Origin of the sequence: Paracoccus sp. J39, from assembly GCF_000518925.1 — a bacterium.
Classification (GTDB): Bacteria; Pseudomonadota; Alphaproteobacteria; order Rhodobacterales; family Rhodobacteraceae; genus Paracoccus.
In genome coordinates this window covers 221,997-276,337 of record NZ_JAEN01000003.1, presented here as the reverse complement: position 1 = coordinate 276,337, position 54,341 = coordinate 221,997, and the positions used below count along the sequence as shown (strand labels likewise).

General features: G+C 67.3%; 61 protein-coding genes, 1 tRNA gene and 1 riboswitch (2 of these 63 cut by a window edge). Of the genes, 32 read left to right on the top strand and 30 right to left on the bottom strand.

Translation table 11 applies throughout. The features are described from left to right. The 4 genes from L632_RS0104815 to L632_RS24235 all read left to right on the top strand — a co-directional run. Positions 1–430, top strand: the 3' end of a protein-coding gene (locus tag L632_RS0104815; protein ID WP_156929416.1) for a PAS-domain containing protein. Its footprint begins 1,451 nt before the window's first position; only the last 430 of its 1,881 coding nucleotides appear in the window; its start codon lies beyond the left edge, outside the window; the stop codon is at positions 428–430. Further along, positions 423–1,124 (top strand): response regulator transcription factor, encoded by a 702-nt coding sequence (locus tag L632_RS0104810; RefSeq protein ID WP_028711801.1) that lies wholly within the window; start codon positions 423–425, stop codon positions 1,122–1,124. Before L632_RS0104815 ends, L632_RS0104810 begins: the two co-directional genes overlap by 8 nt. A gap of 27 nt (positions 1,125–1,151) precedes the next feature. Next, complete coding sequence (gene aroQ, locus L632_RS0104805; RefSeq protein ID WP_028711800.1) at positions 1,152–1,586, top strand: type II 3-dehydroquinate dehydratase; 435 nt, start codon at positions 1,152–1,154, stop codon at positions 1,584–1,586. Between the two features lie 95 nt (positions 1,587–1,681). Then, complete coding sequence (locus L632_RS24235; RefSeq protein ID WP_028711799.1) at positions 1,682–2,311, top strand: hypothetical protein; 630 nt, start codon at positions 1,682–1,684, stop codon at positions 2,309–2,311. A gap of 66 nt (positions 2,312–2,377) precedes the next feature. On the opposite strand, the gene L632_RS0104795 is transcribed toward L632_RS24235, so the two are convergent. Further along, positions 2,378–2,980 (bottom strand): HAD family phosphatase, encoded by a 603-nt coding sequence (locus tag L632_RS0104795; protein WP_028716429.1) that lies wholly within the window; start codon positions 2,978–2,980, stop codon positions 2,378–2,380. Positions 2,981–3,164: 184 nt separating this feature from the next. Continuing rightward, a riboswitch (TPP riboswitch) is annotated at positions 3,165–3,268 on the top strand. Between the two features lie 69 nt (positions 3,269–3,337). On the opposite strand from L632_RS0104795, the gene thiD reads away from it, so the two are divergent. From thiD to L632_RS0104745, 10 genes are read left to right on the top strand one after another with little or no spacing between them, the layout of a single operon-like run. Then, positions 3,338–4,165: a bifunctional hydroxymethylpyrimidine kinase/phosphomethylpyrimidine kinase gene (gene thiD, locus L632_RS0104790; RefSeq protein WP_028711797.1), complete on the top strand. Its 828-nt coding sequence runs from the start codon at positions 3,338–3,340 to the stop codon at positions 4,163–4,165. Beyond that, entirely contained in the window at positions 4,162–5,139 is a 978-nt protein-coding gene (locus L632_RS0104785; protein ID WP_028711796.1) for an FAD-dependent oxidoreductase, read from the top strand. Before thiD ends, L632_RS0104785 begins: the two co-directional genes overlap by 4 nt. Then, positions 5,123–5,320, top strand: coding sequence for a sulfur carrier protein ThiS (thiS, locus tag L632_RS0104780; protein WP_028711795.1), 198 nt, complete (start codon positions 5,123–5,125; stop codon positions 5,318–5,320). The genes L632_RS0104785 and thiS overlap by 17 nt, the downstream gene beginning before the upstream one ends. A 1-nt stretch (position 5,321) precedes the next feature. Next, a complete protein-coding gene (locus L632_RS0104775; protein WP_024842859.1) occupies positions 5,322–6,086 on the top strand; it encodes a thiazole synthase in 765 nt (254 codons plus the stop codon). After that, the gene (locus tag L632_RS0104770) at positions 6,083–6,679 is read left to right on the top strand and encodes a thiamine phosphate synthase (RefSeq protein WP_028711794.1); all 597 of its coding nucleotides are present in this window, start codon (positions 6,083–6,085) and stop codon (positions 6,677–6,679) included. The genes L632_RS0104775 and L632_RS0104770 overlap by 4 nt, the downstream gene beginning before the upstream one ends. Continuing rightward, positions 6,676–7,653 (top strand): HesA/MoeB/ThiF family protein, encoded by a 978-nt coding sequence (locus tag L632_RS0104765; protein ID WP_028711793.1) that lies wholly within the window; start codon positions 6,676–6,678, stop codon positions 7,651–7,653. Before L632_RS0104770 ends, L632_RS0104765 begins: the two co-directional genes overlap by 4 nt. Beyond that, on the top strand, positions 7,650–8,621 hold the full coding sequence (locus tag L632_RS0104760; protein ID WP_028711792.1) for an ABC transporter substrate-binding protein: 972 nt from the start codon (positions 7,650–7,652) through the stop codon (positions 8,619–8,621). The genes L632_RS0104765 and L632_RS0104760 overlap by 4 nt, the downstream gene beginning before the upstream one ends. Beyond that, positions 8,618–9,295 (top strand): TenA family protein, encoded by a 678-nt coding sequence (locus tag L632_RS0104755; RefSeq protein WP_028711791.1) that lies wholly within the window; start codon positions 8,618–8,620, stop codon positions 9,293–9,295. Before L632_RS0104760 ends, L632_RS0104755 begins: the two co-directional genes overlap by 4 nt. Continuing rightward, positions 9,292–10,083: an ABC transporter ATP-binding protein gene (locus L632_RS0104750; RefSeq protein ID WP_028711790.1), complete on the top strand. Its 792-nt coding sequence runs from the start codon at positions 9,292–9,294 to the stop codon at positions 10,081–10,083. Before L632_RS0104755 ends, L632_RS0104750 begins: the two co-directional genes overlap by 4 nt. Then, positions 10,080–10,811: an ABC transporter permease gene (locus tag L632_RS0104745; protein ID WP_028711789.1), complete on the top strand. Its 732-nt coding sequence runs from the start codon at positions 10,080–10,082 to the stop codon at positions 10,809–10,811. The genes L632_RS0104750 and L632_RS0104745 overlap by 4 nt, the downstream gene beginning before the upstream one ends. Here the strand turns inward: L632_RS0104745 and mobA are convergent. The 7 genes from mobA to L632_RS0104710 form a co-directional block, all read right to left on the bottom strand. Next, positions 10,808–11,410 carry a molybdenum cofactor guanylyltransferase MobA gene (mobA, locus tag L632_RS0104740; RefSeq protein ID WP_028716428.1) on the bottom strand — a complete coding sequence of 201 codons (603 nt, stop codon included), beginning with the start codon at positions 11,408–11,410 and terminating at the stop codon, positions 10,808–10,810. The genes L632_RS0104745 and mobA overlap by 4 nt on opposite strands. Next, entirely contained in the window at positions 11,407–12,015 is a 609-nt protein-coding gene (locus L632_RS0104735) for a hypothetical protein (protein WP_028716427.1), read from the bottom strand. The genes mobA and L632_RS0104735 overlap by 4 nt, the downstream gene beginning before the upstream one ends. Next, the gene (locus L632_RS0104730; protein ID WP_028716426.1) at positions 12,012–12,830 is read right to left on the bottom strand and encodes an ABC transporter permease; all 819 of its coding nucleotides are present in this window, start codon (positions 12,828–12,830) and stop codon (positions 12,012–12,014) included. The genes L632_RS0104735 and L632_RS0104730 overlap by 4 nt, the downstream gene beginning before the upstream one ends. Continuing rightward, positions 12,827–13,546: an ABC transporter ATP-binding protein gene (locus L632_RS0104725; RefSeq protein ID WP_028716425.1), complete on the bottom strand. Its 720-nt coding sequence runs from the start codon at positions 13,544–13,546 to the stop codon at positions 12,827–12,829. The genes L632_RS0104730 and L632_RS0104725 overlap by 4 nt, the downstream gene beginning before the upstream one ends. A 36-nt stretch (positions 13,547–13,582) precedes the next feature. Next, positions 13,583–13,975, bottom strand: a complete 393-nt coding sequence (locus L632_RS0104720; protein WP_051416146.1) for a hypothetical protein — start codon at positions 13,973–13,975, stop codon at positions 13,583–13,585. A gap of 206 nt (positions 13,976–14,181) precedes the next feature. Further along, complete coding sequence (locus L632_RS0104715) at positions 14,182–15,153, bottom strand: YVTN family beta-propeller repeat protein (protein WP_036697314.1); 972 nt, start codon at positions 15,151–15,153, stop codon at positions 14,182–14,184. An 8-nt stretch (positions 15,154–15,161) separates the two neighbouring features. Then, positions 15,162–16,310, bottom strand: coding sequence for an ABC transporter substrate-binding protein (locus tag L632_RS0104710; RefSeq protein WP_232215658.1), 1,149 nt, complete (start codon positions 16,308–16,310; stop codon positions 15,162–15,164). 175 nt (positions 16,311–16,485) lie between these two features. Here L632_RS0104710 and L632_RS0104705 point away from each other — a divergent pair, with 175 nt between their 5' ends. Genes L632_RS0104705 through L632_RS0104695 form a run of 3 tightly spaced genes read left to right on the top strand, consistent with a single transcriptional unit; the run spans position 16,486 to position 18,482 of the window. Then, a complete protein-coding gene (locus L632_RS0104705) occupies positions 16,486–17,007 on the top strand; it encodes a DUF3280 domain-containing protein (protein WP_028711781.1) in 522 nt (173 codons plus the stop codon). 3 nt (positions 17,008–17,010) lie between these two features. Further along, positions 17,011–17,562: an SRPBCC family protein gene (locus tag L632_RS0104700; RefSeq protein WP_028711780.1), complete on the top strand. Its 552-nt coding sequence runs from the start codon at positions 17,011–17,013 to the stop codon at positions 17,560–17,562. Beyond that, entirely contained in the window at positions 17,559–18,482 is a 924-nt protein-coding gene (locus L632_RS0104695) for a YncE family protein (protein ID WP_051416141.1), read from the top strand. Before L632_RS0104700 ends, L632_RS0104695 begins: the two co-directional genes overlap by 4 nt. Here L632_RS0104695 and L632_RS0104690 read toward each other — a convergent pair. The 14 genes from L632_RS0104690 to rph form a co-directional block, all read right to left on the bottom strand. Next, positions 18,463–18,993 (bottom strand): PQQ-dependent catabolism-associated CXXCW motif protein, encoded by a 531-nt coding sequence (locus L632_RS0104690; RefSeq protein ID WP_028716422.1) that lies wholly within the window; start codon positions 18,991–18,993, stop codon positions 18,463–18,465. The two genes, L632_RS0104695 and L632_RS0104690, sit on opposite strands and share 20 nt — an antisense overlap. Further along, positions 18,990–19,802: a substrate-binding domain-containing protein gene (locus L632_RS0104685; protein WP_028711777.1), complete on the bottom strand. Its 813-nt coding sequence runs from the start codon at positions 19,800–19,802 to the stop codon at positions 18,990–18,992. Before L632_RS0104685 ends, L632_RS0104690 begins: the two co-directional genes overlap by 4 nt. After that, positions 19,799–20,218 (bottom strand): c-type cytochrome, methanol metabolism-related, encoded by a 420-nt coding sequence (locus L632_RS23760; protein WP_084637774.1) that lies wholly within the window; start codon positions 20,216–20,218, stop codon positions 19,799–19,801. Before L632_RS23760 ends, L632_RS0104685 begins: the two co-directional genes overlap by 4 nt. Before the next feature lie 381 nt (positions 20,219–20,599). Further along, positions 20,600–22,402 (bottom strand): methanol/ethanol family PQQ-dependent dehydrogenase, encoded by a 1,803-nt coding sequence (locus tag L632_RS0104675; RefSeq protein WP_028711775.1) that lies wholly within the window; start codon positions 22,400–22,402, stop codon positions 20,600–20,602. Between the two features lie 174 nt (positions 22,403–22,576). Next, on the bottom strand, positions 22,577–23,416 hold the full coding sequence (fghA, locus tag L632_RS0104670) for an S-formylglutathione hydrolase (protein WP_028711774.1): 840 nt from the start codon (positions 23,414–23,416) through the stop codon (positions 22,577–22,579). Further along, positions 23,400–23,930: a GNAT family N-acetyltransferase gene (locus L632_RS0104665; protein WP_036697302.1), complete on the bottom strand. Its 531-nt coding sequence runs from the start codon at positions 23,928–23,930 to the stop codon at positions 23,400–23,402. Before L632_RS0104665 ends, fghA begins: the two co-directional genes overlap by 17 nt. Positions 23,931–23,943: 13 nt before the next feature. Continuing rightward, positions 23,944–24,576 (bottom strand): ATP-dependent Clp protease proteolytic subunit, encoded by a 633-nt coding sequence (locus L632_RS0104660; protein ID WP_028711772.1) that lies wholly within the window; start codon positions 24,574–24,576, stop codon positions 23,944–23,946. Positions 24,577–24,651: 75 nt separating this feature from the next. Then, positions 24,652–25,779, bottom strand: coding sequence for an S-(hydroxymethyl)glutathione dehydrogenase/class III alcohol dehydrogenase (locus L632_RS0104655; RefSeq protein WP_028711771.1), 1,128 nt, complete (start codon positions 25,777–25,779; stop codon positions 24,652–24,654). A gap of 119 nt (positions 25,780–25,898) precedes the next feature. Next, complete coding sequence (gene gfa / locus L632_RS0104650) at positions 25,899–26,483, bottom strand: S-(hydroxymethyl)glutathione synthase (protein ID WP_028711770.1); 585 nt, start codon at positions 26,481–26,483, stop codon at positions 25,899–25,901. A gap of 90 nt (positions 26,484–26,573) precedes the next feature. After that, the gene (locus L632_RS0104645; RefSeq protein ID WP_028711769.1) at positions 26,574–26,927 is read right to left on the bottom strand and encodes a YbaN family protein; all 354 of its coding nucleotides are present in this window, start codon (positions 26,925–26,927) and stop codon (positions 26,574–26,576) included. A gap of 1 nt (position 26,928) precedes the next feature. Next, positions 26,929–28,137: a radical SAM family heme chaperone HemW gene (gene hemW / locus L632_RS0104640; protein WP_051476376.1), complete on the bottom strand. Its 1,209-nt coding sequence runs from the start codon at positions 28,135–28,137 to the stop codon at positions 26,929–26,931. Further along, a complete protein-coding gene (locus L632_RS0104635; protein ID WP_028711767.1) occupies positions 28,134–28,508 on the bottom strand; it encodes a RidA family protein in 375 nt (124 codons plus the stop codon). Before L632_RS0104635 ends, hemW begins: the two co-directional genes overlap by 4 nt. Continuing rightward, positions 28,501–29,106: an RdgB/HAM1 family non-canonical purine NTP pyrophosphatase gene (rdgB, locus tag L632_RS0104630; protein ID WP_028711766.1), complete on the bottom strand. Its 606-nt coding sequence runs from the start codon at positions 29,104–29,106 to the stop codon at positions 28,501–28,503. Before rdgB ends, L632_RS0104635 begins: the two co-directional genes overlap by 8 nt. Beyond that, on the bottom strand, positions 29,094–29,816 hold the full coding sequence (gene rph, locus L632_RS0104625; protein WP_028711765.1) for a ribonuclease PH: 723 nt from the start codon (positions 29,814–29,816) through the stop codon (positions 29,094–29,096). The genes rdgB and rph overlap by 13 nt, the downstream gene beginning before the upstream one ends. 85 nt (positions 29,817–29,901) lie before the next feature. Between rph and hrcA the strand changes: the two genes are divergently transcribed. Together hrcA and L632_RS0104615 are read left to right on the top strand one after the other, a co-directional pair. Continuing rightward, entirely contained in the window at positions 29,902–30,957 is a 1,056-nt protein-coding gene (gene hrcA, locus L632_RS0104620) for a heat-inducible transcriptional repressor HrcA (protein ID WP_028711764.1), read from the top strand. Positions 30,958–30,964: 7 nt separating this feature from the next. After that, positions 30,965–31,510, top strand: a complete 546-nt coding sequence (locus tag L632_RS0104615) for a nucleotide exchange factor GrpE (RefSeq protein ID WP_028711763.1) — start codon at positions 30,965–30,967, stop codon at positions 31,508–31,510. 120 nt (positions 31,511–31,630) lie between these two features. Here L632_RS0104615 and L632_RS0104610 read toward each other — a convergent pair whose 3' ends face one another. The 7 genes from L632_RS0104610 to L632_RS0104580 form a co-directional block, all read right to left on the bottom strand. Next, positions 31,631–32,509 carry a ParB/RepB/Spo0J family partition protein gene (locus L632_RS0104610; protein ID WP_028716420.1) on the bottom strand — a complete coding sequence of 293 codons (879 nt, stop codon included), beginning with the start codon at positions 32,507–32,509 and terminating at the stop codon, positions 31,631–31,633. Positions 32,510–32,518: 9 nt separating this feature from the next. Then, complete coding sequence (locus L632_RS0104605) at positions 32,519–33,295, bottom strand: ParA family protein (protein ID WP_028711761.1); 777 nt, start codon at positions 33,293–33,295, stop codon at positions 32,519–32,521. Continuing rightward, on the bottom strand, positions 33,288–33,872 hold the full coding sequence (gene rsmG, locus L632_RS0104600) for a 16S rRNA (guanine(527)-N(7))-methyltransferase RsmG (RefSeq protein WP_028711760.1): 585 nt from the start codon (positions 33,870–33,872) through the stop codon (positions 33,288–33,290). Before rsmG ends, L632_RS0104605 begins: the two co-directional genes overlap by 8 nt. Then, positions 33,869–35,728 carry a tRNA uridine-5-carboxymethylaminomethyl(34) synthesis enzyme MnmG gene (gene mnmG / locus L632_RS0104595; protein WP_028716419.1) on the bottom strand — a complete coding sequence of 620 codons (1,860 nt, stop codon included), beginning with the start codon at positions 35,726–35,728 and terminating at the stop codon, positions 33,869–33,871. The genes rsmG and mnmG overlap by 4 nt, the downstream gene beginning before the upstream one ends. Before the next feature lie 8 nt (positions 35,729–35,736). Then, positions 35,737–36,996: a tRNA uridine-5-carboxymethylaminomethyl(34) synthesis GTPase MnmE gene (gene mnmE / locus L632_RS0104590; protein WP_028711758.1), complete on the bottom strand. Its 1,260-nt coding sequence runs from the start codon at positions 36,994–36,996 to the stop codon at positions 35,737–35,739. 16 nt (positions 36,997–37,012) lie between these two features. Next, positions 37,013–38,284 (bottom strand): transcription termination factor Rho, encoded by a 1,272-nt coding sequence (rho, locus tag L632_RS0104585; RefSeq protein ID WP_028711757.1) that lies wholly within the window; start codon positions 38,282–38,284, stop codon positions 37,013–37,015. A gap of 126 nt (positions 38,285–38,410) precedes the next feature. Further along, on the bottom strand, positions 38,411–38,857 hold the full coding sequence (locus tag L632_RS0104580) for a CopD family protein (RefSeq protein ID WP_028716418.1): 447 nt from the start codon (positions 38,855–38,857) through the stop codon (positions 38,411–38,413). Positions 38,858–39,451: 594 nt separating this feature from the next. Here L632_RS0104580 and L632_RS0104575 point away from each other — a divergent pair. From L632_RS0104575 to L632_RS0104530, 10 genes are all read left to right on the top strand, one after another. Further along, complete coding sequence (locus L632_RS0104575; protein ID WP_028716417.1) at positions 39,452–40,690, top strand: aromatic ring-hydroxylating dioxygenase subunit alpha; 1,239 nt, start codon at positions 39,452–39,454, stop codon at positions 40,688–40,690. Further along, entirely contained in the window at positions 40,690–41,766 is a 1,077-nt protein-coding gene (locus L632_RS0104570; RefSeq protein WP_051476375.1) for a hybrid-cluster NAD(P)-dependent oxidoreductase, read from the top strand. The genes L632_RS0104575 and L632_RS0104570 overlap by 1 nt, the downstream gene beginning before the upstream one ends. Before the next feature lie 157 nt (positions 41,767–41,923). Continuing rightward, entirely contained in the window at positions 41,924–45,007 is a 3,084-nt protein-coding gene (fdnG, locus tag L632_RS0104560) for a formate dehydrogenase-N subunit alpha (protein WP_084637766.1), read from the top strand. Further along, on the top strand, positions 45,004–46,002 hold the full coding sequence (gene fdxH / locus L632_RS0104555) for a formate dehydrogenase subunit beta (protein WP_028711751.1): 999 nt from the start codon (positions 45,004–45,006) through the stop codon (positions 46,000–46,002). Before fdnG ends, fdxH begins: the two co-directional genes overlap by 4 nt. Then, positions 46,002–46,688, top strand: a complete 687-nt coding sequence (locus L632_RS0104550; protein ID WP_028711750.1) for a formate dehydrogenase subunit gamma — start codon at positions 46,002–46,004, stop codon at positions 46,686–46,688. Before fdxH ends, L632_RS0104550 begins: the two co-directional genes overlap by 1 nt. A 24-nt stretch (positions 46,689–46,712) precedes the next feature. Then, the gene (gene fdhE, locus L632_RS0104545) at positions 46,713–47,621 is read left to right on the top strand and encodes a formate dehydrogenase accessory protein FdhE (protein WP_028711749.1); all 909 of its coding nucleotides are present in this window, start codon (positions 46,713–46,715) and stop codon (positions 47,619–47,621) included. Positions 47,622–47,640: 19 nt separating this feature from the next. Then, the gene (gene selB / locus L632_RS0104540; RefSeq protein WP_028711748.1) at positions 47,641–49,572 is read left to right on the top strand and encodes a selenocysteine-specific translation elongation factor; all 1,932 of its coding nucleotides are present in this window, start codon (positions 47,641–47,643) and stop codon (positions 49,570–49,572) included. Next, a tRNA-Sec gene (locus L632_RS24230) sits at positions 49,573–49,665 on the top strand. A 23-nt stretch (positions 49,666–49,688) separates the two neighbouring features. Then, complete coding sequence (locus L632_RS0104535; protein WP_028711747.1) at positions 49,689–50,744, top strand: aldo/keto reductase; 1,056 nt, start codon at positions 49,689–49,691, stop codon at positions 50,742–50,744. A 74-nt stretch (positions 50,745–50,818) separates the two neighbouring features. After that, on the top strand, positions 50,819–51,793 hold the full coding sequence (locus L632_RS0104530; RefSeq protein WP_028711746.1) for a nitronate monooxygenase family protein: 975 nt from the start codon (positions 50,819–50,821) through the stop codon (positions 51,791–51,793). A gap of 105 nt (positions 51,794–51,898) precedes the next feature. On the opposite strand, the gene L632_RS0104525 is transcribed toward L632_RS0104530, so the two are convergent. Continuing rightward, positions 51,899–52,702, bottom strand: coding sequence for a response regulator (locus tag L632_RS0104525; protein ID WP_028711745.1), 804 nt, complete (start codon positions 52,700–52,702; stop codon positions 51,899–51,901). A gap of 93 nt (positions 52,703–52,795) precedes the next feature. Here L632_RS0104525 and L632_RS0104520 point away from each other — a divergent pair, with 93 nt between their 5' ends. The 3 genes in view from L632_RS0104520 to L632_RS0104510 are tightly spaced (at most 9 nt apart) and all read left to right on the top strand, a layout consistent with a single transcriptional unit that may run on beyond the window. Further along, the gene (locus L632_RS0104520; RefSeq protein WP_019352327.1) at positions 52,796–52,942 is read left to right on the top strand and encodes a NepR family anti-sigma factor; all 147 of its coding nucleotides are present in this window, start codon (positions 52,796–52,798) and stop codon (positions 52,940–52,942) included. 5 nt (positions 52,943–52,947) lie between these two features. Beyond that, positions 52,948–53,541 (top strand): RNA polymerase sigma factor, encoded by a 594-nt coding sequence (locus L632_RS0104515; protein ID WP_028711744.1) that lies wholly within the window; start codon positions 52,948–52,950, stop codon positions 53,539–53,541. A 9-nt stretch (positions 53,542–53,550) separates the two neighbouring features. Next, positions 53,551–54,341, top strand: partial view of a histidine kinase dimerization/phosphoacceptor domain -containing protein gene (locus tag L632_RS0104510; RefSeq protein WP_028711743.1) — the beginning only. It continues 991 nt past the right edge of the window; the window shows 791 of its 1,782 coding nt (coding positions 1–791); the start codon lies at positions 53,551–53,553; its stop codon lies off the right edge, out of view.

Sequence of the window (54,341 nt, the reverse complement as noted above, 5' to 3'; positions counted from 1 at the left end):
CTATGACCAGATCAAGCTGTCCGGCGGCACGCTGCGGCTGGGCAATGCCGAGAGCGGCGGCGCCCGGGTCACCATCCGCCTGCCGCTGCGCGCCGCGCACCCGCATCTGGTGCTGCTGGTCGAGGATGACGACGCCATCCGCGCCCATATCCGCGAGATGCTGACCGCCCAGGGCCATTCGGTGATCGAGGCCGGCTCGCTCTCCGAGGCGCGCGGGTTGACCGACCTTCCCGGCCTGACGCTGATCCTGTCGGACCTGCAGCTGGGCGACGGTTCGGGCGCCGATCTGCGCGGCCGCGGCCTGCCTCTGGTGCTGATGACGGCGCTGCCGCCGGGCGATCCGCGCAGATCGGGGCTTGACGGACCGGTCCTGACCAAGCCCTTTGGCGACACCGAACTGGCCGTGGCCATGGCAGAGACCGATGACTGACGCCCCCTTGATCGCCATCCTCGACGACGAACCCGAAATCCGCCGCCTGCTCTCCGCGGCGCTGGAGGAGGCGGGCTTCCGCACCTTAGGCTTCGCCCGCGCCACCGAATTCGAGGCGGCGCTGCGCCGTATCCAGCCCGATGCCTGCCTGATCGACCTGGGCCTGCCCGACCGCGACGGGCTGGCGCTGGTGCACCGGCTGGCCAGCGAATCCGGCGCGGCGATCATCATCATCTCGGGCCGGGCGCAGGTGCAGGACCGGGTGACGGGCCTTGAGCTGGGCGCCGACGACTACATCATCAAGCCCTTCGAGCCGGCCGAGGTCGTGGCCCGCATCCGCGCCCGGCTGCGCAGGCCCCAGCGCGAGACCGGCGCCGGCCGCCAGCAGATCCGCTTCGCCGGATGGTCCGCGGATTTCGACCGCTACACCCTGACTTCGCCCGAGGGCGCCGAGACCCCGATCTCCCATGCCGAGGCCGAGGTCCTGCGGCTGTTCCTCGACAATCCGCGCCGGCTGATCTCGCGCGCGCAGATGCTGGAGACGCTGGGCGGCACGGCGGGCGAAAGCTTCGACCGGGCGATGGACGTGCGCATCTCGCGCCTGCGCACCAAGCTGGGCGAGGACCCGAAGAACCCGCGGCTGATCAAGACGATCTACGGCGCGGGCTATATCTTTCTGGCCGAACTGGGCTAGATTGCCCCCATCCTCGCGGAGATTGCCATGCCCACCGTCTATGTCCTGAACGGCCCGAACCTGAACCTGCTGGGCCAGCGCCAGCCCGAGATCTATGGCAGCACCACGCTGGCTGACGTCGAGCGCGACTGCAAGGCGCTTGGGTCCGAGCTGGGGCTGGACATCGCCTTCCACCAGTCGAACCACGAGGGCGCGATCATCGACCTGATCCACGAGGCCCGGCGGTCGGCCCAGGCCATCGTCATCAACCCGGCCGCCTTCACCCATACCTCGGTGGCGATCCTCGATGCGCTGAACGCCTTCGACGGGCCGGTGATCGAGGTGCATATCTCGAACGTCCACAAGCGCGAGAGCTTCCGCCACCATTCCTATGTCAGCCTGCGCGCCGAGGGCGTGATCGCCGGTTTCGGGGTCAATGGCTACCTGCTGGCGCTGCGCCATGTGGCGAAGCTGGTGGGATAGGGGGGCGGTAGGGGTGAGCCCATTTCTGACGCTCGGAGCACCCCATCGAACCGCAATAGTATCTAGGTGCGTGCAATCTGCTAGACGGAAACGCGATGACGTTTGAGGACCGCATTCGTTCCCTGACAATGCCGCGCCGCGGTGCATATCCGCGTCCTTGGATGACCGATACGGATCCCGATCAGGTCAAGGTCCTGATCGTCGGGGCCAGTTCGGCAAAAACCTTTCATTGCGCTGACGTGGGAACCCACGATCAGTTTCTGGACGCGCTATGGAATCGCAATGGTCGATCCTGCAGGGAGATGTATGATGCGGCCACCACCAAACCGTCAAAGACACGACCCAACTTAGCCCGGCTCTCCAAGATGCTGGCCGAACGCGGGCTAACCTCAATGCAGACGAACATTTCTTGCGCCAGTGCGCGCTATGATGCTGATCTTTCGGATGAAGACCGCGCTCATGGCACCGAAATATTCAAGGCCGTGCTCGAACACGTGCCGTGGCGCGCAATGATCGTCTACGGTGTCGGCGCGTCCAAACAGTTTGGTCGCGCTTTTGGCATGGCAATGCCGCAGGTGCCGTCGCCAGATTCCGCGCCCGTGCAGGTGAGCTTCCGAGAGCGGACGGTGTTTATATCGCCGACGCTAGCGCCGCCGAGATACCGCACTTCCGTTTGGCCGTATCTGGAGCGGGTGGTGGGGATCATCGCAAGCACCGTTTTGTAGTCACACCGATATCGATCATTTAACAGCAGCTTTCCGCAAAGCAGACCTGCTACCTGCCGGCCCTCTTCAAATCACCCCGCGCCGCGCCAGGTCCCGGCCCAGCGCCTCGGCGCCGGTAAAGTGAATCCCGTCCATGCCCAGCGCGCGGGCGCCCTCGACATTGGCCGGGCTGTCGTCGACGAAGATGCAGTCCCCGGGCCGCAGCCCGTTGCGGTCCATCAGCAGCCGGAAGATCGCCGGGTCGGGTTTCAGCACGCCGACCTGGCCCGAGACCAGGATATCGGCGAAGATCGCACCCAGGCGGGGATGCAGCTCCAGCGCATGCGGCCAGGTCTCGGCCGACCAGTTGGTCAGCGCATAAAGCGGCACGTCTCGGGCCAGCAGCGCCTCGGCCACCGCCCAGCTGCCGGGCACGGTCTTTTCGATGGTGACGGGAAAGGCCGCCAGATAGCCCGCCAGGTGCCGCGCCTCGTCGCCATGCTCGGCGCGGGCGGCGGCCAGCCCCTCGGCAAAGCTGCGCCCGCCGTCCTGCATCCGGTTCCAGCCGGGAAAGTCGATGCGGGCCATCCAGGCCTCGGCCTCGGTCCGGCTGGTGAAGACATCCGCAAAGGCCAGGACCGGATCCCAGTCGATCAGCACCCCGCCCAGGTCGAAGATCACGCTTTTCATCGCATCCTTCCCTTTCCACCGGGCCCAGATCGGCCGGAATTCCGGGCGGTGTAAAGCCCGAAACCGCCGCAGGCCGCCCGCCATCTTGCCCGGCCAGGCGGACAGATGCGTGACACCCCGCGACGGACCGGCGGCGCTCGGCCCTTGCAAAGCGGGACGCCGGGGCCTAGTGTCGCGCGAAAGACTCATACACTTGGGGAGCCCCGCACGGGGCTGAGAGGTGCCGGGCACCGACCCATCGAACCTGATCCGGGTCATGCCGGCGTAGGGAAGGGTAGAGTGATGCGGCCCCGCAATTCCCGGTCCGCCACCCATCCGCCCCACGTCCCCATGCCCGGCCAAAACGAAAGGCGGGCCATGTCGGGATTGCAGCCCCATCCCATCGCGCTGACCATCGCCGGCTCGGACAGCGGCGGCGGCGCCGGGATCCAGGCCGACCTGAAAAGCTTCTCGGCCCTCGGGGTCTATGGCGCCTCTGTGATCACGGCGATCACCGCGCAGAACACCCGCACCGTCGCTGCGGTCGAGCCGGTCAGCCCCGCCATGGTCGCGGCGCAGATCGACGCGGTTTTCGGCGATCTCGAGGTGCGCGCGGTCAAGATCGGCATGGTCGGCGGCGCAGATGTGATCACAGTCGTCGCCGACCGGCTGGCGGCGCTGCTGGCGGACAATCCGGTGCCGGTGGTGCTGGACCCGGTGATGGTGGCGAAATCCGGCGACGCGCTTCTGCCGGACGATGCCGTCTCGGCGCTGCGCGAGCAACTGATCCCGCTGGCGACGGTGCTGACCCCGAACCTGCCCGAGGCGGCGCGGCTTCTGGGTCGCCCCGCCGCCGCGACGCCCGAGGAAATGCGCGAGCAGGGCGAGGCGCTGCGCGCCCTGGGCGCCGACCATGTGCTGATGAAGGGCGGCCATGCCAGCGAGGACGCCTGTACCGACCTTCTGGTCGGGCCGCAGCCGCTGGTCCTGACGGCCCCGCGCCAGCAGACGCCCAACACCCACGGCACCGGCTGCTCGCTGTCCTCGGCCATCGCGGCGGGGCTGGCCCAGGGCATGGCGGTGCCCGATGCCGTGACCCGCGCCCATGGCTGGCTGCAAGGCGCCATCGCCGCCGCCGATGAGCTGGCGGTGGGGCTGGGCCACGGCCCGGTGCATCATTTCCACGCGCTCTGGAGACGGACATGACCGCGATCACCATCCTGGGCGCCGGGGTGATGGGGCTGTGCATCGCCACCGAACTGGCGGCGCGCGGCACTCTGCCCCGGATCATCGACCCGGCCGGCAAGCCCGGCGCGCAGGCCTGCAGCTGGCGCGCCGGCGGCATGCTGGCGCCCTATTGCGAGGCCGAAAGCGCCGAGCCGGCGGTGCTGCGCCTCGGCCTTGACGCCGCCGACTGGTGGCAGGCGAATGGCGCCGAGGTCATCCGGCGCGGCACGCTGGTCCTCGCCCCCTCACGGGACCGGGCGGAACTCGACCGCTTCGCCCGGCTGACCCAGGCGCATCAGCCGGTGAGTGCCGAGGAGATCGCCGCGCTGGAGCCGGAACTGTCCGGGCGCTTCCCGCGCGGGCTGCATTTCGCCACCGAGGCGCATCTGAACCCGCGCGCCGCGCTGCTGGCCCTGCGCGACCGGCTGGAGGCGCAGGGCGTCGCCATCGAGACCGAGGGCACGCCCGCCGGCCTGATCGTCGATGCGCGCGGGCTGGCGGCCCGCGACCAGCTTCCCGACCTGCGCGGCGTGCGCGGCGAAATGCTGGTGATCCGCTGCCCGGAAGTGACGCTGACCCGCACCATCCGCCTGCTGCATCCGCGCATCCCCCTGTATCTCGTGCCGCGCGGCGAGGGCGTCTACATGATCGGCGCCACGATGCTGGAAACCGGCGGCAAGTATCGCGTCACCGCGCGCTCGGCCGTCGAGATGCTGTCGGCCGCCTATGCCCTGCATCCCGGCTTCGCCGAGGCCGAGATCCTGGAGCTTGGCTCGGATGCGCGGCCCGCCTTTCCCGACAACCTGCCCCGCCTGCGCCGGCGCGGCGGCACGCTTTACGCAAACGGCCTTTACCGCCACGGCTATCTTCTGGCCCCCGCCGTGGCCCGCATGGCCGCCGATTACCTTCTCGAGGGCCGGAAACCGGAGTTCATGGATGAAGATCACCCTTAACGGAGAGGCGCGCGACCTGACCGGCCCGACCGTGCAGGATGCGCTGGCCGAGATCGGATTGGGCGCGGCCAAGGTGGCGACGGCGCTGAACGGCGCTTTCCTGCCCGCCGCCGCCCGGCCCGCAACCACGCTGAAGGATGGCGACGCGCTGGAAGTCGTGGCGCCGATGCAGGGGGGCTGAGATGCCGGTCTTTTACGGAACCGAAGTCGCAAGCCCGCTGATGCTGGGCACGGCGCAATACCCCTCGCCCGCGATCATGGCCGAGGCGTTCCGCGCCTCGCGCGCCGGCATCGCCACCGTCAGCCTGCGGCGCGAAGGCGGCGAGGGCCAGGATTTCCACCGCCTGATCAAGGAGCTGGGCATCCCCGTCCTGCCCAATACCGCCGGCTGCCATTCGGTGCGCGAGGCGGTGACGACCGCGCAGATGGCGCGCGAGCTGTTCGAGACGCCCTGGATCAAGCTGGAAGTGATCCGCGACGACGACACGCTTTGCCCCGACGTGATCGCGCTGGTCGAGGCGGCGCGGCTGCTGTCCGAGGACGGCTTCCAGGTCTTTCCCTATTGCACCGAGGACCTGTCGGTCTGCGGCCGGCTGCTCGATGCGGGCTGCCAGGTGCTGATGCCCTGGGGCGCGCCCATCGGCTCGGGCCGGGGGCTGAACAATCCTTACGGGCTGCGCAGCCTCAGGGCGCATTTCCCCGATGTGCCGCTGGTGGTGGATGCCGGCATCGGCCTGCCCAGCCACGCGGCGCAGGCGATGGAGCTGGGTTATGACGCGGTGCTGCTGAACACCGCGGTCGCCAAGGCCGGCGATCCGGTGGCCATGGCCCGCGCCATGGCGCTGGCGATCGAGGCCGGGCAGCTGGCGCATGGCGCGAACCCGATCGAGGCCCGCGACATGGCCGCGCCTTCCACCCCCCTCTTCGGCATGGCGGTGCTGGGATGAGATTGCCGCGCTTCTACCCGATCTTCGACAGCAGCGACTGGCTGCGCCGCGCCCTGCCTCTGGGCGTGAAACTGGTGCAGATCCGCATCAAGGACCAGCCCCCCGCCCGGCTCTTGGGCGAGCTGGCGCTGTGCCAGGAGCTGTGCCGCGAACATCGCGCCACGCTGGTCGTCAATGACCACTGGCAGGCCGCCATCGACCTGGGCTGCGACTTCATCCACCTGGGGCAGGAGGATCTGGATACCGCCGACATTCCGGCGATCCGCAAGGCCGGGCTGCGGCTGGGCGTCTCGACCCACGACCATGCCGAACTGGACCGGGCGCTGGCGCTCAGGCCCGATTACGTCGCGCTGGGACCGGTCTGGCCGACGATCCTGAAGAAGATGAAATGGGAACAGCAGGGGCTGGACCGGGTGCGGGAATGGCGCAAGCTGGTCGGCGCGACGCCGCTGGTCGCCATCGGCGGCGTCACCCCGGACCGTGCGCGCGAGGCTTTCGCCGCCGGCGCCGACCTGGCCTCTGCCGTGACCGACATCACGCTCAACCCCGACCCCGAGGGCCGCATCCGCGAATGGCTGCGGGTGGCGGCATGAACCGCTATGTCCGCCAGATGGTCCTGCCCGAGGTCGGCGCCGAGGGGCAGGAGCGCATCGGCGCCGCCCATGCGCTGGTCGTCGGCGCGGGCGGGCTGGGCGTGCCGGTGCTGCAATACCTGGCCGGCAGCGGCATCGGCCGCATCACCCTGATCGATCCCGACACGGTCGAGGAGACCAACCTGCACCGGCAGCCGCTCTACCGCATGAAGGATATCGGCCAGCCCAAGGTCCGCGCCGCCGCGCAGGCCGTGGCCCGGCTGAACCCTGCGGTGGAGATCGAGGCGCTGGCGGACCGGCTGACCCCCCTGAACGCGCCGGCGCTGGTGGCGGCGGCTGATGTGGTGCTGGATTGCGCCGACAGCTATGCCGCCAGCTACACGCTCTCGGACGCCTGCCTGGCGGCAGGCAAGCCGCTGATCTCGGCCTCGGCGCTGGGGCTTGCGGGCTATGTCGGCGGCTTCTGCGGCGACAAGCGGCAGGGGGGCGCCCCCAGCCTGCGCGCCCTGTTCCCCGACCCGCCCGACAGCGGCCAGACCTGCGCCACCGCCGGCGTGCTGGGCCCGGTGGTCGGCATGCTGGGCTGCATCCAGGCGCAGATGGCGCTGCGGCTGCTTCTGGGCACGACGCCCTCGCCGCTGGGCGAGTTCATCCGCTTCGAGAACGGCCGCTTCACCCAGTTCCGCTTCGACGCCGCGCCCGAGGCGACCGGCCCGCGCTTCATCGCCCGCGAGGAGATCCGCGAGGACGATCTGGTCATCGACCTGCGCCCCGAGGAGGAGGCGCCGCGCAAGGCCACGCCGGACGCGTTGCGCATCCCCGGCTACGGCACCACCGGCCCGCTGCCCGACCCCGGCCAGCGCGCGGTGCTGGCCTGCCGTTCCGGCCTGCGCTCCTGGCGTGCCGCCGACGCCCTTTCGCGCCGCTGGGACGGCGAAATCACCCTTCTTGCCCTTGGAGACGACGATCGATGAAACATCTGACCCTTGCCGCCGCCTTCGCCCTGCTGGCCCAGCCCGTTCTGGCCCAGGACAAGGTCACGCTGATCCTGGACTGGTTCGTGAACCCCGACCACGCCCCGATCATCGTCGCCCAGGAAAAGGGCTTCTTCGCCGAGGAGGGGCTGGAGGTCGAGGTCGTCGCCCCCGCGGATCCCGCCGACCCGCCGAAACTGGTCGCCGCCGGCAAGGCCGATTACGCCATCAGCTACCAGCCGCAGCTGCACCTGCAGGTGCATGAGGGCCTGCCGCTCAAGCGCGTCGGCACGCTGGTCGCGACGCCGCTGAACTGCCTGATGGTGAAGGCCGACGGCCCGGTGCAGACGCTCGAGGATCTCAAGGGCAAGAAGATCGGCTATTCGGTCTCGGGCGTGGAAAGCGCGCTGGTGCAGGCCATCCTGGCCCATGCCGGGCTGACCACCGGCGATGTCGAGATGATCAACGTCAACTGGTCGCTGTCGCCGGCGCTGATCGCCGGCCAGGTCGATGCCACCATCGGCGCCTATCGCAATTTCGAGCTGACGCAGATGCGGCTGGAAGGCGCCGAGGGCCGCTGCTTCTTCGTCGAGGAAAGCGGCGTGCCGACCTATGACGAGCTGATCTTCGTCGCCAATCCGGCCAATCTGGACCTGGACCGCACCCGCCGCCTGCTGCACGCGGTCGAGCGCGGCGCGCAATATCTGGTCAACCACCCCGAGGAAAGCTGGCAGCTGTTCTCGGCCACCGCGCCCGACCTCAAGGACGAGCTGAACGCCGAGGCCTGGAAGGAGACGCTGCCGCGCTTCTCGCAATCGCCGGCGGCGCTGGACCAGGGCCGCTATGCCCGGTTCGAGCAATTCCTGCACGAGGCCGGGCTGGTCGACAGCGTGCTGCCGGTCTCGGACCTGGCCCTGGACGTGGGGGCGGCAGACGCGGAAGCGGCAGACGTGGGGGCGGCGGAATGAGCGTCGCCTATGGCCATGCCTTCGCGGCCTGGCGGGCCGCGGCGCAGCCCGACTGGGACGCCTATACCCGGCACCCCTTCGTCGAGGGTCTGCGCGACGGCACCCTGCCGCAATCCTGCTTCCTGACCTATCTGGTGCAGGATTACCTGTTCCTCAAGAACTTCTCGCGCGCCTGGGCGCTGGCGGTGGTCAAGGCCGGCGACCTGGACGAGATGCGGGCCTGTTCCGCCACGGTCCACACGCTGCTGGACCACGAGATGGGCCTGCATGTGCAGACCTGCGCCCGCGCCGGCCTGGGCCCCGAGGTGCTGACCGATACGCCCGAGGCGGTGACCAATATCGCCTATACCCGCTATGTGCTGGAAGCCGGCTATTCGGGCGATTTCCTCGACCTGCTGGCGGCGCTGATGCCCTGCGTGCTGGGCTATGGCGAGATCGGGCTGCGGCTGGCCCAGGAAGCGGCGCCCGACACACCCTATCGCGAATGGATCGACACCTATGCCGGCGCCGAATACCAGGCCGCCTGCGTCTCGGCCGGCGCGCTTCTGGACAGCGCCATCCGCAAGCGGCTGGGCGCGGCGCCCCAGGAAAGCCCCCGCTGGGCCGCCCTGTCGGATCGCTTCGCCACCGCCACCCGGCTCGAAGTCGCCTTCTGGGAGCTGGGCGGCGCATGACCGCGGCGGCCTCGGTCCGCGGCCGCGCCTGGGTCGGCGAGGCGCCGCTCTTCGCCCCCGTCGAGCTGCGGCTGGAAGGCGCGGGCTGGACCTGCCTGCTCGGCCCTTCGGGCGTCGGAAAGTCCACCATCCTGCGGCTGATCGCCGGGCTGGAGACCGGCGCGCGTTTCCAGGGCGAGGTGACGCGCGACCAGCCCGTGGCGCTGATGGCCCAGGACCCCGGGCTGATTCCCTGGCTCGACGTGACCGGCAATGTCACCCTGGGCGCCCGGCTGCGCGGCGGCCTGCAGGGTTCTTTCTTGTCCAAATATCCCGGGGGACGCCGCAGCGGCCCCGTCAAGGGGCCGCTGCGGCGGGGGGCAGAGCCCCCTGCCGACCCCGCCGCCCGCGCGGCCTCGCTGATCGAAGCGGTGGGCCTGACCGACCGCGCCCATCACCTGCCCGCCAACCTGTCCGGCGGCCAGCGCCAGCGCGTGGCCCTGGCCCGCACCCTGTTCGAGGACCGGCCGCTGGTACTGCTCGACGAGCCCTTCTCGGCGCTCGACGCCCGCACCCGGGCGCAGATGCAGGACCTGGCGGCAAGGCTGCTGGAAGGCCGAACGGTGCTGCTGGTCACCCACGACCCGGCCGAGGCGGCGCGGCTGGGCGACCGCATCCTGCTGCTGCGCGAACAGGGGCTCAGCGAATGGTCCGTCCCCGCGCCGCGCCCGAAAGCCGCCGCCCGGCCCTATGACGCACCCGAGGTGCTGGCGCTGCAGGCCGAGCTGATGCGGGGGATGATGGCATGAAGACCGTCGCCGCACTGATCCTGACCGTGCTGGCGTTGTGGCAGGGCGTCATCTGGCTGGCGGGCATGCCGCCCTTCCTGCTGCCCTCGCCCGCGGCGGTGGCCGAGGCGCTGTGGCTGAACCGGGCCGAGATCGCCCGCCATGCCGGCTTCACCCTGACCGAGGTGGTGCTGGGCTTCGCGCTCGGCTCGGCGCTCGGCGCGGCGCTCGCCGTGGCGATGGGATTTTCGCACAGGCTGACCGGCGTGCTGCGGCCGATCCTGACCTTCAGCCAGACCATCCCGGTCTTTGCCCTGGCGCCGATCCTGACCCTGTGGCTGGGCTTCGGCATGGCGCCCAAGATCGCCATGACGGTGCTGATCGTGTTCTTCCCGGTGGCCAGCGCTTTCCTGGACGGGCTGATGCGCACGCCGCAGGCGGCGCTGGACCTGGCGCAGGTCATGGGCGCCGGCCGCATCCGCATCATGCGCCACCTGCGCATCCCGGCGGCGCTGCCCAGCCTGGCCACCGGGCTGCGGCTGGCGGCGGTCTATGCGCCCATCGGCGCGGTGATCGGCGAATGGGTCGGCGGCGCGCGCGGCCTGGGGGCGCTGATGATCCATGCCAACGGCCGGATGAAGACCGACCTGGTCTTTGCCGCGCTGCTGGTGCTGTCGGTGATGACGGTGATCTTCGCCAGGGTGGTGGCCATGGCGCTGCATCGGCTCTGGCGGCGATACGGCGCCTAGACCAGCCGGGCGGCGCGGGCCAGGTCCTCGGGCGTGTTCAGGTTCAGGAACGGGTCGACGGGGCGGCTGTCGAACACCGCCCGCCCCGGATCATAGGCGGCCGCGAACTGGCCGATGCGGTGCAGGCCGGATTCCAATGCCTCGCGCAGCTCGCCGCGCAGGGCCACGGGCCAGAGCGCGCAGGTCGGGTGATCGCGCAGCCGCCCGCTTTCGTCGGGGCTGGCGGCGATGGCAAGGCCGCTGCGCCCCCGGGCCTCGCGCAGGCGATGCACCAGATCCTCGGGCAGGAAGGGCGTGTCGACGCTGACGCTGACCACGCTCCCGGCCCCCTCGCCCGCCGCCCAGTCCATGCCGGCCAGAACGCCCGCCAGCGGCCCGGCAAAGCCCGCAAAGCCGTCCGCGATCACCGGCAGGCCGTATGCGGCGAATTGTTCCGGATCGCCATTGGCATTGATCGCCAGCCCGCCGCATTGCGGGCGAAGCCGGGCGATCACCCGCGCCAGCAAAGTCTCGCCCGCCAGCATCCGCAGCGCCTTGTTGCCGCCGCCCATGCGGGTGGACAGGCCCCCGGCCAGGATGACGGCGGGCAGCAGGGTCATTTCAGCCCCGCCGCGATGGCGCGGGCCAGGCCAAAGACCCGCTGCTCCAGGATCACCGGCGTCTCGCAGACATAGGTCAGGGCCTGCTGGCGGTCCTGGAAGATGCGCATGTCCCAGTCGAGCTGCTCTTCCTCGGCGTCGATGGCGTCGAAATCGGGCGTCTCGGCCTTTTGCATCTCTTCCATCTTCCTGCGGTGATCCTCGATCCTTTGTGCCAGATCGACCTGCTTGTGGCCATAGCGCGCGATCCCCGCGATCAGCGCGGCGCGATGCGGGTCGATCCGGTCGAAGATCGCCACCATCAGCGCGGTCAGCTGGGTGTTGCCTGCGCCCTTGGCGAATTCGGCGATCTCGGCCTCGGCCTCGGCCAGTGGCAGGCGGCGCTGTTCCAGCCGGTCGGCCAGCGCCGCGATCTCGGGCGTGCGGGCCAGCTCGCGCACGGCCTCGTCCGGCTCGGGCCCGGACCACATCTGTCCCAGCGACAGATGCGGCTGCTTGCGCTGCACGCAGGGCCAGTCGGGATCGGCGCCGCTTTCCGCCTGCGCGGCGGTTGCGGTCGTCATTGCGGTCGCGGCAAGACAAAACGCCAGAACCAGGTATCTCATGCTCCCCCCTTTCGCCGGGCCCAGAGCCCCTTGGCCGGATCATACATGAACACGGCCCCTGCAAAGAACAGGATCAGGCAACCCGACACCACCGAGAAGGACAGAAGATCGAAGCGCGCGTAAAGGGCAAAGCGGATCAACTCAACCGCATGGGTGAAGGGATTGGCCGCGCAGATGTCGTGCAGCAGCGGCGAGCTTTCGTTCATCCGCCACAGCGGGTAAAGCGCGCTGGAGGCGAAGAACATCGGGAAGATGACGAAATTCATCACCCCGGCGAAGTTTTCCAGCTGCCGGATGGCCGAGGAGAGGAACAGCCCCATCGCCCCCAGCATCAGCCCCGAGAGCATCAGCGCCGGCAGCACGGCCAGATAGCCGACGGGCGGCGGCTCGATCCCCCAGAACCAGGCGATGGCCAGGAAGGCATAGACCTGGATGATCGAGACGATCACCCCCGCCACCAGCTTGCTGGCCAAAAGGAACCAGCGCGGAAACGGGCTGACGAGCAGGGTGCGCATCGCCCCGGTCTCGCGGTCGTAGACCATCGACAGCGAGGACTGCATGCCGTTGAACAGCTGGATCATCGCGCAAAGGCCCGGGGTCACATAGACCTCGTAAAGCACATAGGTCTGGTAGGGCGGCGTGATCGACAGGCCCAGCACGGCGCGGAAGCCGGCGGCAAAGATGAACAGCCAGACCAGGGGCCGGACCAGAGCCGCAAGAAAGCGGCCGCGCTGGTTGACGAAGCGCAAGGTCTCGCGCCGGGCGATGCCCAGGAAGGCGGTCAGCCACATGCGCGGGGTCAGGCGGTGGCTCATGCCTCCTCTCCGGTCAGGCGCAGGAAGGTGGCGGTCAGGTCGTCGCCGCCGATGGCGCCGGCATTGCCGCGGGCCAGCACCTCGCCCCGGTGCAGGATGACCAGCCCGTCCTCGGGCCGGATCTCGTCGAGGATATGCGTGGCCCAAAGCGCCGAGACACCGCCACGGGTCAGTTCGCGGGTCAGCGCCACCACCTCGGCGCGGGATTTCACGTCAAGCCCGACGGTCGGCTCGTCCAGAAGCAGGATCTCGGGGCGGTGGATCAGGGCGCGGGCGATCTCGGCCCGGCGGCTCTGGCCGCCCGACAGCGCCGAGACCCGCGTGTCCAGCCGGTCCGACAGGCCGACCTGCGCCAGCACCTCGGCGGCGCGCGCTTGCGCCTCGCGCCGCGGGATGCCGTGCAGCGCGGCGTGATAGTCCAGGTTCTGCGCCACGGTCAGGTCGGCATCCAGCGCCCGGGACTGGAACACCACCCCCAGCCGCGCCAGCGCCGCGCCCGGCTCGCGCCGCAGGTCGTGGCCGGCGACCTCGATCCGGCCCGAGGTGTTGTCGTAAAGCCGGGTGATCAGCGAGAACAGCGTGGTCTTGCCGGCGCCGTTCACCCCCAGCAGCGCGGTGAAGCCGCCGCGCGGCACGGTCAGAGACACGTCCTTCAGCGCAGGGACGCGGCCGAAACTGTGGCTGACATGCTGGATGGAAAGCGCGTCCTGCGGCATCTGGCCGAGGCGGAGCCGGGGCTCCGCCCCTCCTGCTTACTGGATGTTGAACACCGCCTGCTGGGTTTCGCCCTGCGAGCCGGGGATCGACAGCGTATAGCGGCCCGGAACGATGGCGATGAAGCTGAGCGTCGCGGTGCCGGCATCGTCGAATTCCAGCGAATGCACGCCCATCGGCCGGATCTCGATATCGTTGATCACCACCTCGTTGATCCAGATGGCGCGGAAGAAATCGCCGCCCGACAGCGCCAGTTCCTGGCTGCCGTCCGCGTTGATGTCGATGCGGTAGAAGCCGCCCGATTTCAGCTTGTATTCCGCCGTCGCGACCGGCTGGCCCGAGGCCAGCGTCAGCGGCGCCAGATCGGTGCGGTTGTCGCGCGCCATGATCCCCGAGAAGCCGTAGTCGAACTTGGCCCCCGCCTCGTGCACGCCTCCGGCGGCACCGGCCGCTTCGCCGCCATCATCATCGTCGTCATCGTCATCCTGCTCGGCCGCGGCCGCGCCGTCGGTTGCGGCACCGGCATCTGCGCCGGCATCGGGCGCGGTTTCCTGCGCCGCGGCGGGGGCGGCCAGCCCTGCCATGAGCAGCAGGATGGTCAGCAAACGGGTCATGGTTCTTCCTCCCTCTTAACCTGTCAGTTGGGCGCGACCACCACGCCCCAGGGCTGCTGGCCCACGGGCACGGATTTGACGACCTTCAGCGCCGCCACGTCGATCACCGAAACATCGTTGGAATTGCCGTTCGTGGTGAACAGGTATTTCTCGTCCGGCGTGAAGGCCATCTGCCAGACGCGCTGGCCGACCAGCAGATATTCCTGGACCTCGTCGGTCTCGCCGTCGATCACCGCGACGCGGTTGGCCGGGCCCAGGGCGACGAAGACCTTGCTGCCGTCGCCGGTGACGCGCACGCCGACCGGCTGGATCGCCTCGGGCAGCACGCCGGGGATCTCGAAGCTGATCTTCTTGGTGATCTCCTGCGTCGCCGGATCGATCACGCTGACCGTGCCGCCGATTTCCGAACTGACGTAAAGCTTGGTCCCGGCATCGTTGAACTGCGCGAAGCGCGGGCGGGAATCCACCAGCACATTGGCGAAGATCTCGAAGCTTTCGCTGTCGATGAAATGCGCCATGTTGGTGGTTTCCGATGTGTTGATGACCACCTTGCCGTCGGGGCTGACGCCCATGCCCTCGGGCTCGACGCCGACCGGGATCTCGGCCAGGACCTTGTGGGTCTGGGTGTCGACCACGGTCACCAGGTTGTCGTCCTCGTTCGCGATATAGAGCGGATTGCCCGAGGGGTGCAGCACGAACAGCTCGGGGTCGGGACCCGAGGGCAAGGTATGCATCTCTTCCATGGTCTCGGGGTTGAAGACCCGCACCAGGTCGTCGTCCGAGGCGCAGACGTAAAGCTCCTTCCCGTCCGGGCTGATGGTGATGCCGCGCGGGCGGGCGCCGACCGGATAGGTGCCGATCACCTCCAGCGTCTCGCTGTCCAGCACGGTGACGTCATTGCCCTTTTCATTGCTGACGAACACCCGGTTGGCGGCGGCCGGCAGGGCGAAACCCAGGCACAGGGCCGAGGTCAGGATGGCGGTTGCAGCTTTCATCGTTCACCTCAGAACTTGCATTCGGTTTCGGGCCGGTCGATGCCCAGCGAATCCAGCGCCGAGCTTTGGTGCAGATACTGGTCCTGCGGGCTGACCGAAGCGGTCACGGAAGGCGTCGCCAGCAGGATCGGCTGGCGCAGCTGGTGGTCCCAGTCGCGGATCGTCAGCTTCTGGCCCTTGAAGCCCGCCACCTCGAAATTCTCGGACAGCACGAACTCCTTCAGCGTGGCGGGGTCGGTGCTTTGCGTCCGGGTCGCCGCCTCGCCGATCATGCGCAGCGCCACCCAGGTCTGGTAATCCTCCTCGCGGATCGGGCGGTTGGCGAGCTTCTCGAAGCGGTTCTGGAACTGCGTCGCGCCCCAAGCCTCCAGCGAGGGGGCCCAGCTGCGCGGCACCAGCCCGGCCGAGCCGGCGACCGGGCGCGGGTCCCATGTCGCATAGGGCAGCCAGTTGGCGAAGACGTCGTTCTCGTCCGCAGCGATCAGCACGTCATGGGCCGGCGCGCGCTGGGTAAAGACCGGCATCTGCTGTTGGACCTGCACATGGCCGCTGTCGCTGCGCCGGCTGCCACCGGTATCCTCATAGGTGCGCTCCTCGACGATCCGGGCGCCGAACTTGGCGGCGGCGCGGCGATAGGCATCGGCCAGGGCCACGTCCTCGGGATGGCTGCCGGCGATCAGGAACCAGTTCGGCCATTTCTTCCACATCAGGAACTGCGCCAGCGCATCGGCCAGCATGGCATGGCTGGGCGCGGCATGGATCACGTTGAAGCGGCAGTCCTTGCCGCGCAGGTTGTCGCCGCGCGCCAGCGCGTTCAGCACCAGCGCCCGGTCCCCGGCCTGATCGGCCAGCGCCAGCGTCTCGGCATCGCCGGCCAGCGTGACGATGAAGGGGATGCCCTCGGCCAGCAGCTTGTCCATCTCGGCCGGGGCGGTCTCGGGGGTGGCGGTGACCTCCAGCGCCTCGAAATCCTGGCCCATGAAACGGCCGGTGGTGTCGTTGTCCTCGATCGCCAGCCGCGCCCCGGCAAAGCCCAGATCCCCGGGCGGCGCATCCAGCCGCGAGATCGGTGGCAGGCGCGGCACGTCCACCCGCAGCACCGCGGCGCGCACCGTCTGCGGCTGCGCGGAATCTTGCGCGAGGGCCGGGCCTGCCATGGACAACCCAGCCAAAAGTATGATGATTCTGCCTTTCATGGCCGTCCTCCCCCCGGCATCATGCCGGGTCGATCCGCCCGCGCCAACCCGGCAAATGCCCCGGATGCGACCGGGGAAAATCACCCTATACCTTTGTCCTATGGACGGGCGCGCGACCCGGGCGCATGGTCGGCGCATGGCATTCCTGCGGCTCATCCTGATCCTTTGCGCCGCCGCGCTGGCCGGGCCGGGCCCGGGGGCGGCCCAGCCTGCCGGCGGCGCTGCCGCGCCGCCCGGCAGCGCGGTCTGGTTCGGCCTGCATTTCATCGACACCTCGACCGAAGGCGCCGTCAACGGCGTGCGCGAGGACGAGACCCGCCGCGTCGAGATGGCCGAGACGGTCATCGCCGAGGATCTGCGCGGCCGCGGCTTCACCCTGCTTGAGCCGCCCGCCGACCAGGTGGCGCGGATCAAGAACCCGACCCAGTCCAACGGCAGCGACAGCCGCATCGCGCGCGAGATGGGCGCGCAATACGCCATCTCGGGCGAGGTGCAGAAGGTCTCGAACCTGATCCTGACGCTGAACCTTTATATCCGCGATGCCGAAAGCGGCGGAACGCTGCGCGCCGGCGTGGTCGATATCCGCGGCAATACCGATGAAAGCTTTCGCCGCGGCTATCGCTATCTGCTCAAGAACATCATCTTTCGGGAGGAATAAGGGATGATCCGACTGCTGGCCCTGACGATGGGCGCGGCCATGGCGCTGGCCCCGGCGGCCGAAGCGCATGGGCCGGTGCGGCTGAAGCTGGAGATGCAGCAGAAGCTGGACGCCGGCCCCGACGAGGTCTGGGCCGCGATCGGCAGGTTCGACGACATGAGCTGGCACCCCGCCATCGCCAGCCTGGAGTTGGCCGGAGACGGATCGGCCGACCGGCCCGAGACCTCGACCCGGGTGCTGCATCTCAAGGCCGATGCCGGCGATCCGACCATCACCGAAGTCCTGTCGAAATGGCAGCCCGAGAAACGCTGCTACGCCTATCGCATCAGCGAGGTCGAGGTAAGCGTGCTGCCGGTGACGAACTATGCCGCCACGCTTTGCGTCCAGGACGAGGGCGGCAAGGCGCTGGTCAGCTGGAAGGGCGGCTTCTATCGCGGCTATCCGAACAACGAGCCGCCCCCCGAGCTGAACGACGAGGCGGCGATCCAGGCCGTGACCGGGGTCTATCGGGCCGGCCTGGACGCGCTGGCCGAAAGGTTCGGCAAGGCGGAATGATCCGCGCCGTCGTCGCGCTGTTGCTGCTGATCGGCCCCGGCATCGCGCGGGCGGGCGATCTGGGCTTCGTCACCTCGCAGAACGCCGGAGCGGTCTCGGTGGTCGATCTGGCGACCGGCGCGGTGCTGGCCGAAACGCCCGTCGCGGGCGCGCCGGCACCCGTGGCATACGATCCCGCGCACGGCCGGGCCTACGTGATCTCGGCCGAGACCGGCCTGCTGACCGTGCTGGACGAGGCCGGCGCGGTGATCCGCACCAAGGCGCTGCCCAAGGGCGCCTTCGGCATCGCCCTGGCGCCGGGCGGCGGGATCTTCGTCACCGAATGGTATCGGCAGCGGCTGATGCGGCTGGATGCGGCGCTGGAGACCGTCTGGACCGTGCCGACCGGCCGCGCCCCGGCCGGGGTGGCCAGCGACGGCGCGCTGGTCGCGACGGCGGATCGCGACGACGACCGGGTCTCGATCTACGACGCCGCGACCGGGGCGCTGAAGTCGCGCGTGGCGGTGGGAGGGCATCCCTATGCCATCGCCTTCCATGACGGGCGGCTGTGGTCGGTGGACGTGATGGGCGACCGGGTCAGCGTCATCGCGCCGGAAACCGGCAGGCTGCTGGGGCAGGTGCCGACCGGCAGCCACCCCTATGGCATCGCCTTCGCCGGCGGGCGCGGCTTCGTCACCGACCAATATGCCGGGACGGTCACGGTCTTCGATCCGCAGCGGCTGGAGGTTCTGGGGCGCATCGCGACGGGCGACTATCCCGAAGGCATCGCGCCCCTGCCCGACGGCTCGGGCGTAGTGGTGGCGCATTGGGATTCGAACACGCTGGTCTGGATCGACGCGGCCAGCCTGACGGTCACCCGCCGGATCGCGCTGCCGGACGGACCCCGCGCCTTCGGGCCGTTCACGGGCCGGCAGGAGTGACGGGCTCGAGCGTGCCGCCCTGTTCCTGCCAGCCCTCGACGCCGTCGGGAAACCAGATCACGCCGCGATAACCCAGCGCCACGGCGCGCTTGCCGGCGTTCCAGCTCATCCAGCAATCGCGCTTGCAGAAGATCACCATCGGCGCCGCCTTGTCGCCGCCGGAAAGCCGCGCCAGCCCCTCGGCCAGCCGCGCCTGTTCCGCATTGGCCAGCCGGTCGTAGCCGGTATCGTAAAGCCAGACCGCGCCGGGAATGGACAGGTGCGGCGGCTCGTTCCACAGCGTGCCTTCGGGCAGGCCCTCGGGCCGGGCGGTCCGGGGCAGCACGTCGATGAAGGGCACGCCCTGCCCGTGCAGCCGCATCGCCTCGGCGGCGTCGATCACGCGCGCCCCGGCCAGCGTCGCCGGGGTTTCGGAACGATAGGGCTCGCCGCGATAATCCTGCGGCTCGGGCACCTCGGCGCGGGCGGCGCCGGCAAGGCAGATCGCCAGCACCGCCCAGAGCCGGGTCATGGCTTCAGCGCCTTGCCGTAATCGTCCAGCAGCGGCACCCCGGCATCGCGCAGGATCGCGTCGATCTCGTCCTGGTGGCGGCGGATCAGGCTGTTGAGTTCCCGCTTCCATTCCTGTTCCTCCAGCCGCACGCCCATGGTGATGCGGAAGAACAGCCGCGGCCCCGAGCTTTCCTTGAGCAGCGGGGTGAATTGCAGATCGGGGTCCTGCTTGACCAGCGGCCCGGCCAGCGGTCCCCAGATCACCGCCGCCGCCAGCTCGCCCGATTTCACCTGCGCCAGCATGTCGCCGACCGGATTCTCGACCCGGCGGTCCACGAACAGGTCCCAGCCGCGCATGTCCTTGGCCAGCCCCGCCCGCGCCAGATGGGTCGCCGGCGGCGTGCCGGCCACGACGCCGATCGGACGATCCTTCAGCGCCGGGTCCGTGAGCGTGTCGACCGAGGCCAGCGGGCTGTCCTTGCGCGTCACGATGCCATAGGCCGAGGTGTAGTAGTGATTGGTGTTCTGCACCATCTCGTCGCCCTGAGCATAGCCGATGACGACGTCGCACAGCCCGGCCCGCAGGGTCTTGCGGATGAAGCCCGAGCCCTGCGGGAACCAGGTATAGACCACCGGCAGGCCCAGCTTTTCCCCGAAAAGCCCGGCGATGCGGTTCTCGAAGCCCGAGCCGTCCTCGGAGGACATCGGGACGGCGGCGGGATCGGCGCAGACCCGGAACTCGGTCTTGGAGCGCAGGTCGGCGACCTGCGCCGACGCGGGCAGCGCGGCGCAGATCAGCAGGACGACAAGGGCGGATGCGCGTCTCATCCGTTCATGCAGGAATCTTCCTGCGCGGTGAAGTCATCGGACTTGTCCTCTCTCTTGCCCGGGCGGCCGCGCGGCAGGTCGCCCGCGCCCCGCGCCAGCAGATAGACATAGATGTCGTCGATATAGCACCAGACGTTCTTGTTGGTGCCGAATGCCGGCATGACCAGATTGGCGGCCGTGTTCACGTCCTGCTTGCCCGAGGCGACGATCTCCTGGAACTCGTAATAGTCGAGCTTGAGCACCGAGTTCTTCAGCGCCGGCGCATAGGTGGAGCCCTCGCCGTCCGGGCCGTGGCAGACATGGCATTCCGCCGAATAGCGGCGATAGCCCGAGAAGGTCGAGTAATCGACCGTCCCGTCCTCGGCGATCTTGAAGGTCGGTATGTCCTCGGCCGTATACCAGCGGCCGTTCTCCATATGGTCGGGGGTGATGTCCTGGCCGTTCGGCAGCACGAGCTTGCCGCCCTGTTCCTGGACCTCCAGGTCCTCCTCCTCCTCGCCGGCCGGGGCCGCCTCGGCGGGCGCATCGGCGGCTTGCTGCTGCTGCTGCGCGTCGCCCGAGACGGCGGCGGCGGCGCCCGCTCCGGCCTGGGCCGGCGGCGGCGGGTCGGTGGTCTGCGCAAGGGCCGTTCCGGCGATGGCGCCGGCCGCGCATGCGACACAGATCGCCATCAGGCTGGCGGTCGTCTTGCTGGTCATGAATTTCCTCCCTGGCTGTCACCCGAAGATGATGGCGCCCCAAGGTTACCCTTGGGGCGGCAGGTTTCGAGTCACAGTTTGCTTTTCGGCACCAAAGTATTAGCCCGGCAGCTCGAACACGGTCAGCTGGCCGCCCAGCTCGGTGTATTGCGACAGCGAGGCATAGCCGCCCACCGCGCCAAGCCCGTCATTGGGATTGGTCAGGCCTGCCGCCAGACCGATCCCGGCCCAGCCGCCGACACCGGACAGGATGCCGATATACTGCTTGCCGCCGTGCTCATAGGTCATGACGTTGCCGATGATGCCCGAAGGGGTCTTGAACTTGTAGAGCTCGTCGCCGGTCTCGGCGTCCACGGCCTTCAGATAGCCTTCCAGCGTGCCGTAGAAGACCACGTCGCCCGCCGTCGCCAGCGCGCCCGACCAGACCGAGAACTGTTCGGGAATGGACCACTTGATCTGGCCCGTGGTGTTGTCCCAGGCGATGAAGTTGCCCATGCCGCCATGGCTGTCCGGCGCGGGATACATGGACAGCGTCGCGCCGACATAGGGCTGGCCGGCGGTATAGGCCACCCGGAAGGGCTCGTAATCCATGCAGACATGGTTGGTCGGCACGTAGAACAGGTTGGTCTTGGGCGAGAAGGCCGCCGGCTGCTGGTCCTTGGTGCCCAGCGCGGCCGGGCAGACGCCGGTGGTGTTCTCGTCCTCGCCGTTCTGGGCGGTCGAGTATTCGGCGACCACGGCCGGGCGGCCATAGGTTTCCGAATTCGGGTCCATGTCGACTCCAGTGGTCCAGTTCACCACCGGATCGTATTTCTCGGCCACCAGCAGCTCGCCGGTCTCGCGGTCCATGGTATAGGCCAGGCCGTTGCGGTCGAAATGGGTCAGCAGCTTGCGTTCCTGGCCGTCGATGGTCTGGTTGGTCAGGATCATCTCGTTGACGCCGTCATAGTCCCATTCGTCATGGGGCGTCATCTGGTAGAACCATTTCGCCATGCCGGTATCGGCATCCCGCGCCATGATCGTCATCGACCACTTGTTGTCCCCGGGCCGCTGCGAGGGGTTCCAGGTCGAGGGGTTGCCGGTGCCGTAATAGATCAGGTTCAGCTCGGGGTCATAGCTGTACCAGCCCCAGGTGGTGCCGCCGCCGATCTTCCACTGGTCGCCTTCCCAGCTGTTCAGCGAGCTGTCGGCGCCGATGGGCTTGCCCAGATGCGTGGTGTTTTCGGGATCGACCAGCATCTCCTCGTCCGGGCCGGTGGACCAGGCCTTCCAGACCTCGGAGCCGTCGGCGAGGCTGTAGGCCGTCACCCGGCCGCGCACGCCGTATTCGCCGCCCGAGACGCCGACGATCACCTTGTCCTTGACCGGCAGCACGGTCGCGGTGTTGGTCTCGCCGATGGCGGGATCGCCGGTGACGACCTTCCACTTCTCTTCCCCGGTCTTGGCGTCCAGCGCCACCAGGGTGGTATCGGCCTGGTGCAGCAGGATCAGGCCGTCCGCATAGGCCACGCCGCGGCTGACGGTATCGCAGCACATCACCGCGATGACGTTCGGGTCCTGCTGCGGCTGGTAGCGCCACAGGATCTTGCCGTTGTCGTTCAGGTCCAGCGCGAAGACGTTGTTCGGGAAGGGCGTGTGGACATACATGATGTCGCCGATCACCAGCGGCGAGCCTTCATGCCCGCGCAGCACCCCGGTCGAGAAGGTCCAGGCGACGCGCAGGTCCTTGACGTTGTCCTTGTTGATCTGGTCCAGCGTCGAGTAGCGGGTATTCGCGTAATCGCCGGTCTGGATCGCCCATTGCTGGGGTTTGGCGATCTCGGCCATCACGCTGTCATTGGCCAGCGCAGCCGTGCCGGACATGAGCAGCGCGAGGCAGGCGCCATTCATCAGGTTTTTCATGAATTTTCCTCCGCATGACGGAGCTTGCGCCTCTCCTCTTGCGCAAGCACCTTCTGCGGAGAGGTTCGGACCCGGCCGCATTCACGTCAACGCGAGGGGCCGGGTCCTTGGACCAAAGTATTAGGGAAATTCGGCAATTGGTATGGGATCAATCGCCCGGTCCGGCCGCGCGGCCTAGGCCAGCCGTTCGGCGTGCCAGCGGATGTGGTCGGCCATGAAGCTCTGCACGAAGAAATAGCTGTGGTCGTAACCCTGCTGCATGCGGAAGGCGCCGGGCTGGCGGCGCTCGGCCATGGCATGGACCAGCGCCTCGGGCTTGAGCAGGTCGAGGAACTGGTCGCTGGCGCCCTGGTCGATCAGCACCTCGCCGGGATAGCCCTTTTCCCGCATCAGGATGGTCGAATCGTGCTTCTTCCACGCCGCCCTGTCCTCGCCCAGATAGGCGGCGAACTGCTTGCGGCCCCAATCGGATTCGCTGGGGTTGGCGATCGGAGAGAAGGCCGAGACTGAGCGGTAGCGTTCCGGGAAGGTCATGGCGATGGTCAGCGCGCCGTGCCCGCCCATGGAATGGCCGGTGATGCCCTGCGCCTCGCGGTCCAGCGGGAAGGCGTTGAAGACCAGCTCGGGCAGCTCGTGGGTGATGTAATGCCACATGCGGAAATGCGGCGCCCAGGGTTCCCGGGTCGCATCGACATAGAAGCCGGCGCCCTGGCCCAGGTCATAGGCCTCGTCATTGGCCACGCCCTCGCCGCGCGGCGAGGTGTCGGGAAAGATCAGCGCGATGCCGTATTCCGCCGCCCATTCCTGCGCCCCGGCCTTGGTCATGGCGTTCTCATGCGTGCAGGTCAGGCCCGACAGATACCACAGCACCGGCACCTTGCCGTGCCGGGCGTCGGGCGGCAGGTAGACGGCAAAGGTCATCGGCGTGCCGGTCGCCTGCGACTGGTGGCGATAGACGCCCTGAATGCCGCCGAAGCTGCGGTTTTCCGATACGGTCTCATAGGCCAGCGTCATGGGGATTCCCTTCTGTCAGGTCGTGAAACATGACCAGCGCGTCCACATAGCCATGCCTGGGGTGAAGAAACGCGCCGGGCAGGCGGCCGACAATATCGAAACCGGCTTTCTGCCACGAATGAACGGCATCGGCATTGGTCGAGACGACGAAGTTGAACTGCATCGCCCGAAAGCCCTGCGCCCGCGCCCAGTCCTTGGCATGGGCGACCAGCCGCCCGGCGATGCCGCGGCCCCGCGCATCCGGATGGGTGGCGAAGCTGGCATTGGCGACATGGGCCGCCGGGCCCGGGCGGTTGCGGCCGACATGGCTGGTGCCCAGCACCCGGCCGTCCACCTCGGCCACGAAGGCGGTGAAGGGCGCGGCGAACCAGTCGGCCAGCGCCTCCTCGCGCGAGATGTCGGGCGGGATGCAATAGGTCTCGCCCGCGCGATAGACCGGCCCGAGGATGGTCCAGATCGCCTCGTGGTCGGAAGGCGTGGCGGGACGGATCAGGATCTCAGCCCCGCCCGCCATCAGAACAGGCCCGTCATTTCAGCTCGTCCACCGAGCGGATGACCTTGCCCAGAAGGCCGTAATCCAGCGCCTCCTGCGTGTTCAGCCAGAAATCGCGCTGGGTGTCCTTCTCGATCCGCTCGACCGTCTGTCCGGTCGCCTCGGCAAAGATCTGATTCAGCCGGTCGCGCATCAGCCGCACCTGTTCGGCCTGGATCATCATGTCCGAGGAAGTGCCGCCGATCCCGCCGGAAGGCTGGTGGATCAGGAAGCGGGTATTGGGCAGGCAGTAGCGGTTTTCCTTGTCCGCGCCGACGAAGATCAGCGCCCCGGCCGAGGCCACCCAGCCCGAGCCGATGGTGCGCACGGTCGGACGGATGAACTTGATCACGTCATGGATCATGTCGCCGGATTCGACATGGCCGCCGGGCGAGGAGATCAGCATGTTGATCGGTTCCTCGCTGTCCTCGGCCAGGGCCAGCAGATGCGCCACGGTGCGCTGCGCCAGCTTGTCGGTGATCGGCCCGGCGACGATCACCGTGCGCGACTTGAAATAGAGCTTGCCGATCTTGTCACCCTCGGGCAGGCCGAGCCCTTCGTCCTTCTGGCCCTCCTGGCGGCGCTCGTCCTCGTCGTCATCGTCGTCCAGGTGGAAATGCTTTGCCATGATCGGTCCTTTCATGTTGACGGCGGGACCGGTCGCCCGTCCCCGCCGTCCTTTTAACTAAGCAGCCCTTGAGGATCAGTAAAGAACGACCGAGCGGATCGATTCGCCCGCATGCATCAGGTCGAAGCCCTTGTTGATCTCGTCCAGCGTCAGGGTATGGGTGATCATCGGGTCGATCTCGATCTTGCCGTTCATGTACCAGTCGACGATCTGCGGCACGTCGGTGCGGCCGCGGGCGCCGCCGAAGGCCGTGCCTTTCCAGACCCGGCCGGTGACCAGCTGGAACGGGCGGGTGCTGATTTCCGCCCCCGCGGGCGCCACGCCGATGATGATGGACTGGCCCCAGCCGCGATGCGTGCATTCCAGCGCGTCGCGCATCACCTTGACGTTGCCGGTGCAGTCGAAGCTGTAATCCGCGCCGCCGATCTGGTCGAAGGGCGTCTTGGTCAGGTTCACGATCTCCTGGACCACGTTCTCGCAATTCTTCGGGTTGATGAAATGCGTCATGCCGAAATGCTCGGCCATCGGCTTCTTGTCGTCGTTCAGATCGACGCCGATGATCATGTCCGCGCCGGCCAGGCGCAGGCCCTGAAGCACATTGAGCCCGATGCCGCCCAGGCCGAAGACCACCGCCTTGGCGCCGATCTCGACCTTGGCGGTGTTGATCACCGCGCCGATGCCGGTGGTGACGCCGCAGCCGATATAGCAGATCTTATCGAAGGGCGCGTCCTCGCGCACCTTGGCCACCGCGATTTCCGGCAGCACGGTGTAGTTCGAAAAGGTCGAGCAGCCCATGTAGTGATGGATCGGCGTGCCGTCGAGCATGCTGAACCGGCTGGTGCCGTCCGGCATCAGGCCCTGGCCCTGGGTGGCGCGGATCGCGGTGCAGAGATTGGTCTTGCCCGACAGGCAAGAGGCGCATTGCCGGCATTCCGGGGTGTAAAGCGGGATGACATGGTCGCCCGGCTTGACCGAGGTGACGCCCGGGCCGACCTCGACCACCACGCCCGCGCCCTCATGGCCCAGGATCGAGGGGAAGAGGCCCTCGGGGTCGGCGCCCGAGAGGGTGAATTCGTCGGTGTGGCAGATGCCGGTGGCCTTGATCTCGACCATGACCTCGCCGGCCTTCGGGCCTTCGAGGTTGACCTCCATGACCTCGAGCGGCTTCCCGGCCTCCAGGGCGACGGCGGCGCGTGTTCTCATGACTTGCTCTCCTTGCGTATCGGCCGGGATGGCCTTGGTCTTCTCATGTCACAGTCTTCTCATGGCACAGGGGCCGGTAAACCGGCCCCCGAAGTTGATCCCCGCCGAGGCGTTCCCGGTCAAGCCGGCAATGCGCCCGATCGCTTGGCGATATGCGTCGCGATGGCATCCATCAGCAGCGGCGACAGCGCGTCATAGGGCTCCAGCCCCAGGTCGCGCAGCCGGGCGCGGATGCCGTCCATACGGCTGGGATCCACGCCCGATTCGATCACCGAACTGACGAAGGCGGCGAATTCCGGCGCCGCCCAGCCGTCCTCGTCCGACAGTTCGGTATGGACGAAATCCAGCCCGTAGAAGGGATGGTCCTTGTTCTCGATCCGCCCATACATGTGCACGCCGCAATCCCGGCAGCGATGGCGCTGGATCGGCGCCTCGGCATTGACGATTTCCAGCTTGTCGGCGCCTTCCAGCACCTCGATCGCGTCGCGGCCGACCACCGCCACCTGCGAAAAGATCGCGCCGTCCGGCTTCCAGCACTTGGTGCAGCCGCAGACATGGTTATGCGCGGTCTGCGCCCGCACCGCGACCCTGACCGGGTTCGAGGCGCATTTGCATTGCAGCGTGCCGCCGGAAAATCCGGGCTGGGCCGGCTTGATGCCGTTGTCGACTGCGGGGTGGATCTTCACCCCCGATGTGTCCGCCATGGTCCTGTCCTCCGCTCAGACCCGATGCGCCGAGGTTCGCGCCGCAGCGGGCCGGGGACAAGTGGGCAAAAGGTTGTATTCGCTGGCGGCTCAGGCCTCGGGGCGGCTGACCAGCCAGGCGCCGATGGCCAGGCAGGCCAGCACCTGCACGGCGATGAAGCGCGGGTCGAGGCCCAGCAGCAACGCCCAGGCCACCCCCATCGCCATGCCGGTGACGGCCCAGACCTTGGCCGTGCGGCCGACAACGCCGCGCTTGCGCCAGGCGCGGATCGGCGGGCCGAAGCGCGGATGGCGCATGATGCGCGCCCCAAGCCGCGGCGACGAGCGGGCAAAGGCCCAGACCGCCACCAGCAGGAAGGGCACGGTGGGCATGACCGGCAGGAAAATCCCGATCACCCCCAGCGCAAGGGTCAGCCAGCCGGTGACGAGCCAGAGAATCCGCATCTTACTCCGCCAGTTCGCGCAGGATCGCATTGAGCACCGGACGGCCGGCCGGAGTCGCGGCCAGCCGGTCCTTTCCGAGGGAGATAAGCCCCAGTTCGGCCAGATTCATCAGCCGGTCCCGCGGCAATTCGGCGCCATGGGCGCGGTAGCGCGGAATATCCAGCCCCTCGGCCAGCCGCATCGCCATCAGCAGATATTCCAGCGCCCGGTCGGACAGGCTCAGCAGCTCGCGATGGCTGTCGCCACGGCCCTGCGCCTCGACGGCCTCCAACCAGGCGCCGGGCGCCGGATGCGCCTCGGTCGCCCAGCGGCCCGAGGCCAGCGTCAGCCGGCCATGCGCCCCCGGCCCCACCGCCGCCCAGTCGCCCTGCCGCCAATAGACCAGGTTATGCCGGCTTTCCGCCCCCGGCCGGGCATGATTCGAGACCTCATAGGCGGGCATCCCGGCCGCCGCGCAGATCTCTTGCGTGTCCAGATACAGGTCGGCGGACAGATCGTCGTCGGGCAGGCCCTTCAGCCCGCCCCTGGCGTGGCGGGCGCCGAAGGCGGTGCCGGGCTCGATGGTCAGCTGATAGGCCGAAAGGTGGTCCACCGCCATGCCGAGCGCCTGGGTCAGCTCGCGCCGCCAATGGGCGCGGTCCTGGTCCTGCCGGGCATAGATCAGGTCGAAGCTGACCCGCGCGAAACAGTCGCGGGCTATGTCGAAGGCGGCGCGGGCCTCGGCCGCCGAATGCATGCGGCCCAGCCGGCGCAGATCCTCGTCGTTCAGCGCCTGCACCCCCATCGAGACCCGGTTGACGCCGGCATCCGCATAGGCGCGGAAGCGGCCTGTCTCGACGCTGGTCGGGTTGGCTTCCAGCGTGATCTCGATGTCATTGGCGAAGGGCCAGGCGGCTCGGGCGGCCTCGATCACCCCCGCCACGGTTTCCGGCGCCATCAGGCTGGGGGTGCCGCCGCCGAAGAAGATGCTGTTCAGCACCCGGCCGGGCAAATCGCGGCCCAGCCGGGCAATCTCGGCGCGATAGGCGGCCAGCCAGCGCGGCTGTTCGATCACCGCCGCGACATGGCTGTTGAAATCGCAATAGGGGCATTTCGCGGCGCAAAAGGGCCAGTGGACGTAAAGCGCGAAGCCCCCTGCCCGCCAGTCGTCGGTCAGGGGGGCGCTGGCGGCCGGGTCCGGCAGGGGGGCGGCTGGCAGGTCCAGGGTCATTCCCTCAAGGCGGTGACTTCGATTTCGATCTTCATCTCGGGTCTGATAAGCCCCGCCACAACCATGGTCGCCGCCGGTAACGCATCTTTCATCGCCTCGCCCAGAACCGGCGCGATCTCGTCGAGGATCGCCGGGTCGGTGACGGTGTATTGCACCCGAACGATGTCGGCGGGCGCGAAGCCCGCCTCGGCCAGGGTGGCGAAGATGGTGGCGAAGGCGTTGCGCGCCTGCTCGGCGGCGCTGTCGGGCATGGCCATGGCCGCGTAATCGTAGCCGGTGGTGCCCGAGACGAAGCACCACGGCCCCTTCACCACCGCGCGGCTGTAGCCGAGCGCGGCTTCGAAGGGCGAGCCGGTCGAGATCCTACGCAAAGAGCGCCTCCAGCTTGCGGAAGGCGCGGGCGCGGTGGCTGATGGCGTTCTTCTGCGCGGGGGCCATCTCGGCATAGGTCACGTCATGGCCGTCGGGCACGAAGATCGGGTCGTAGCCGTGGCCCTGCTGGCCGCGCGGCGGCCAGACCAGCCGCCCGGGCGCGACGCCCTCGAAAATCTCCTCGTGCCCGTCGGGCCAGAGCAGGATCAGCGTGGCACGGAACTGGGCGGTGCGCGGCTCGGGCACGCCGCGCTCGTCCAGCTCGCGCCAGGTGCGGGTCATGGCCTGCATGAAGTCGCGGCCCTGCGGGGTCTCGGCCCAGTCGGCGGTATAGACACCGGGCGCGCCGTCCAGCCCGTCCACGGTGATGCCGCTGTCATCGGCCAGCACCGGCAGGCCGGTCGCCTGCATGGCGGCGCGGGCCTTGATGCGGGCATTGCCGATGAAGCTCGACTCGGTCTCGGCCGGTTCGGGCAGGCCCATCTCTCCGGCCGAGGTCACCTCGATGCCGTGCGGGGCCATCATGGCGCGGATCTCGTCCAGCTTCCCTTTGTTGTGGGTCGCGACCAGCAGCTTCTTCTCGGTCAGCTTGCGCATGCGACAGCCTCGTTCTGAGCGCGGACCAGCTCGGCGATGCCGGATTCGGCCAGGTCGAGCAGCTGGTTCATCTCGGGGCGCGAGAAGGTGGCGCCCTCGGCCGACATCTGCACCTCGATCAGCCGCCCTGCCCCTGTCATGATGAAATTGCCGTCGGTGCCGGCCTCGCTGTCCTCGGCATAGTCCAGGTCCAGGATCGCCTGCCCGGCATAGATGCCGCAGGACACCGCGGCGACATGGTCCATGATCGGGTCGGCGGTGACGATGCCGGCCTTCAGGAGCTTGTTGACCGCCATCCGCAGCGCCACCCAGCCGCCGGTGATCGCGGCGCAGCGGGTGCCGCCATCGGCCTGGATCACGTCGCAATCGATGACGATCTGCCGCTCGCCCAGGGCGCGGCGGTCCACCCCGGCGCGCAGGGCGCGGCCGATCAGGCGCTGGATCTCCTGCGTGCGGCCGGATTGCTTGCCAGCCGCCGCCTCGCGCCGGTTGCGGCTGTTGGTGGCGCGCGGCAGCATGCCGTATTCCGCCGTCACCCAGCCCTGCCCCGAACCCTTGAGGAAGGGCGGCGCCTTCTCCTCGATGGTGGCCGAGCAGAGCACGCGGGTGTCGCCGCAGGAGATCAGGCAGGAACCCTCGGCATGGCGCATGATGCCCGTTTCGATTGAAATCGGGCGCATATCACTTAAATTCCGGCCAGAGGGGCGCATCTTTCATTCCTTTCGGGGGTTTTGCCGTTCAGATACAGGTCCGACACCCATGACCGCAACCCGTGAACGCCCTCAACAGATCGCCATGCCTGAAACTCCGCTGCTTTCCGACCTGAACGACCGCTCGCGCGAGGTGTTTCGCCGCGTGGTCGAAGCCTATCTCGCCACCGGCGAGCCCGTCGGCTCGCGCACCCTGACCCGCGACATGAGCGAAAAGGTCAGCGCCGCCACGATCCGCAACGTCATGCAGGACCTGGAATATCTGGGCCTGCTGGATCATCCGCATGTCTCGGCCGGACGGCTGCCGACGCAGCTGGGGCTGCGGCTGTTCGTGGACGGGCTGATGGAGGCCGGGCCCGTCTCGGCCAGCGACCGCGAGATGATCGACGAGACGCTGGGCCAGGACAGCGGCGATACCGGCGCCATGCTGGACCGGGTCAGCACGGCGCTGTCGGCGCTGACCCATGGCGCCTCTCTGGTGCTGATGCCCAAGCAAGAGGCACCGGTCCGGCATATCGAATTCGTGAGCCTCGCGCCCGACCGGGCGCTGGTGGTGCTGGTCTTCGCCGATGGCCGGGTCGAGAACCGGGTCTTTGCCCCGCCGCCCGGCCATACCGCCAGCTCGATGCGCGAGGCGGCGAATTTCCTGAACGCGGTGGCCGAAGGCCGCACCCTGGCCGAGCTGCGACGCAGTGTCGCGCAGGAGGTCGAGGCCAGCCGGCGAAAGCTGGACAGCATGGCCGCGGAACTGGTGGCCTCGGGCCTGGCGCTGTGGGACGGCGAAAGCAGCGATCCGCGGCTGATCGTGCGCGGCCGGGCCAATCTGCTGGCGGATGAGCTGGCCGATCTGGACCGCATCCGCACGCTGTTCGACGACCTGGAGCGCAAGCGCGACATCGCCGAATTCCTGGAATTGGCCGAGCAGGGCGAGGGCGTGCGCATTTTCATCGGTTCCGAGAACAAGCTTTTTTCACTTTCCGGTTCCTCTCTCGTCGTTTCGCCCTATATGAATGCCGACCGAAAGATTGTTGGCGCGGTCGGCGTCATCGGTCCGACGCGGCTGAACTACGGCCGCATCGTGCCGATCGTGGACTATACTGCGCAGCTTGTCGGCCGGATGATCTCTGGCCGGAAAGGATGATGAGGACATGAAGAACGAAAACCCGAACGGCAGCCCGCTGGACGAGGAGATCATTGACCCGCTGGCCGATGATGAGGCGCCCTCGCCCGATGTCGAGGCGCTGATCGCCGAGCGGGACGATTACCGCGACCGCTTCATGCGCGCGCTGGCCGATGCCGAGAATGCCCGCAAGCGCGCCGACAAGGAGCGCCGCGATGCCGAGCAATATGGCGGCTCGCGGCTGGCCCGCGACCTTCTGCCGGTGCACGATGCGCTGAGCCGTGCGCTGGAGGCTGCCGGCGAAGAGCAGCGCGCCGCCGCCGCCGCGCTGATCGAAGGCGTCGAACTGACGCTGCGAGAGTTGAACAACGTCTTTGCCAAGCACGGCATCAGCGTCATTACCCCCGCCGTGGGCGAGAAATTCGACCCCCAGAAGCATGAGGCGATGTTCGAGGCCCCGGTTCCCGGGACCGTTGCCGGCAATATCATCCAGGTCATGGACAATGGCTTCATGCTGCACGACCGGCTGCTGCGTCCGGCGAAGGTCGGAGTAAGTTCGACCCCGGCCAGCTGACTTCCCTTGCCGACGGCATGCGAAACCCCGGAGCGTTGCTTCCGGGGTTTTTTCTTGGCCTGCAGGCCGCTATCGGCTGATTTGGTATTCTCTGCTTGGCAATAACACCATATATGGTGTTCAGTTGCCCGCGAGGATCTGACAGAGCCGGTCCAGCTGATCCAGATCGCGATAGGTGATCACCATCTGGCCGCCATCGACGCCGGCATGGTTGATAACCACCTTCATCTTGAGATGCGCGCTCAGATCACCTTCCAGGGCGCGGGTATCGGCGTCCTTCTCGTGTTTCTGGCTTCTAGGCTTGGACGGCTTCGGTCCCTCGGCCTGACGCCGGGCCAGTTCCTCGGTCTCGCGCACCGAAAGGCTTTTTTCGATTACCTTCCGCGCCAGCTCCACCGCATTCGGCGTGGTGATCAGGGCACGGGCGTGACCGGCGGTCAGCTTGCCCTCCTTGAGCCAGGCCTGGACCTGGTCGGGCAGGTTCAGCAGGCGAAGCAGGTTGGCAATGTGGCTGCGGCTCTTGTTCAGCGCCTCTGCCAGCCTCTCCTGCGTATGGCCGAAACGGTCCATGAGCTGACGGTAAGAGGCTGCCTCTTCGATCGCGTTCAGATCGGCGCGCTGGATGTTTTCGACAATGGCGACTTCCAGCACTTCGGTATCGTCCAGATCGCGGACGATGACCGGGACTTCGTGCAGCTGAGCGATCTGCGCCGCGCGCCAGCGGCGTTCGCCCGCCACAATCTGATAGAGGCCGCGATCCGTCGGATGCGGCCGCACGATCAGCGGCTGCAGCATGCCGCGGTTCTTCAGAGAATCGGCCAGTTCCTGCAGGGCCTCCGGGGCGAAACTGCGGCGCGGCTGATCCGGATTGGGCGTTAGCTGTTCGACCGGAAGGATCTGCCGCGGGGCGGGCCGTTCGGAGGGGATCAGGTCCACATCCGCCATCAGCGCCGAGAGACCGCGGCCAAGACCCCGCTTTTCCAGCTTGTTTTCTACCATGGTTCCTCCTCAGGCGGTGGCGAGTTGACGGGACAGGAACTCCCTGGCGAGCTCGCGATAGGCGGTGCTGCCCTTGGAATTCGGATCATATTGCAGAACCGGCATGGCATGGGAGGGCGCCTCGGACAACCGGACATTGCGCGGAATCACCGTCCGATAGACCAGACCGGAGAGCGTGCTGCGCGCATCGGCCTCGACCTGCTGCGACAGGTTGTTGCGATTGTCCGACATGGTCAGAAGCACGCCTTCGATACGCAGGTCGGGATTGGCGGTCTGGCGCACCTCGCGCACGGTCATGAGAAGCTGCGACAGGCCTTCGAGGGCGTAGAATTCGGCCTGCAGCGGCACCAGCACGCTGTTCGCCGCCACCATGGCATTGACCGTAAGCAGGCCAAGCGCCGGGGGGCAGTCGATCAGGATATAGTCGAACTCGGAGGTCACCGAGAGCTTGCGGCGCAGCAGCTGCGTCCGGCCGGCACGGTTGGAGAGTTCCAGATCCGCCGAGGCGAGGTCCCGATTCGAGGGCACGATGCGGAGATTGGCGATCGTGGTATCGCGCAGGGTCTCGGACAGCGCCTGCTCTCCGGTCAGCAGATCGTAGGAGGTCAGATCGCGATCCTCCAGCGGCACGCCCAGACCGGTGGAGGCATTTCCCTGCGGATCCAGATCGATAATGGCGACCTGCTGACCCTGTTCGGCCAAGGCGGCGCCGAGATTGATGGCCGTGGTGGTCTTTCCGACCCCGCCCTTCTGGTTGGCGACAGCAATGATTCGTGTCTCATGCATGGCGGATTCCCGTGATTTCCAGAATGGCGGCGTCAGGATCTGTCGCGCTCGGGTGGGTTGTCAGGTCAAATTTCCAGTCACGTCGGGCCTCGGAAACCTCGGACTGCCAGTTGCGGCCTTTCATCAGCCAAGCCGTGCCGGAGGGTGCCAGGTGCCGATCCACATATGCCATGAGCCGCGGAAGCGGGGCAAGCGCCCGCGCGCTGATATTGGCAGCATCAAGCCGATCCAGCTCTTCTATTCGCCCCGTCAGCACATTGGCGCCAGTCAAGGACAGTTCGCGTATGGCATTGCGTAAGAAAGCAGCCTTGCGCTGATCGCTTTCGACCAGCGTCAAGGGTCTGTCCGGCCGCATGATCGCCAGAACGATGCCCGGCAGACCGCCGCCACTGCCCAGATCGACCCAGTCCCCCGGCGATTTACGGGCGATTTCGGCCAACTGCAGGCAATCCGCGATATGGCGCGATTCAATCTGCTCAAGCGTGGAAGGCGCGATCAAATTGATCGCCGGATTCCACTTGCGTAGCAAGGCGGCATAGGCGGCGAGCCGCTCTGTTTCACATGAAACATTGCTCATGCGCTGCGACGGCTTCCGGCTCGAACCACCGCCAGAATCAACGTGAGCGCGGCAGGGGTCATGCCTTCGATATGCGCAGCCGCGGCGAGGGTTGCGGGCTGCTGCTGTTTCAGCTTGGATTTCAGCTCGTTCGACAGGCCGGAAAGGGCATCATAATCGAACTCCGCGGGAATTGCGATCGCCTCCTCCTTGCGCAAAAGCTCGGCGTCCTTGCTCTGCCGGTCGGTATATTGGTGATAGAGCGCGTCGATCGCCAGCTGCCGAATCGTCGAGGTATCTTGCGCGGCAAGTTCGACGTCCAATGCAAGAACTTGATCCTGTGGTATTTCCTGTTGCGCCAACAGGGCAAACAGGCTGCGCCGGACGCCGTCCTGGCGCACCTCGATCCCCGCGCGGACCAGTTCGGAAGGCGTGAAAGACACCAATTCCGCCCGCTGCCGGGCCGCCGAATAACGCCGCATCTTCTCACGAAACTGCACCGCGCGTTCCTGGCCAACACAACCGAGATCGATTCCAAGGGCCGTCAGGCGCTGATCGGCATTGTCGGCACGGAGCGAAAGCCGGAATTCGGCGCGCGAGGTGAACATGCGGTACGGTTCGCTGACGCCGCGCGTGACGAGATCGTCTATCATCACCCCGATATAGCTTTGCGCACGGCTGAAATGCAGCGGCGGCCGGCCTTGTGCTTTCAGAGCAGCATTCAGTCCCGCCACCAACCCTTGCGCCGCAGCTTCCTCATAGCCGGTGGTGCCATTGATCTGACCAGCCAGGAACAACCCGGCCAGGGTCTTCACCTCCAAAGACGGGGTCAGCGCGCGTGGGTCGACGTAATCATATTCCACCGCATAGCCCGGTTGCATGATCTGCGCCTGCTCCAGACCCCGAATCGAGCGGACATAATCCAGCTGCACATCTTCCGGCAGAGAGGTTGAAATTCCGTTCGGATAGACCAGATCGCTGTCCAGCCCTTCCGGCTCCAGGAAGATCTGATGCGAATCCTTGTCGGCGAATCGGACGATCTTGTCCTCGATCGAGGGGCAGTAACGCGGCCCCACCCCGTCGATCCGACCTCCATACATGGCAGATCGGCCGATATTCTCGCGGATCACCCGATGCGTTTCCGCATTGGTATGAGTGATCGCGCAGCTGATCTGGGGCACCTGCGGCACGTCGTTCAGGTAAGAGAACATGACCGGTTCTTCGTCGCCCGGCTGTTGGTCCAGACTGTCCCAGTCAATGCTTGCGCGCAGGATCCGCGGCGGCGTGCCGGTCTTCAACCGGCCCAAGGGCAGGTTCAGTGGACGAAGCGAAGCAGCCAGTCCGACCGAAGCCCGATCGCCCCAGCGTCCGGCTGGCCGTGAGACTTCACCAATATGGATCAGGCCGTTCAGAAAGGTGCCGGTGGTCAGGATCACCTGCCGCGATTCCAGTTCACTCCCATCCGCCATCCGTAGTCCGATGACCCGGCCCCGCTGATGCATCAGTTCCGTGACCTCGCCCAGGATCTGCGTCAGACCAGGCTGGCTTGTCACCACTGCTGCCGCGGCCTTGCGATAAAGCCGGCGATCGGCCTGCGCGCGCGGACCCTGCACCGCCGGGCCCTTGCGACGATTCAACAACCGGAACTGGATCCCTGCAGCATCGGCGATTCGGCCCATGACCCCGTCCATCGCGTCAATTTCGCGCACCAGATGGCCTTTGCCCAGCCCTCCGATTGCCGGGTTGCAAGACATCGTACCGATATCATCCCGATGCATCGTCACCAGCGCCGTTTCCGCGCCCATGCGGGCTGCGGCCATAGCGGCCTCGACGCCGGCATGACCCCCGCCAATCACGATGACGTCGAAATGTTTCACGTGAAACCCTACTTTCCAATACAGAACGAGCTGAAGATCTCGTCCAGATAATCCTCGGCCCCGACCCGGCCCACCATCATGGCCAATCCTTGAATCGCCTGGCGCAGTGCTTCCGCAAGGAATTCCGGTGCGTCATTCCTGTCGACATCCAGCGCCAGCCATGCTCTTTGCAAGGCTTCGGCCTGCCGCTTATGGCTCACAAGGCCGGAATCGGCAGCCCTGATCCGCAGGCGATCATAGACCATATCCAGAAGCTCTGCGACCCCCTCTCCGGTCCGAGCCGAGATCGCCAGACCCTGACCCTGCCCGAGATCCGCCTTGGAGCGGAGCACGATATCGTCTTCCTTCACCGCGTCGGTTGCAATGCCATCGACAGAAAGATGGATCCGCATATCCGCTTCGGCGGCCCGCTTCAACGCCCGCGCCACCCCCATCGCCTCCACCGGATCGTCGCTTTCACGCAGACCTGCGGTATCCAGGAAAGTGACCGGCAGACCGCGAAGATCGGCACGGAGTTCGAGGATGTCCCGGGTCGTCCCGGCAATCTCGGAGACCAAAGCGATGTCGCGCTGCCCGATCCGGTTCAGCAGAGTGGATTTTCCGGCGTTCGGCGGACCGATGATCGCCACCTCGTAACCCTGCCGCAACCGCTCGGTGGCTGGATAGCTGGCCAGCATCTGCCGGATATCGTCCCGGATCGCCCCGATCAGCGCAAAGGCCTCGGCGGGGACTTCCTCGGGAACCTCCTCATCGGCGAAATCGATGCTGGCTTCGATCAGTGCACCGGCGCGGATCAGACCCGCCCGCAACGCCTCGGCCTTTCGGGCCAGTTCGCCTTCCGTCCCGCGCATGGCCAGCTTGCGCTGCGCCTCCGTCTCGGCGGAAAGCAGATCGGCCAGTCCCTCGGCCTCGGCCAGGTCGATGCGCCCATTCAGAAAGGCCCGCCGGGTGAATTCGCCCGCTTCCGCCCGCCGCAATCCCTGGTTCAGAAGCGCCTGCGCCAGCCGGTTGGCAATGACCGGCGCACCATGCAGATGCAGTTCGGCCACTTCCTCCCCGGTAAAGCTGCGACCCTCCTCGAACCACAGGACCAGGGCGCGGTCGATCAGATCCTCGCCCTCCCGCAGCGCCCGCAAGGCGGCAACCCTGGGCGCCGGAACCGGCCCGGCCAGCGATTCCAGCGCGGCACGCGCCTTCGGTCCGCTCAGGCGGACAACGGTAACGCCCCCTCGCCCGGGCGGCGTCGCCTCGGCAAAGATCGTATCCACCGCATCCTCCGCGCCGTCAAGCGTTCATCGAGTCGAAGAATTCGCTGTTGGTCTTGGTCTGCTTCAGCTTCGAGATCAGGAACTCGATCGCATCCGTGGTGCCCATCGGGTTCAGGATGCGCCGCAGCAGATAGGTCTTCTGCAGGTCCTTGGCATCGACCAGCAACTCTTCCTTGCGGGTGCCGGACTTCAGGATGTCCATCGCCGGGAAGACGCGCTTGTCCGCAACTTTGCGGTCCAGCACGATCTCGCTGTTGCCGGTGCCCTTGAACTCCTCGAAAATCACCTCGTCCATGCGCGAGCCGGTGTCGATCAGCGCCGTGGCGATGATGGTCAGCGAGCCGCCCTCCTCGATGTTCCGCGCCGCGCCGAAGAACCGCTTCGGCCGCTGCAGCGCATTCGCATCGACGCCGCCGGTCAGGACCTTGCCCGAGCTCGGCACCACGGTGTTGAAGGCTCTACCAAGTCTTGTGATGGAATCCAGAAGGATCACAACATCTCGCTTATGCTCGACCAGACGCTTGGCCTTTTCGATGACCATTTCCGAAACCGCGACGTGCCGGCTCGCCGGCTCGTCGAAGGTCGAGGAGATCACCTCACCCTTGACCGAGCGCTGCATGTCGGTGACCTCTTCCGGCCGCTCGTCGATCAGCAGCACGATCAGGTAGCATTCCGGATGATTCTTCTCGATCGAATGGGCAATGTTCTGCAGCAGCACGGTCTTGCCGGTGCGCGGCGGCGCCACGATCAGCGAACGCTGGCCTTTGCCGATCGGCGCAACCAAGTCGATGATCCGGGCCGAACGGTCCTTGATGGTCGGGTCCTCGATCTCCATCTTCAGCCGCTCGTTCGGATAAAGCGGCGTCAGGTTGTCGAAGGCGACCTTGTGGCGGGCCTTTTCCGGATGCTCGAAATTGATCCGCTCGACCTTGGTCAGGGCAAAATAGCGCTCGTTCTCACCCGGGGCGCGGATCACCCCCTCGACCGTGTCGCCGGTGCGCAGCGAATGCTGGCGGATCATGTCGGGGCTGACATAGATGTCGTCGGGGCCGGGCAGATAGTTCGCCTCGGTCGAGCGCAGGAAGCCGAAACCGTCCTGCACCACCTCAAGGACGCCGTCGCCGCCAATCTCGAAGCCTTCCTCGGCATGCTCTTTCAGGATCGAGAACATCATCTCGCCCTTGCGCATGGTCGAGGCGTTCTCGATCTCCCATTCCTCGGCCATGGACAGCAGGTCGGCCGGGCTCTTGGCCTTGAGATCGGACAGGTTGAGGCGTTCTTCGGTCATGTCTAGCCTATGGGCGCGCGCTGCCCGACGCAGGATCGGCGCGCATTGGAAACTGTGTCTGGAAAATTCCCGCCGGACGGCGGATGCGCGTCACATAGGCAGAATCCGGGCGAGAGTCAATTCTTCCTAGAATTTCACGATCACCGAAAGCACGATCACCACCATGAACAGCGTCGGCAATTCGTTCATCATCCGATAGCGCCGCCCGCTCAGCCCCTGCCCGCGCAGCAGCGCCTTGCGCTGGCCGGCCAGCCAGAGGTGGAACCAGGTCATCGCCAGGACGCCCGCCGCCTTGCTCCACGGCCAGATCATCGTCCAGTCCACGATGCCCGGCGTCAGCACCAGCACCAGCCCGGCGATCCAGGTGACGATCATCGCCGGCCGCATGATCATGCGCAGCAGCTTGTCCTCCATGATCCGGAAGGATTGCGCCGGTTCCTGGCCCGTATGCCCGCGCTCGGCATGATAGACGAAAAGCCGCGGCAGATAGAACAGCCCGGCCATCCACGAGATCACCGCCATCACATGCAGGGCTTTGATCCACGGGTAAGCAAGAGCCAGGAAATCGGTCATGAGGCACCTCCAGCGACCTCTCCTCTATCAAAAAAGAATGAAAAGAAAGAAAGGATGATGTTGTGGTTGGGCCTGTGGATGACGGGAAATCCCTGTTCCACGCCGGATTTCCCCACCTTCGGCTTGCTGGGGAAAAAAACCGCGTTAACCATCCGTTAACGAAAAACAGGCGTTAAAACAGCACAGTAACCGGATGCACCCTGTGGATAAGTTTGTGAAAATTTTTCTTTTCCACAGCTTGGGGGCAATTCCTGACAGATTTTGAACATGTGGAGAAACCGGCTTTGTTCGCATCCCGTCCGACAGGGTGATCCACGGCGATGAGAAAGGGGCCCTGCTCTCCACAGCCCATGCCCCCCGAGTCGCCCGTGCTTATCCACAAGGTTATGCCCGCCCTGTCCGGTCGGCGCCGGCCGGGCCGGCCCCGTAGCCGTCCAGAAGGCCCCTACGCGACGGAGCCGCTTCGTCCCGGAGGGCCTGCGAAACCGGCCGATGTCCGTTTCCGTCATCCGAGCGTCGCATTTGAAGAATTGCGAGTCGGAAAACGGGTGCATTCCTGGGGACAGCACGTCCCTTAGCCAGCGGAATCCAGCCATGCTGAACACAGTCGAAATCCTGAACCAGCTCGCCGACCGGCGGAAGAACTTCTCGCTCAGCCGCGACCTCTACTGCGACGAGGGCGTCTTTCACGCCGATCTGGAGAATCTCTGGTATCGCGAATGGCTGTTTGCCATTCCCTCCTGCGACATCCCCAAGACCGGCAACCACGCCACGCTGCAGATCGGCGAATATCCGGTGGTGATCGTGCGCGGCGCCGACGGCCAGATCCGCGCCTTCCACAACGTCTGCCGCCATCGCGGCCAGCGGCTCTGCCCCAAGCAGAACGGCTCCTCGCCCAAGCTGGTCTGCCCCTATCACCAGTGGACCTACGACCTGGATGGCAAGCTGCTGTTCGCCCGCGACATGGGGCCGGATTTCGATGCCTCGAAATACAGCCTGAAGCCGGTGCATTGCCGGACCGAGGGCGGCATGGTCTTCATCTGCCTGGCCGACAACCCGCCGGATTTCGAACGCCTCGGCAGCTATCTGCGCGATTACGTCGGCGCCAGCGACCTGTCGAACGCCAAGGTCGCCTTCACCTCGACCATCGTCGAGAAGGGCAACTGGAAGCTGGTGATCGAAAACAACCGCGAATGCTACCATTGCGGCGGCAGCCATCCCTCGCTCTGCCGGACCTATTCCGACAACCCGCTGATGACGGTGATGGAGGGGCCCAACGCCGCCTCGCCCGAGATCCTGTCGCATTGGGACCGCTGCGACAAGGCCGGCCTGCCGGCGCGTTTCGTGAACGAGCCGGGGATGCAATGGCGCTTCGCCCGGGTGCCGCTGCTGAACAATGCCGAAAGCTTCACCATGTCCACCAAGGCGGCGGTGAACCGGCGCATGGGCACGATCCCGTGGAACGATGCCGGCAGCCTGATGTTCTATCACTTCCCGTCCAGCTGGAACCACTTCCTGCCCGACCACGCCATCGTCTTCCGCCTGCTGCCGATCTCGCCCACCGAGACCGAGGTGACGTCGAAATGGCTGGTCCACAAGGATGCGGTCGAGGGCGTGGACTACGACCTGCAGAAGCTGACCGAGGTCTGGCTGGCCACCAATGACGAGGACCGCCGCGTGGTCGAGGAGAACCAGAAGGGCATCCTGTCCCCCGCCTATGAGCCCGGCCCCTATTCGCCCAACCAGGAAGAGGGCGTGATCCATTTCGTCGACTGGTATGTGCGCCAGATGCTGGATCGCCTGTCCCCGACCCCGGCGATGGCTGCGGAATAATGGCGGTCCTGGTCAAGGCATTCGGCGACAAGCCGTGGAAGGACGACGAGCCGCTGGAATGCGTGATGGTGGTGCCCGAGACCTCGGACACCGCCACCTTCACCTTCCGCGCCCCCTCTGGCGCCTGGTTCGACTATCAGCCCGGCCAGTTCGTCACCCTGGACCTGCCGGTGCCGGGCGGCAACGTGCAGCGCACCTATACGATCAGCTCCAGCCCGTCGCGGCCGCTGTCCATCTCGGTCACGGTCAAGGCGCAGCCGGGCAGCGTCGGCGGGCGCTGGATGATCGACCACCTGCGGCCGGGGATGCGGCTCAAGGCTTTCGGGCCGGCGGGCATCTTCTCCTTCGTGCGGCACGAGGCGGCGAAATACCTGTTCATCTCGGCCGGTTCGGGCATCACCCCCGTGATGTCCATGACCACCTGGGCCTGGGATTCGGGCGAGATGCCGGACATCGTCTTCGTCCATGCCGCCCGCAGTCCCAGCGAGATCATCTTCCGCCAGCGGCTGGAGGGCATGGCCGACCGGGTGCCGGGCCTGCAGCTGCGCTTCACGGTCGAGGATTCCGACCCGTTCCGCACCTGGCACGGCTATCGCGGCCGGCTGAACCAGATCATGCTGGGCCTGATGGCCCCGGACTACCTGGAGCGCGAGGTGTTCTGCTGCGGGCCCGAGCCCTTCATGCAGGCGGTGCGCGACATGCTGATCGCGCTCGGCTTCGACATGGACCATTACCACCAGGAAAGCTTCGGCGCCCCGATCCGCAACGAATCCGAGGCCCCGGTGCTGGACGACGTCGTCCCGGACGAGGACAGCGCCGCCCAGATCACCTTCGAAAGCTCGGGCGTGGTGGCGAAATGCAACGAGACCGACACGGTGCTGGCGGTGGCCAAGGCCAACGGGCTGAACATCCCCTCGGGCTGCACCTTCGGCCTGTGCGGCACCTGCAAGGTCAGGAAGACCGCCGGCGAGGTGCATATGGTCCATAACGGCGGCATCACCGACGAGGATATCGAGGAAGGCTATATCCTGGCCTGCTGCTCGCATCCCATCGGCGCCGTCTCGGTCGAGGTCTGACGGGCCAGGGGCGCAGCTTGGCAAAGACCCTGGGTTTTTCTGGGAAAAGGGGCGGGCCGGAAGGGTCCGCCCCTTTTTCGTGCCAAGCTTGACAGAGCTACCATACCGCGCAATCCTGACCGCGTACCTATCGATATGACAGGCAAAGGAGGGCACGATGAACATCGACCTCTCGCGGCGCGGTTTCCTGAAACTGGCGGGCGCGGGTGTCGCGGCGACATCGCTCGGGGCCATGGGCTTCGGCGGGGCGGAGGCGGCGGAACAGGCGCATGTGCGTGCCTTCAAGCTGGCCTCGACGACCGAGACGCGCAACACCTGTCCCTATTGCTCGGTGGCCTGCGGCATCATCATATATTCGAACGGCGACCTGAAGGCCGGCGAAGAGGCCAAGGTGATGCATATCGAAGGCGATGCCGACCATCCGACGAACCGCGGCACGCTTTGCCCGAAAGGCGCGGCGCTCAAGGATTTCGTCAATGCCGAGACGCGCCTGACCACGCCGCGCATCCGCCGGCCCGGTGCGGCCAGCTTCGAGGAGATCTCCTGGGAAGAGGCGCTGGACAAGATCGCCCGCGCGCTCAAGGACGACCGCGACGCCAACATGGTGCTGACCAACGACGACGGCGTGCCGGTCAACCGCTGGACCACCACCGGTTTCCTGGCTGCCTCGGCCACCACCAATGAAACCGCATGGCTGACCTACAAGGTGGTCAGGTCCATGGGGATCGTCGGATTCGACAACCAGGCGCGCGTCTGACACGGCCCCACGGTGTCCAGTTTGGGCCCGACATTTGGCCGTGGAGCGATGACCAACTCCTGGACCGACATCAAGAATACCGACCTCGTGGTCGTCATGGGCGGCAATGCCGCCGAAGCCCATCCCTGCGGCTTCAAATGGGTGACCGAGGCCAAGGCCGCCCGCGGCGCCAAGCTGATCGTGGTGGACCCGCGCTTCACCCGCACGGCTTCGGTGGCCGACTATTATGCGCCGATCCGGCCCGGCTCGGACATTGCCTTCCTGATGGGCCTGATCAACTGGATGATCCAGAATGACAAGGTGCAATGGGACTATGTCCGCCACTTCACCAACGCCCCCCTGATCGTGAAGGACGAATACGGCTGGAGCGACGGGCTGTTCACCGGCTACGACCCCGAAAAGCGCGATTATGACAAGTCGAGCTGGGACTATGTGATCGGCGAGGACGGCTTTGCCGCCGTGGACATGACGCTGGAGCATCCGCGCTGCGTCTGGAACCTGCTCAGGGAACATGTCTCGCGCTATACGCCCGAGCTGGTCGAGGAGGTCTGCGGCACGCCCCGGGACCGCTTCCTGAAGATCGCCGAGATGATCGGCGAATGTTCGGCGCCCGACAAGACCATGACCTCGATGTATGCGCTTGGCTGGACCCAGCACGCCAAGGGTGCGCAGAACATCCGCGGCATGGCCATGCTGCAGCTGATCCTGGGCAATATCGGCGTCCGGGGCGGCGGGATGAACGCGCTGCGCGGCCATTCGAACATCCAGGGGCTGACCGATATCGGGCTGATGTCGAACCTGATCCCCGGCTATCTGAACATCCCGACCGAGAAGGAGCCGGACTGGCAGACCTACATGTCCAGCCGCAGCTTCAAGCCGCTGCGGCCGGGCCAGACCAGCTATTGGCAGAACTATCCCAAGTTCATGGTCAGCTTCATGAAGGCGATGTGGGGCGACACCGCCACGGCCGAGAACGACTGGGCCTATCACTACCTGCCCAAGCTGGACGTGCCGACCTATGACATCCTGCGCATGTTCGAGCTGATGGATGTCGGCCAGGTGAACCTGTATTTCTGCCAGGGCTTCAACCCGCTGCTGGCCTTCCCCAACCGCGCCAAGGTGACCTCGGCCCTGTCCAGGCTGAAGCTTCTGGTTGTGATGGACCCGCTGGAGACCGAGACGGCGCATTTCTGGGAAAACCACGGCGAACATAACGACGTGGATACCGCCTCGATCCAGACCGAGGTGCTGGAGCTGCCCTCGTCCTGCTTTGCCGAGGATGACGGCGCGCTGGTCAATTCCGGGCGCTGGCTGCAATGGCACTGGTCTGCGGCGACGCCGCCCGGCCAGGCCAGGCATGACACCTGGATCATGGCGCAGATCTTCCTGCGGGTGAAGAAGCTCTATCAGGAAGAGGGCGGCGTCTTCCCCGACCCGATCCTGAACCTGACCTGGGACTATGCCGACCCCGACGAGCCCTCGCCCGAGGAACTGGCCAAGGAAATGAACGGCCGGGCGCTGGAGGATGTCTACGACCCCGCCGACCCGACGAAACTGCTGACCGCCAAGGGCAAGCAGTTGCTGAACTTCAGCCAGTATCGCGACGACGGCTCGACCATGGGCGCCTGCTGGATCTATTCCGGCTGCTGGAACGAGGACGGCAACAACATGGCCCGGCGGGACAATGCCGACCCGGACGAGACCGGTGCCTATCCGAACTGGACCTTCTCCTGGCCGCTGAACCGGCGGATCCTTTACAACCGCGCCTCTGCCGATCTGCAGGGCCGGCCCTGGGACCCCTCGCGCAAGCTTCTGGAATGGGACGGCGAGAAATGGACCGGCTATGACGTGCCCGACATCGCGCCGACCGCCAGGCCGGAAGAGGTCGGCCCCTTCATCATGAACCAGGAAGGCGTCTCGCGTCTGTTCAGCCGCGGCATGATGCGCGACGGCCCCTTCCCGACGCATATGGAGCCGTTCGAGTCGCCCCTGGCCAACGTGTTCAACCCGCAGATGCGCGGCAATCCGGTGGCGCGGGTCTTTGCCAGCGATGCCGAGCAGTTCGCCACCAGCGAGGAATTCCCGATCGCGGCGACCTCCTATCGCCTGACCGAGCATTTCCACTACTGGACCAAGCACAACCGCATCAACGCGGCCCTGCAGCCGGAATTCTTCGTCGAGATCAGCCGCGAGCTGGCCGCCGAAAAGGGCATCCGGCAGGGCGGCTGGGTGCGGGTCTGGTCCAAGCGGGGCGAGGTCAAGGCCAAGGCTCTGGTAACGGGGCGGCTGAAGCCGATGCAATGCGGCGACAGGCTGGTCCATGTCATCGGCATCCCGCTGCACTGGGGCTTCATGGGCGCGGCGCGCAAGGGGTTCGGGCCGAACAGCCTGACGCCTTTTGTCGGCGACGCCAATGTGGAAACGCCTGAATTCAAGGCGTTCCTGGTCAATATCGAACCCGCGACAGGGGAGGCCGTGTCATGACGACGGACCCGAACCTCGACAGCCCGCGCACGGCGGTCTCGAATCCGCCGGTGCAGCCGATGCAGGCCAATCTGGGGCCGGGCGACGTCGTCCGCGCCTCGGCCATGCCCGACCTGCCGCCGCCGACGCGCGAATTGACGCCGGTGGCCAAGCTGATCGACGTGTCGAAATGCATCGGCTGCAAGGCCTGCCAATCGGCCTGCGCCGAATGGAACGACACCTATCCCGAGATCGAGGAAAACGTCGGCCTTTACGAAAATCCGCACGACCTGACGCCCGACATGTTCACCCTGATGCGGTTCTCGGAATACGAGAATCCGCAGACCGGGGATTTCGAATGGCTGATCCGCAAGGACGGCTGCATGCATTGCGCCGATCCGGGCTGCCTCAAGGCCTGCCCGGCCCCCGGCGCCATCGTGCAATATTCGAACGGCATCGTGGATTTCATCCACGAGAACTGCATCGGTTGCGGCTATTGCGTGACCGGCTGTCCCTTCGACATCCCGCGCATCAGCCAGAAAACCCATGTCAGCTACAAATGCACGCTGTGCTCGGACCGCGTGGCGGTGGGCCAGGGCCCGGCCTGCGCCAAGGCCTGCCCCACCCAGGCCATCGTCTTCGGCACCAAGGAGGACATGCTGGCCCATGCCGAGGCGCGGGTCGAGGATCTGAAGTCGCGCGGCTACGACAATGCCGGCATCTACGATCCGCAGGGCGTGGGCGGCACGCATGTCTTCTATGTGCTGCATCATGCCGACCAGCCCTCGCTTTATTCCGACCTGCCGGAACAGCCGCGCATCTCGCCGGTGGTCGAGGGCTGGAAGGGCGTGACCAAGACGCTGGGCCTGGCCGCCATCGGCGCCGCGGCCATCGGTTCGGTCCTGCACGGGCTGATGACGCGCGCTAACAAGGTCTCGGCCGAGGATGAGAGCCATGCCGAGGAACTGGTCGAGGGCCGCGAGCCCCCGGTCCCGCCGGGAAGGGAGGTGCTGTGATGCCGAAACGCATGTTCTCGGCCCCGGGCGACCATATCGAAAGCCGCCATCCGGTCACGGTCAGCCGCTATCGCGGCATCACGCGGTTGAACCATTGGGTGACGGCGGCCAGCCTGATCGTGCTGCTGCTTTCGGGGCTGGCGCTGTTTCACCCGGCGCTCTACTTCCTGACCGGGCTGTTCGGCGGCGGGCAGATGACGCGCTGGCTGCATCCCTTCGTGGGCGTGCTGCTGTTCTTCAGCTTCCTGCTGCTGTTCCTGCAGATGTGGCGGCTGAACCTGCCCCGCCCCGAGGACCGCACCTGGGTCAGCCATATCGGCGAGGTCGTCCGCGGCGAAGAGGAAAAGCTGCCCGAGCTGGGCAAATACAATGCCGGGCAGAAATTCGTCTTCTGGGCCATGTCGGTGCTGATCGTGGTGCTGATCGTCTCGGGCGTGATGATCTGGCAGCAATATTTCCCCGATCTGGTCTCGATCGCGGTGCGGCGCTGGGCGGTGCTGATCCATGCGCTGGCGGCGGTGGCGATCATCCTGACCTTCATCCTGCATGTCTATGCGGCGATCTGGACCCGCGGCACCATCCGCGCCATGACGCGCGGCACGGTGACCGGCGGCTGGGCCTGGCGGCACCATCGCAAATGGCTGCGCGAACTGGCTGGACGCGAGGGAGGCGGCCCGGCAGAGTAGGCCAAAGCGACCCGAAAGGAAGCCATGTCCACCGCCCTGAATCCCGATCCCGCGATGATCGGCGGCGTCGCCAAGGTCCCCCTGGCGCGCCTGCCCGAGCCCGCGGCGCTGTTCTCGACCCGCGCCGAGCGGTTCGATTTCCTGGCCGGGCACAGCCCGAACCTTGCCCCCTACCTGCGGTTTCTGGCCGGGATCTGCCGGGCGCAGGCCGGTCTGGTCGGCGACCTGCCCCGCCCCGAGGCGCAGCCGCCCGAGCGGATCGAACTGGCTCGCGCCAGCCGCATGTCGCCCTTGGACCGCAACGTCATGCGCGACGGGCTGGCGCAGGCGCTGCCGCTGCTGCTGGAGCGGCTCGCCTCGCTTGAGATGCCCGAGCCGGCGCGGCTGGCGCTGGGGGCCCTGCAGGCGGCCGAGCCCGCGGATCTGGACTGGGTGATGGGCAATGTGCTGACCGACATCATCCCCGAGGACAGCGTCGCCCCGCATCTGTTCGCCGCCGCCGCCCTGCAGGTCCATGCCGCGATGCAGGCGGCTGCGCTGGACGCCGAAAAACTGGTGCCGATCCGCACCGGCACCTGCCCGGCCTGCGGCGGCCGCCCGGCCACCAGCCTCGTCACCGAAAGCCTTGGAGCCGAAGGGGCGCGCTATTGCGCCTGCGCCACCTGCCAGACGCTGTGGAACGAGGTGCGGGTGAAATGCCTCTGCTGCGGCTCGACCAAGGGCATCTCCTATCGCTCGGTCGAGACCGGCGAGGCCACGGTCAAGGCCGAGGTCTGCCGCGAATGCGGCAGCTGGGTCAAGATCCTGTATCAGAATCGCAATCCCTCGCTGGAACCCATCGCCGACGACGTCGCCAGCCTGGGCCTCGACCTGATGATGCGGGACACCGAATGGAAGCGGGGCGGCTTCGACCCCTTCCTGACCGGCTATTGACGGCGGCGCGGCGCGGGCGATGATCGTCGGCACGGCGGGGCATATCGACCATGGCAAGACGGCGCTGGTCCGGGCCCTGACCGGGATCGAGACCGACCGGCTGGCCGAGGAAAAGGCCCGCGGCATCACCATCGAACTGGGCTTCGCCTATGCCGATCTGGGCGGCGGCGCCGTGACCGGTTTCGTCGATGTGCCGGGGCACGAGAAATTCGTCCATACCATGCTGGCCGGGGCCGGCGGCATCGACCTGGCGCTGCTGGTCGTCGCCGCCGATGACGGCATCATGCCGCAGACGCGCGAGCATCTGGCGATCCTCGACCTTCTGGGCATCAACCGCGGCATGGTCGCGCTGACCAAATCCGACCTGGCCCCGCCCGAACGCATCGCCCGGCTTTCCGCCCGGATCGCGGAGCTGCTGGCCCCGACCGGCCTTGCCGGCGCGCCGGTCTTTCCGGTCTCGTCCCTGACCGGCGCGGGCATCGACGCCCTGCGCGCCGCGCTGGTGCAGGCCGAGGCGCAGACCGCCGCCCGCGCCACCGAGGCGCGGTTCCGCCTGGCCATCGACCGCAGCTTCACCCTGGCCGGGACGGGCACCGTGGTCACCGGCACCGTGCTGTCGGGCCGGGTCGCGGCGGGCGACCAGATCGTCCTCAGCCCCTCCGGCCTGCCGGCCCGCGTGCGGGGCATCCACGCCCAGAACCGCAAGGCCGAAACCGGCCTTGCCGGCCAGCGTTGCGCGCTGAACCTCGCCGGCGAAGGGGTGACGCGCGAGGCGATCCATCGCGGCGACGTGGCGCTGGACCCGGCGCTGCACGCGCCCACCCAGCGCATCGACGTGATCCTGCGCGTGCTGGACGGCGAGCCCAGGCCGCTGGCGACATGGTTCCCCGCCCGCCTGCATCTGGGCGCGGCCGAGACCGGCGCCCGCATCGTGCCGCTGGAGGGGCCGCTGGCGCCGGGCGGCGAAGGGCTGGCGCAGCTCGTCCTCGACCGCCCGTTGGCCGCGACGCTGGGCGAACGCTTCATCCTGCGCGACGTCTCGGCCCGGCGCACCATCGGCGGCGGGCGGCTGATCGACCTGCGCGCCCCCGCCCGCCACCGCGCCCGGCCCGAGCGGCTGGCCGCGCTGCGCGCCATGGCCCTGCCCGACCCGGCCGAGGCGCTGTCGGCGCTGGCCGGGCTGGCGCTGATCGACCTCGACGCCTTCGCCCGCGACCGCGCCCTGTCGCCCGCCGGGCTGGAGCGCGCCGCCGCCGCCTCTGGCATCGCCATCGTTCCCGGCACGCGGCAGGCGCTCGCCCCCGCCCGGCTCAAGGCGCTGCGCGAACGGATGCAGGGGGAACTGGCGGCTTTCCATGCCGAGAACGCCGATCTTCAGGGGCTGGGCCGGGAAAAGCTGCGGCTCGCGCTCGTCCCGCGCCTGTCCAAGCCGGATTTCGCCGCCTTCATCCGCGCCGAGGCGGCGGCGGGCCGCATCGCGCTGGACGGCGCCTTCATCCGCTTGCCCGGCCACCTGCCGCGCCTCTCGCCCGAGGACGAGGCGCTGCTGGACCGCATCCTGCCGCGGCTTTCGGGCGAGGAACGCTTCCGCCCGCCGCGCGTGCGCGACTTTGCCCACGAACTCGGTGCGGACGAGGCCGAACTGCGCCGCATGATGCGCATGGCCGCCCGGCAGGGCCGCATCGACCAGATCGCGCATGACCATTTCTTCGCCCGCGCCACCACCATCGAGATGGTCGGCATCATCCGCGAGCTGTCCGCGCAGGCGCCGGACGGCTGGTTCACCGCCCCGGCCTTTCGCGACCGGGTGCAGAACGGCCGCAAGGTGGCGATCCAGATCCTTGACTTCTTCGACCGGCTCGGTCTGACCTTGCGTCGCGGCGATCTTCGTCGCATCAACCCGCATCGGATCGACCTGTTCACCCCGGACAGGCCGGACGGTCAGGACTAGGGAAGAGAAGCGTCCCCGGTGGGGCGGCCGGACTTCAAATCCGGTTGGGGCAGTGAGCCTGTCCCGGGTGGGTTCGACTCCCACTCTCTTCCGCCGGATGCGACGAAAGGACGGCAATGAACAGCATGACGCTCGGCAACGGCGAGGTTCGGGTCAGCGGGGTCTGCCTGGGCACGATGACCTTCGGCAACCAGACCCCGGCGGCCGAGGCCCATGCCCAGATGGACCGGGCGCTGGCCGCCGGGATCGGCTTCTTCGACACGGCCGAGATGTATCCGGTGAACCCGGTCCGGCGCGAGACCGTCGGCCGAAGCGAGGAGATCATCGGCGATTGGCTGGCCGCGCGCGGTGGCCGCGACCGCGTGCAGATCGCCACCAAGGTGACCGGCCCCAGCGGCACCGTCCGGGCCGAGGGCTATGACGGCGCCATCCTGCGCCGGACCGTCGACGCCTCGCTGAAGCGGCTCAGGACCGATCATATCGACCTCTATCAGCTGCACTGGCCGCTGCGCGGCAGCTACGCCTTTCGCCAGAACTGGCGTTACGACCCCTCGCAGCAGGACCGTGCCGCGACGCTGGCGCATATGGCGGATGTGCTGGAAGCGGCGGCCGATCTGCACCGGGCCGGCAAGATCCGCGCCTTCGGCCTGTCGAACGAATCCGCCTGGGGCACGGCGCGCTGGATCGACACGGCCGAGCGGCTGGGCGCGCCCCGCGTCGCGGCGATCCAGAATGAATATTCCCTGCTCTACCGCGCCTACGACACCGACCTGGCCGAGCTTGCGGTGAATGAGGGGGTGACGCTGCTTGCCTATTCGCCGCTGGCGGCGGGGCTCCTGACCGGCAAATACCAGGACGGCGGCAACCCGCCGGGCAGCCGGGCGGCGGTCGATGTCGAAACCGGCGGCCTGGGCAACCTGGGCGGCCGCCGCACCGACCGCGCGATCGAGGCCGTCGCGGCCTGGCTGAAGCTGGCGGCCGAGCTGGGGCTGGACCCGGTCCACATGGCCATCGCCTTCACCCGGCAGCGGCCGTTCCCGTCGATCCCGATCATCGGCGCCACCGATGCGGCGCAGCTCGACCACCTGCTTGCCGGCCTGGACCTGGTGCTGTCCGACGAGGCGCTGCGGCGCATCGACCAGCTGCACCGCGTCCATCCCATGCCCTATTGAGCCGACGCGACGGAACCGTTGGCAGCGCCGCCGGGGGCGGGCAATCTGCCCGCGACCCGACCGGAGGAGAAACCATGCTGCCGCCCATCCTTGCCCACCTGCGCATTCCCGTCGTCGCCTCGCCGATGTTCATCGTCTCGGGGCCCGATCTGGTGATCGCGCAATGCAAGGCCGGCATCGTCGGCAGCTTCCCGGCGCTGAACGCCCGTGAAAAGGATGGCGAGCCGCCGCTGCTCGACGCCTGGCTGACCCGCATCGCCGAGGAACTCGACCGCCACAACCAGGCCAATCCCGACCATCCCGCGGCGCCCTTCGCGGTGAACCAGATCGTGCACCGCTCGAACGCCCGGCTGCAGCGCGATATCGAGATCTGCCACAGGCACAGGGTGCCGATCTGGATCACCAGCCTGGGCGCCCGGCCCGAGGTGAACGCGGCGGCGCATGACTGCGGCGGCATCGCCCTGCATGACGTGATCAACAACAGCTTCGCCCGCAAGGCGATCGAAAAGGGCGCCGACGGGCTGATCGCGGTCGCGGCGGGCGCCGGCGGTCATGCCGGCCCGCAATCGCCCTTTGCCCTGGTCCAGGAAATCCGCGCCTGGTTCGACGGCCCGCTGCTGCTCTCCGGCGCCATCGCCACCGGTCGGGCGGTGCTGGCGGCGCAGGCCATGGGCGCCGATCTGGCCTATGTCGGCAGCCCCTTCATCGCCACCGAGGAAGCCAACGCTCCCGCCGACTACAAGCGCATGATCGTGGATTCCGGTGCCGAGGACGTGGTCACCTCCTCGCTCTTCACCGGCGTCTCGGGCAATTACCTCGCGCCCTCGATCCGCGCCGCCGGGCTCGACCCGGAAAACCTCGCGACGGCCGATGCCACGGCGATGGATTTCGACAAGGCCACCTCGGGCGGCAAACCCAAGGCCTGGAGCCAGATCTGGGGCTCGGGCCAGGGCATCGGCGTGGTCAAATCCGTGACCCCGGCCGCCGAACTGATCGACCGCCTGGCCACGGAATACGCCGCCGCCCGCCGCCGCCTCTGCGCCGACTGAGCGCGCTTCACCGTTTCCCAAATACTCAAGAAGCCGCGCGCCTAGGGCCCGCGGCTTCTTTGCTCTGCAAATACCCCCGGCGACGCCGCAACCGGCGCCCAGGACTCAGCTGACCGCCAGCCCCTCGGTGGTGGCGAAGAACATCGCCTGGCTGACCGCCGAGCGCACCTGCTCCTCGGAATAGGGTTTCGAGATCAGGAAGGCCGGCTCGGGCCGGTCCCCGGTCAAGAGCCGCTCGGGGAAGGCGGTGATGAAGATCACCGGAATGTCGCCCATGTCGCGCAAGAGCTCGTTCACCGCATCGATGCCCGAGGAGCCGTCGGCCAGCTGGATATCGGCCAGGATCAGGTCGGGGCGCTTCTGATGCGCCAGATCGACGGCGGCGGCATGGGTGCGGGCGATGCCGGTGACATCGTGGCCCATGGCCTGCACGATGCCCTTCAGGTCCATGGCGATGATGGTCTCGTCCTCGATCACCATGACCTTGCCGGTCAGCGACTGCCCCATCTCGTTCAGCGCGATCTGCACCAGCTCCTCGGCCTCGTCCTGCGGACATTGCATGATCTGCGCGATCTGGTCGTAGCGCAGTTCCTCGATGGTGCGCAGCAGCAGCGCCTCGCGGGAATTCGGGGTCAGCCCGCGCAGATGCGCCTGGGCGCGGGCCTCGCGCGGGGTCTGGGTTTCCAGCTCGACCGGCTGGCCCGAGCTTTGCCAGATCGCATGGAAGGTGCGGAACAGCCCGATTCGGGTGTCCTCGCCGTCCATCAGGCTGCGGTCGGTCAGGATCGCCTCCAGCGTGGCGGCGGCGTAATTGTCGCCGGCGGTCTGGCTGCCGGTCAGCGCACGCGCGTAGCGCCGCAGATAGGGCAATTCCCGGCTGATGGACTGGGCAAGATCCGCTGCGGTCATGGCTACCTCGAAAAAAGCGTCGTGTGTCGGAACCTGATCGGATAGGTAACGGTTAGGCAAGGTGCGCACAAGATTACCGGGAATAACTAAAAAATGAATACCAGGCGTGAGGAACGCAGGCGAGCAGCCATAGAAAAGCAGATCGACGAGAATCTGCGCCGGGTCTATGAACAGGACGCGACGCAGCAGATTCCAGACAGGTTCTTGCAATTGCTCGACAAATTGCGCGAGCAGGAGTGAGCTGAATGACCGATCGCAAAGCGGCGCAAACCGCCCGCCCCGAGGCCCATGGCGATCCTCGGGACGAGCTGGTCGAGCACCTGCCGGCGCTGCGCGCCTTCGCGCTGTCGCTCACGCGCGAGGGGGCCTCGGCCGACGACCTCGTGCAGGACACAATCGTCAAGGCCTGGACGCATATCGACAAGTTCCAGCCCGGCACCAACCTGCGGGCCTGGCTGTTCACCATCCTGCGCAACACCTTCTATTCCGCGCGCCGAAAGACCCGGCGCGAGGTCAGCGATACCGATGGCGTCCATGCCGCCCGGCAGGCCACCCGCCCCGAGCATGACGGCCGTCTGGCGCTGAACGACTTCCGCGCCGCCTTCGAGCAGCTGCCCGACGAGCAGCGCGAGGCGCTGATCCTGGTCGGGGCCTCGGGCTTTTCCTACGAGGAGGCGGCGGCGATGACCGGCGTGGCCGTGGGCACCGTCAAGTCGCGCGCCAATCGCGGCCGCCGCCGGCTGGCCGAACTGCTGCAGCTTGAGGAGGGCGAGGAGCTGGAGATGACCGACCGTGCCACTCTGGCGGTGATGGCGCAGAACACCCCGATCCTGCGCTGAGATGCCGTCGTGCTGCGGCGCCTGCTGGACAAGCTGGAATTCACCAAGGGCCTCGGCTTTCGGCTGGGCGGCCTGCTGTCGGTGGCGATCCTGCCCATCGGGCTGATCTCGGTCATTCAGACCCTGCACCTGTCGCGCGAATACGAACGCTCCTCGGAAATCGCGCTGCTGGGCCGCACCGCCACCGCCGCCGCCGGGGAGCGCGCGCTCTTGCAAAGCGCGCTCGGCACTGCCGACGCGCTGGGTCCGGCGGTGCTGGAAACCATGGACCGGCCGCAGGCCTGTTCCGACATCATGCGCGGCCTGGTGCAGCGCACGGTGAATTTCGTCTATGCCGGCTTCACCCGGCTGGACGGGATGACGGAATGTTCCTCGGTGCGCGGGGTCCATGACCTGACCGGCGAATCCGCCTTTCAGCAGTTCATCGACAGTCCCGGCACATTGGTCACCACCAGCGAGGACGGGCCGGTCACCGGCAAGTCGGTGGTGGTGGTCATCCAGCCGCTTTATCGCGGGGTCGAGCTTCTGGGCTTCATCGCCGTCTCGATGTCGCATGACTTGCTGCGCTCGACCCATGTCTCGGGGCTGGGGACCGAGGGCGCGCGCATCCTGACCTTCAACAACCAGGGCGAGGTGATCTCCTCGGACCGCGAGGGGGCGGGCGACATCGCCGAGGTGCTGCCGCGCGGCAAGTCCCTGCCCTCGCTCTTGTCGCGCAGCGAGACCACTTTCCGCGATCTCTCGAACTCGGGCGAGCGGCGGGTGTTCAGCGTCGTGCCGGTGGTGCCGGGGCTGGTCTA

Bases quoted from the DNA above. Each gene is read 5' to 3' on its own strand.
- L632_RS0104810 (WP_028711801.1), top strand. From the start codon at position 423: ATGACTGACGCCCCCTTGATCGCCATCCTCGACGACGAACCCGAAATC.
- aroQ (WP_028711800.1), top strand. From the start codon at position 1,152: ATGCCCACCGTCTATGTCCTGAACGGCCCGAACCTGAACCTGCTGGGC.
- L632_RS24235 (WP_028711799.1), top strand. From the start codon at position 1,682: ATGACGTTTGAGGACCGCATTCGTTCCCTGACAATGCCGCGCCGCGGT.
- L632_RS0104795 (WP_028716429.1), bottom strand. From the start codon at position 2,980: ATGAAAAGCGTGATCTTCGACCTGGGCGGGGTGCTGATCGACTGGGAT.
- thiD (WP_028711797.1), top strand. From the start codon at position 3,338: ATGTCGGGATTGCAGCCCCATCCCATCGCGCTGACCATCGCCGGCTCG.
- L632_RS0104785 (WP_028711796.1), top strand. From the start codon at position 4,162: ATGACCGCGATCACCATCCTGGGCGCCGGGGTGATGGGGCTGTGCATC.
- thiS (WP_028711795.1), top strand. From the start codon at position 5,123: ATGAAGATCACCCTTAACGGAGAGGCGCGCGACCTGACCGGCCCGACC.
- L632_RS0104775 (WP_024842859.1), top strand. From the start codon at position 5,322: ATGCCGGTCTTTTACGGAACCGAAGTCGCAAGCCCGCTGATGCTGGGC.
- L632_RS0104770 (WP_028711794.1), top strand. From the start codon at position 6,083: ATGAGATTGCCGCGCTTCTACCCGATCTTCGACAGCAGCGACTGGCTG.
- L632_RS0104765 (WP_028711793.1), top strand. From the start codon at position 6,676: ATGAACCGCTATGTCCGCCAGATGGTCCTGCCCGAGGTCGGCGCCGAG.
- L632_RS0104760 (WP_028711792.1), top strand. From the start codon at position 7,650: ATGAAACATCTGACCCTTGCCGCCGCCTTCGCCCTGCTGGCCCAGCCC.
- L632_RS0104755 (WP_028711791.1), top strand. From the start codon at position 8,618: ATGAGCGTCGCCTATGGCCATGCCTTCGCGGCCTGGCGGGCCGCGGCG.
- L632_RS0104750 (WP_028711790.1), top strand. From the start codon at position 9,292: ATGACCGCGGCGGCCTCGGTCCGCGGCCGCGCCTGGGTCGGCGAGGCG.
- L632_RS0104745 (WP_028711789.1), top strand. From the start codon at position 10,080: ATGAAGACCGTCGCCGCACTGATCCTGACCGTGCTGGCGTTGTGGCAG.
- mobA (WP_028716428.1), bottom strand. From the start codon at position 11,410: ATGACCCTGCTGCCCGCCGTCATCCTGGCCGGGGGCCTGTCCACCCGC.
- L632_RS0104735 (WP_028716427.1), bottom strand. From the start codon at position 12,015: ATGAGATACCTGGTTCTGGCGTTTTGTCTTGCCGCGACCGCAATGACG.
- L632_RS0104730 (WP_028716426.1), bottom strand. From the start codon at position 12,830: ATGAGCCACCGCCTGACCCCGCGCATGTGGCTGACCGCCTTCCTGGGC.
- L632_RS0104725 (WP_028716425.1), bottom strand. From the start codon at position 13,546: ATGCCGCAGGACGCGCTTTCCATCCAGCATGTCAGCCACAGTTTCGGC.
- L632_RS0104715 (WP_036697314.1), bottom strand. From the start codon at position 15,153: ATGAAAGCTGCAACCGCCATCCTGACCTCGGCCCTGTGCCTGGGTTTC.
- L632_RS0104710 (WP_232215658.1), bottom strand. From the start codon at position 16,310: ATGGCAGGCCCGGCCCTCGCGCAAGATTCCGCGCAGCCGCAGACGGTG.
- L632_RS0104705 (WP_028711781.1), top strand. From the start codon at position 16,486: ATGGCATTCCTGCGGCTCATCCTGATCCTTTGCGCCGCCGCGCTGGCC.
- L632_RS0104700 (WP_028711780.1), top strand. From the start codon at position 17,011: ATGATCCGACTGCTGGCCCTGACGATGGGCGCGGCCATGGCGCTGGCC.
- L632_RS0104695 (WP_051416141.1), top strand. From the start codon at position 17,559: ATGATCCGCGCCGTCGTCGCGCTGTTGCTGCTGATCGGCCCCGGCATC.
- L632_RS0104690 (WP_028716422.1), bottom strand. From the start codon at position 18,993: ATGACCCGGCTCTGGGCGGTGCTGGCGATCTGCCTTGCCGGCGCCGCC.
- L632_RS0104685 (WP_028711777.1), bottom strand. From the start codon at position 19,802: ATGAGACGCGCATCCGCCCTTGTCGTCCTGCTGATCTGCGCCGCGCTG.
- L632_RS23760 (WP_084637774.1), bottom strand. From the start codon at position 20,218: ATGGAGAACGGCCGCTGGTATACGGCCGAGGACATACCGACCTTCAAG.
- L632_RS0104675 (WP_028711775.1), bottom strand. From the start codon at position 22,402: ATGAAAAACCTGATGAATGGCGCCTGCCTCGCGCTGCTCATGTCCGGC.
- fghA (WP_028711774.1), bottom strand. From the start codon at position 23,416: ATGACGCTGGCCTATGAGACCGTATCGGAAAACCGCAGCTTCGGCGGC.
- L632_RS0104665 (WP_036697302.1), bottom strand. From the start codon at position 23,930: ATGGCGGGCGGGGCTGAGATCCTGATCCGTCCCGCCACGCCTTCCGAC.
- L632_RS0104660 (WP_028711772.1), bottom strand. From the start codon at position 24,576: ATGGCAAAGCATTTCCACCTGGACGACGATGACGACGAGGACGAGCGC.
- L632_RS0104655 (WP_028711771.1), bottom strand. From the start codon at position 25,779: ATGAGAACACGCGCCGCCGTCGCCCTGGAGGCCGGGAAGCCGCTCGAG.
- gfa (WP_028711770.1), bottom strand. From the start codon at position 26,483: ATGGCGGACACATCGGGGGTGAAGATCCACCCCGCAGTCGACAACGGC.
- L632_RS0104645 (WP_028711769.1), bottom strand. From the start codon at position 26,927: ATGCGGATTCTCTGGCTCGTCACCGGCTGGCTGACCCTTGCGCTGGGG.
- hemW (WP_051476376.1), bottom strand. From the start codon at position 28,137: ATGACCCTGGACCTGCCAGCCGCCCCCCTGCCGGACCCGGCCGCCAGC.
- rdgB (WP_028711766.1), bottom strand. From the start codon at position 29,106: ATGCGCAAGCTGACCGAGAAGAAGCTGCTGGTCGCGACCCACAACAAA.
- rph (WP_028711765.1), bottom strand. From the start codon at position 29,816: ATGCGCCCCTCTGGCCGGAATTTAAGTGATATGCGCCCGATTTCAATC.
- hrcA (WP_028711764.1), top strand. From the start codon at position 29,902: ATGCCTGAAACTCCGCTGCTTTCCGACCTGAACGACCGCTCGCGCGAG.
- L632_RS0104615 (WP_028711763.1), top strand. From the start codon at position 30,965: ATGAAGAACGAAAACCCGAACGGCAGCCCGCTGGACGAGGAGATCATT.
- L632_RS0104610 (WP_028716420.1), bottom strand. From the start codon at position 32,509: ATGGTAGAAAACAAGCTGGAAAAGCGGGGTCTTGGCCGCGGTCTCTCG.
- L632_RS0104605 (WP_028711761.1), bottom strand. From the start codon at position 33,295: ATGCATGAGACACGAATCATTGCTGTCGCCAACCAGAAGGGCGGGGTC.
- rsmG (WP_028711760.1), bottom strand. From the start codon at position 33,872: ATGAGCAATGTTTCATGTGAAACAGAGCGGCTCGCCGCCTATGCCGCC.
- rho (WP_028711757.1), bottom strand. From the start codon at position 38,284: ATGACCGAAGAACGCCTCAACCTGTCCGATCTCAAGGCCAAGAGCCCG.
- L632_RS0104580 (WP_028716418.1), bottom strand. From the start codon at position 38,857: ATGACCGATTTCCTGGCTCTTGCTTACCCGTGGATCAAAGCCCTGCAT.
- L632_RS0104575 (WP_028716417.1), top strand. From the start codon at position 39,452: ATGCTGAACACAGTCGAAATCCTGAACCAGCTCGCCGACCGGCGGAAG.
- L632_RS0104570 (WP_051476375.1), top strand. From the start codon at position 40,690: ATGGCGGTCCTGGTCAAGGCATTCGGCGACAAGCCGTGGAAGGACGAC.
- fdxH (WP_028711751.1), top strand. From the start codon at position 45,004: ATGACGACGGACCCGAACCTCGACAGCCCGCGCACGGCGGTCTCGAAT.
- L632_RS0104550 (WP_028711750.1), top strand. From the start codon at position 46,002: ATGCCGAAACGCATGTTCTCGGCCCCGGGCGACCATATCGAAAGCCGC.
- fdhE (WP_028711749.1), top strand. From the start codon at position 46,713: ATGTCCACCGCCCTGAATCCCGATCCCGCGATGATCGGCGGCGTCGCC.
- selB (WP_028711748.1), top strand. From the start codon at position 47,641: ATGATCGTCGGCACGGCGGGGCATATCGACCATGGCAAGACGGCGCTG.
- L632_RS0104535 (WP_028711747.1), top strand. From the start codon at position 49,689: ATGAACAGCATGACGCTCGGCAACGGCGAGGTTCGGGTCAGCGGGGTC.
- L632_RS0104530 (WP_028711746.1), top strand. From the start codon at position 50,819: ATGCTGCCGCCCATCCTTGCCCACCTGCGCATTCCCGTCGTCGCCTCG.
- L632_RS0104525 (WP_028711745.1), bottom strand. From the start codon at position 52,702: ATGACCGCAGCGGATCTTGCCCAGTCCATCAGCCGGGAATTGCCCTAT.
- L632_RS0104520 (WP_019352327.1), top strand. From the start codon at position 52,796: ATGAATACCAGGCGTGAGGAACGCAGGCGAGCAGCCATAGAAAAGCAG.
- L632_RS0104515 (WP_028711744.1), top strand. From the start codon at position 52,948: ATGACCGATCGCAAAGCGGCGCAAACCGCCCGCCCCGAGGCCCATGGC.